57 protein-coding genes and 1 pseudogene (2 of these 58 cut by a window edge) are annotated in these 54586 nt (G+C 67.9%); 32 read left to right on the forward strand and 26 right to left on the reverse strand.

What is annotated here, in order from left to right; all coding sequences use genetic code 11:
* Nucleotides 1-1889 carry the 3' portion of a TonB-dependent receptor gene (locus J2728_RS19095; RefSeq protein ID WP_404979804.1) on the forward strand. Its footprint begins 832 nt before the window's first position, so 1889 of the gene's 2721 nt are visible here — the last part of the coding sequence; the start codon falls outside the window, past its left edge; it ends in the stop codon at nucleotides 1887-1889.
* A gap of 74 nt (nucleotides 1890-1963) precedes the next feature.
* Here the strand turns inward: J2728_RS19095 and ahpF are convergent, their stop codons facing one another.
* The 4 genes from ahpF to J2728_RS19115 all read right to left on the reverse strand — a co-directional run bounded on the left by ahpF (nucleotide 1964) and on the right by J2728_RS19115 (nucleotide 5429).
* A complete protein-coding gene (ahpF, locus tag J2728_RS19100; protein WP_310001701.1) occupies nucleotides 1964-3547 on the reverse strand; it encodes an alkyl hydroperoxide reductase subunit F in 1584 nt (527 codons plus the stop codon).
* A 132-nt stretch (nucleotides 3548-3679) separates the two neighbouring features.
* The gene (ahpC, locus tag J2728_RS19105; protein WP_310001703.1) at nucleotides 3680-4243 is read right to left on the reverse strand and encodes an alkyl hydroperoxide reductase subunit C; all 564 of its coding nucleotides are present in this window, start codon (nucleotides 4241-4243) and stop codon (nucleotides 3680-3682) included.
* 413 nt (nucleotides 4244-4656) lie between these two features.
* Nucleotides 4657-5055: a DUF4870 family protein gene (locus tag J2728_RS19110; protein ID WP_310001704.1), complete on the reverse strand. Its 399-nt coding sequence runs from the start codon at nucleotides 5053-5055 to the stop codon at nucleotides 4657-4659.
* 2 nt (nucleotides 5056-5057) lie between these two features.
* A complete protein-coding gene (locus J2728_RS19115; RefSeq protein ID WP_310001707.1) occupies nucleotides 5058-5429 on the reverse strand; it encodes a DUF4870 family protein in 372 nt (123 codons plus the stop codon).
* Nucleotides 5430-5656: 227 nt separating this feature from the next.
* On the opposite strand from J2728_RS19115, the gene J2728_RS19120 reads away from it, so the two are divergent.
* Nucleotides 5657-6193 (forward strand): fasciclin domain-containing protein, encoded by a 537-nt coding sequence (locus tag J2728_RS19120; protein WP_310001710.1) that lies wholly within the window; start codon nucleotides 5657-5659, stop codon nucleotides 6191-6193.
* Between the two features lie 66 nt (nucleotides 6194-6259).
* Here J2728_RS19120 and J2728_RS19125 read toward each other — a convergent pair whose 3' ends face one another.
* The 3 genes from J2728_RS19125 to J2728_RS19135 are packed head-to-tail and all read right to left on the reverse strand — an operon-like array spanning nucleotide 6260 to nucleotide 8000.
* Nucleotides 6260-6808, reverse strand: a complete 549-nt coding sequence (locus J2728_RS19125; protein ID WP_310001712.1) for a hypothetical protein — start codon at nucleotides 6806-6808, stop codon at nucleotides 6260-6262.
* 5 nt (nucleotides 6809-6813) lie between these two features.
* The gene (gene folB, locus J2728_RS19130) at nucleotides 6814-7230 is read right to left on the reverse strand and encodes a dihydroneopterin aldolase (RefSeq protein WP_310001714.1); all 417 of its coding nucleotides are present in this window, start codon (nucleotides 7228-7230) and stop codon (nucleotides 6814-6816) included.
* A gap of 14 nt (nucleotides 7231-7244) precedes the next feature.
* Complete coding sequence (locus J2728_RS19135; protein ID WP_310001715.1) at nucleotides 7245-8000, reverse strand: SDR family oxidoreductase; 756 nt, start codon at nucleotides 7998-8000, stop codon at nucleotides 7245-7247.
* Between the two features lie 346 nt (nucleotides 8001-8346).
* Here J2728_RS19135 and J2728_RS19140 point away from each other — a divergent pair, with 346 nt between their 5' ends.
* Nucleotides 8347-8817: an NUDIX domain-containing protein gene (locus tag J2728_RS19140; protein WP_310001717.1), complete on the forward strand. Its 471-nt coding sequence runs from the start codon at nucleotides 8347-8349 to the stop codon at nucleotides 8815-8817.
* A gap of 245 nt (nucleotides 8818-9062) precedes the next feature.
* Entirely contained in the window at nucleotides 9063-10502 is a 1440-nt protein-coding gene (locus J2728_RS19145) for an aldehyde dehydrogenase family protein (protein ID WP_310001718.1), read from the forward strand.
* A 55-nt stretch (nucleotides 10503-10557) separates the two neighbouring features.
* Here the strand turns inward: J2728_RS19145 and J2728_RS19150 are convergent, their stop codons facing one another.
* Together J2728_RS19150 and J2728_RS22370 are read right to left on the reverse strand one after the other, a co-directional pair.
* Entirely contained in the window at nucleotides 10558-11325 is a 768-nt protein-coding gene (locus J2728_RS19150) for a hypothetical protein (protein ID WP_310001720.1), read from the reverse strand.
* A 155-nt stretch (nucleotides 11326-11480) separates the two neighbouring features.
* Nucleotides 11481-11618: pseudogene (locus tag J2728_RS22370) on the reverse strand (hypothetical protein); the annotation flags it as partial.
* A 205-nt stretch (nucleotides 11619-11823) separates the two neighbouring features.
* Here J2728_RS22370 and J2728_RS19155 point away from each other — a divergent pair.
* The 7 genes from J2728_RS19155 to J2728_RS19185 all read left to right on the forward strand — a co-directional run bounded on the left by J2728_RS19155 (nucleotide 11824) and on the right by J2728_RS19185 (nucleotide 17405).
* Nucleotides 11824-12168 carry an endonuclease domain-containing protein gene (locus J2728_RS19155; RefSeq protein WP_310001722.1) on the forward strand — a complete coding sequence of 115 codons (345 nt, stop codon included), beginning with the start codon at nucleotides 11824-11826 and terminating at the stop codon, nucleotides 12166-12168.
* 68 nt (nucleotides 12169-12236) lie between these two features.
* The gene (locus tag J2728_RS19160; RefSeq protein ID WP_310001723.1) at nucleotides 12237-12419 is read left to right on the forward strand and encodes a hypothetical protein; all 183 of its coding nucleotides are present in this window, start codon (nucleotides 12237-12239) and stop codon (nucleotides 12417-12419) included.
* Complete coding sequence (locus tag J2728_RS19165; protein ID WP_066730332.1) at nucleotides 12419-12601, forward strand: DUF3606 domain-containing protein; 183 nt, start codon at nucleotides 12419-12421, stop codon at nucleotides 12599-12601. Before J2728_RS19160 ends, J2728_RS19165 begins: the two co-directional genes overlap by 1 nt.
* Before the next feature lie 57 nt (nucleotides 12602-12658).
* Nucleotides 12659-12832 (forward strand): DUF3606 domain-containing protein, encoded by a 174-nt coding sequence (locus tag J2728_RS19170; RefSeq protein ID WP_310001726.1) that lies wholly within the window; start codon nucleotides 12659-12661, stop codon nucleotides 12830-12832.
* Between the two features lie 771 nt (nucleotides 12833-13603).
* A complete protein-coding gene (locus tag J2728_RS19175) occupies nucleotides 13604-15139 on the forward strand; it encodes a methyltransferase regulatory domain-containing protein (RefSeq protein ID WP_310001727.1) in 1536 nt (511 codons plus the stop codon).
* A 99-nt stretch (nucleotides 15140-15238) separates the two neighbouring features.
* Nucleotides 15239-15448: a hypothetical protein gene (locus tag J2728_RS19180; protein ID WP_310001728.1), complete on the forward strand. Its 210-nt coding sequence runs from the start codon at nucleotides 15239-15241 to the stop codon at nucleotides 15446-15448.
* 88 nt (nucleotides 15449-15536) lie between these two features.
* Complete coding sequence (locus J2728_RS19185) at nucleotides 15537-17405, forward strand: AMP-binding protein (RefSeq protein WP_310001729.1); 1869 nt, start codon at nucleotides 15537-15539, stop codon at nucleotides 17403-17405.
* A gap of 4 nt (nucleotides 17406-17409) precedes the next feature.
* Here the strand turns inward: J2728_RS19185 and J2728_RS19190 are convergent, their stop codons facing one another.
* Together J2728_RS19190 and J2728_RS19195 are read right to left on the reverse strand one after the other, a co-directional pair.
* Entirely contained in the window at nucleotides 17410-19827 is a 2418-nt protein-coding gene (locus tag J2728_RS19190) for a M20/M25/M40 family metallo-hydrolase (protein WP_310001730.1), read from the reverse strand.
* A gap of 182 nt (nucleotides 19828-20009) precedes the next feature.
* Nucleotides 20010-22526, reverse strand: coding sequence for a TonB-dependent receptor (locus J2728_RS19195; protein WP_310001732.1), 2517 nt, complete (start codon nucleotides 22524-22526; stop codon nucleotides 20010-20012).
* 246 nt (nucleotides 22527-22772) lie between these two features.
* On the opposite strand from J2728_RS19195, the gene J2728_RS19200 reads away from it, so the two are divergent.
* Nucleotides 22773-24221, forward strand: coding sequence for a protein adenylyltransferase SelO (locus tag J2728_RS19200; RefSeq protein WP_404979805.1), 1449 nt, complete (start codon nucleotides 22773-22775; stop codon nucleotides 24219-24221).
* Nucleotides 24222-24311: 90 nt separating this feature from the next.
* A complete protein-coding gene (locus J2728_RS19205) occupies nucleotides 24312-24437 on the forward strand; it encodes a hypothetical protein (RefSeq protein WP_013077777.1) in 126 nt (41 codons plus the stop codon).
* 6 nt (nucleotides 24438-24443) lie between these two features.
* Here J2728_RS19205 and J2728_RS19210 read toward each other — a convergent pair whose 3' ends face one another.
* The 5 genes from J2728_RS19210 to J2728_RS19230 form a co-directional block, all read right to left on the reverse strand.
* Nucleotides 24444-25220 (reverse strand): polysaccharide deacetylase family protein, encoded by a 777-nt coding sequence (locus J2728_RS19210; protein ID WP_310001733.1) that lies wholly within the window; start codon nucleotides 25218-25220, stop codon nucleotides 24444-24446.
* Between the two features lie 8 nt (nucleotides 25221-25228).
* On the reverse strand, nucleotides 25229-26059 hold the full coding sequence (locus J2728_RS19215) for a glycosyltransferase family 2 protein (RefSeq protein ID WP_310001734.1): 831 nt from the start codon (nucleotides 26057-26059) through the stop codon (nucleotides 25229-25231).
* A 120-nt stretch (nucleotides 26060-26179) separates the two neighbouring features.
* The gene (locus J2728_RS19220) at nucleotides 26180-28453 is read right to left on the reverse strand and encodes a TonB-dependent receptor (protein ID WP_310001735.1); all 2274 of its coding nucleotides are present in this window, start codon (nucleotides 28451-28453) and stop codon (nucleotides 26180-26182) included.
* Nucleotides 28454-28600: 147 nt separating this feature from the next.
* Nucleotides 28601-29578: a FecR family protein gene (locus J2728_RS19225; protein ID WP_310001736.1), complete on the reverse strand. Its 978-nt coding sequence runs from the start codon at nucleotides 29576-29578 to the stop codon at nucleotides 28601-28603.
* Nucleotides 29579-29663: 85 nt separating this feature from the next.
* Complete coding sequence (locus J2728_RS19230; RefSeq protein ID WP_310001738.1) at nucleotides 29664-30164, reverse strand: RNA polymerase sigma factor; 501 nt, start codon at nucleotides 30162-30164, stop codon at nucleotides 29664-29666.
* 368 nt (nucleotides 30165-30532) lie between these two features.
* Here J2728_RS19230 and J2728_RS19235 point away from each other — a divergent pair, with 368 nt between their 5' ends.
* Nucleotides 30533-31378, forward strand: coding sequence for an aldose 1-epimerase (locus J2728_RS19235; RefSeq protein ID WP_310001739.1), 846 nt, complete (start codon nucleotides 30533-30535; stop codon nucleotides 31376-31378).
* Here J2728_RS19235 and J2728_RS19240 read toward each other — a convergent pair.
* Nucleotides 31368-32675: a lytic murein transglycosylase gene (locus J2728_RS19240; protein WP_310001742.1), complete on the reverse strand. Its 1308-nt coding sequence runs from the start codon at nucleotides 32673-32675 to the stop codon at nucleotides 31368-31370. The two genes, J2728_RS19235 and J2728_RS19240, sit on opposite strands and share 11 nt — an antisense overlap.
* Nucleotides 32676-32877: 202 nt before the next feature.
* Here J2728_RS19240 and ykgO point away from each other — a divergent pair, with 202 nt between their 5' ends.
* Together ykgO and J2728_RS19250 are read left to right on the forward strand one after the other, a co-directional pair.
* Nucleotides 32878-33003: a type B 50S ribosomal protein L36 gene (ykgO, locus tag J2728_RS19245; RefSeq protein WP_004616427.1), complete on the forward strand. Its 126-nt coding sequence runs from the start codon at nucleotides 32878-32880 to the stop codon at nucleotides 33001-33003.
* On the forward strand, nucleotides 33003-33623 hold the full coding sequence (locus tag J2728_RS19250) for an HAD family hydrolase (RefSeq protein ID WP_310001753.1): 621 nt from the start codon (nucleotides 33003-33005) through the stop codon (nucleotides 33621-33623). The genes ykgO and J2728_RS19250 overlap by 1 nt, the downstream gene beginning before the upstream one ends.
* Before the next feature lie 61 nt (nucleotides 33624-33684).
* Here J2728_RS19250 and J2728_RS19255 read toward each other — a convergent pair whose 3' ends face one another.
* Complete coding sequence (locus tag J2728_RS19255; protein WP_310001754.1) at nucleotides 33685-34458, reverse strand: O-methyltransferase; 774 nt, start codon at nucleotides 34456-34458, stop codon at nucleotides 33685-33687.
* 101 nt (nucleotides 34459-34559) lie between these two features.
* Between J2728_RS19255 and J2728_RS19260 the strand changes: the two genes are divergently transcribed.
* From J2728_RS19260 to J2728_RS19275, 4 genes are all read left to right on the forward strand, one after another.
* Nucleotides 34560-35471: an NAD(P)-dependent oxidoreductase gene (locus J2728_RS19260; RefSeq protein WP_310001756.1), complete on the forward strand. Its 912-nt coding sequence runs from the start codon at nucleotides 34560-34562 to the stop codon at nucleotides 35469-35471.
* A gap of 88 nt (nucleotides 35472-35559) precedes the next feature.
* The gene (gene gapR, locus J2728_RS19265) at nucleotides 35560-35829 is read left to right on the forward strand and encodes a nucleoid-associated protein GapR (RefSeq protein ID WP_066684399.1); all 270 of its coding nucleotides are present in this window, start codon (nucleotides 35560-35562) and stop codon (nucleotides 35827-35829) included.
* 52 nt (nucleotides 35830-35881) lie between these two features.
* Nucleotides 35882-36250 (forward strand): hypothetical protein, encoded by a 369-nt coding sequence (locus J2728_RS19270; RefSeq protein ID WP_310001758.1) that lies wholly within the window; start codon nucleotides 35882-35884, stop codon nucleotides 36248-36250.
* Nucleotides 36251-36534: 284 nt separating this feature from the next.
* Nucleotides 36535-37014, forward strand: coding sequence for a hypothetical protein (locus tag J2728_RS19275; RefSeq protein WP_310001759.1), 480 nt, complete (start codon nucleotides 36535-36537; stop codon nucleotides 37012-37014).
* Between the two features lie 15 nt (nucleotides 37015-37029).
* Here the strand turns inward: J2728_RS19275 and J2728_RS19280 are convergent, their stop codons facing one another.
* The 3 genes from J2728_RS19280 to J2728_RS19290 are packed head-to-tail and all read right to left on the reverse strand — an operon-like array spanning nucleotide 37030 to nucleotide 40072.
* On the reverse strand, nucleotides 37030-38406 hold the full coding sequence (locus J2728_RS19280; RefSeq protein WP_310001760.1) for an alpha/beta hydrolase domain-containing protein: 1377 nt from the start codon (nucleotides 38404-38406) through the stop codon (nucleotides 37030-37032).
* A 55-nt stretch (nucleotides 38407-38461) separates the two neighbouring features.
* Nucleotides 38462-38602 (reverse strand): hypothetical protein, encoded by a 141-nt coding sequence (locus J2728_RS22375; RefSeq protein ID WP_404979806.1) that lies wholly within the window; start codon nucleotides 38600-38602, stop codon nucleotides 38462-38464.
* Nucleotides 38603-38605: 3 nt separating this feature from the next.
* On the reverse strand, nucleotides 38606-40072 hold the full coding sequence (locus J2728_RS19290) for a sigma-54-dependent transcriptional regulator (protein WP_310001761.1): 1467 nt from the start codon (nucleotides 40070-40072) through the stop codon (nucleotides 38606-38608).
* 219 nt (nucleotides 40073-40291) lie between these two features.
* On the opposite strand from J2728_RS19290, the gene J2728_RS19295 reads away from it, so the two are divergent.
* The gene (locus J2728_RS19295) at nucleotides 40292-42085 is read left to right on the forward strand and encodes a M3 family oligoendopeptidase (RefSeq protein WP_310001762.1); all 1794 of its coding nucleotides are present in this window, start codon (nucleotides 40292-40294) and stop codon (nucleotides 42083-42085) included.
* A complete protein-coding gene (locus J2728_RS19300; RefSeq protein ID WP_310001764.1) occupies nucleotides 42085-43440 on the forward strand; it encodes an ABC1 kinase family protein in 1356 nt (451 codons plus the stop codon). Before J2728_RS19295 ends, J2728_RS19300 begins: the two co-directional genes overlap by 1 nt.
* Before the next feature lie 110 nt (nucleotides 43441-43550).
* On the opposite strand, the gene J2728_RS19305 is transcribed toward J2728_RS19300, so the two are convergent.
* Complete coding sequence (locus J2728_RS19305; protein WP_310001766.1) at nucleotides 43551-44150, reverse strand: hypothetical protein; 600 nt, start codon at nucleotides 44148-44150, stop codon at nucleotides 43551-43553.
* Nucleotides 44140-44655 carry an RNA polymerase sigma factor gene (locus J2728_RS19310; RefSeq protein ID WP_310001768.1) on the reverse strand — a complete coding sequence of 172 codons (516 nt, stop codon included), beginning with the start codon at nucleotides 44653-44655 and terminating at the stop codon, nucleotides 44140-44142. The genes J2728_RS19305 and J2728_RS19310 overlap by 11 nt, the downstream gene beginning before the upstream one ends.
* A 91-nt stretch (nucleotides 44656-44746) precedes the next feature.
* Here J2728_RS19310 and J2728_RS19315 point away from each other — a divergent pair, with 91 nt between their 5' ends.
* The 7 genes from J2728_RS19315 (at nucleotide 44747) to J2728_RS19345 (ending at nucleotide 50461) form a co-directional block, all read left to right on the forward strand.
* Nucleotides 44747-45220 carry a PaaI family thioesterase gene (locus J2728_RS19315; RefSeq protein WP_310001769.1) on the forward strand — a complete coding sequence of 158 codons (474 nt, stop codon included), beginning with the start codon at nucleotides 44747-44749 and terminating at the stop codon, nucleotides 45218-45220.
* 3 nt (nucleotides 45221-45223) lie between these two features.
* Entirely contained in the window at nucleotides 45224-46147 is a 924-nt protein-coding gene (locus J2728_RS19320; RefSeq protein WP_310001771.1) for an alpha/beta fold hydrolase, read from the forward strand.
* Complete coding sequence (locus J2728_RS19325) at nucleotides 46144-47124, forward strand: glycosyltransferase family 9 protein (protein WP_310001772.1); 981 nt, start codon at nucleotides 46144-46146, stop codon at nucleotides 47122-47124. The genes J2728_RS19320 and J2728_RS19325 overlap by 4 nt, the downstream gene beginning before the upstream one ends.
* A 53-nt stretch (nucleotides 47125-47177) precedes the next feature.
* Nucleotides 47178-47408 carry an aa3-type cytochrome c oxidase subunit IV gene (locus J2728_RS19330; RefSeq protein ID WP_310001773.1) on the forward strand — a complete coding sequence of 77 codons (231 nt, stop codon included), beginning with the start codon at nucleotides 47178-47180 and terminating at the stop codon, nucleotides 47406-47408.
* Nucleotides 47409-47525: 117 nt separating this feature from the next.
* Nucleotides 47526-48668, forward strand: a complete 1143-nt coding sequence (locus J2728_RS19335; RefSeq protein ID WP_310001774.1) for a Re/Si-specific NAD(P)(+) transhydrogenase subunit alpha — start codon at nucleotides 47526-47528, stop codon at nucleotides 48666-48668.
* Nucleotides 48669-48693: 25 nt separating this feature from the next.
* On the forward strand, nucleotides 48694-49017 hold the full coding sequence (locus tag J2728_RS19340; protein WP_299006696.1) for a proton-translocating transhydrogenase family protein: 324 nt from the start codon (nucleotides 48694-48696) through the stop codon (nucleotides 49015-49017).
* A 25-nt stretch (nucleotides 49018-49042) separates the two neighbouring features.
* Nucleotides 49043-50461, forward strand: a complete 1419-nt coding sequence (locus tag J2728_RS19345; RefSeq protein WP_310001775.1) for an NAD(P)(+) transhydrogenase (Re/Si-specific) subunit beta — start codon at nucleotides 49043-49045, stop codon at nucleotides 50459-50461.
* A gap of 113 nt (nucleotides 50462-50574) precedes the next feature.
* Here the strand turns inward: J2728_RS19345 and J2728_RS19350 are convergent, their stop codons facing one another.
* Nucleotides 50575-50922, reverse strand: a complete 348-nt coding sequence (locus J2728_RS19350; protein ID WP_310001777.1) for a UrcA family protein — start codon at nucleotides 50920-50922, stop codon at nucleotides 50575-50577.
* A gap of 483 nt (nucleotides 50923-51405) precedes the next feature.
* On the opposite strand from J2728_RS19350, the gene J2728_RS19355 reads away from it, so the two are divergent.
* Together J2728_RS19355 and J2728_RS19360 are read left to right on the forward strand one after the other, a co-directional pair.
* Entirely contained in the window at nucleotides 51406-52104 is a 699-nt protein-coding gene (locus tag J2728_RS19355; protein WP_310001779.1) for a M23 family metallopeptidase, read from the forward strand.
* 61 nt (nucleotides 52105-52165) lie between these two features.
* Nucleotides 52166-53122 carry an alpha/beta hydrolase gene (locus tag J2728_RS19360; RefSeq protein ID WP_310001780.1) on the forward strand — a complete coding sequence of 319 codons (957 nt, stop codon included), beginning with the start codon at nucleotides 52166-52168 and terminating at the stop codon, nucleotides 53120-53122.
* Between the two features lie 73 nt (nucleotides 53123-53195).
* On the opposite strand, the gene rpsU is transcribed toward J2728_RS19360, so the two are convergent.
* Nucleotides 53196-53432: a 30S ribosomal protein S21 gene (rpsU, locus tag J2728_RS19365; protein WP_082769410.1), complete on the reverse strand. Its 237-nt coding sequence runs from the start codon at nucleotides 53430-53432 to the stop codon at nucleotides 53196-53198.
* 182 nt (nucleotides 53433-53614) lie between these two features.
* Between rpsU and J2728_RS19370 the strand changes: the two genes are divergently transcribed.
* Nucleotides 53615-54295 (forward strand): COQ9 family protein, encoded by a 681-nt coding sequence (locus tag J2728_RS19370; RefSeq protein ID WP_310001782.1) that lies wholly within the window; start codon nucleotides 53615-53617, stop codon nucleotides 54293-54295.
* Nucleotides 54296-54303: 8 nt separating this feature from the next.
* Here J2728_RS19370 and rcdA read toward each other — a convergent pair whose 3' ends face one another.
* A protein-coding gene (gene rcdA / locus J2728_RS19375; protein ID WP_013077809.1) for a protease adaptor protein RcdA crosses the window boundary here: on the reverse strand, nucleotides 54304-54586 show its 3' portion. Its footprint extends 227 nt past the window's final position; the window shows 283 of its 510 coding nt (coding positions 228-510); the start codon falls outside the window, past its right edge; its stop codon occupies nucleotides 54304-54306.

Genomic DNA, 54586 nt, shown 5'->3' on the forward strand with positions numbered 1-54586 from the left:
GCCTGTCGGTCTGGGATTCCGACCAGGAGCGCCTGGGCCTGACCGCCGCGCTGCAATGGCGTCCGGTCGAGAACGTCACCCTGACCCTCGACGCCCTGCACGGCAAGTTCACCAACGACCGCTCCGAGCTGCACCTGGCCACCCGCGCCAGCGTCGGCTCGACCATCCTGGGCGCGGCCACGCCGCACTCTGGCAACCTGATCAGCGCGCCGCCGGTGCTGAACGCGATCGAGTACGACAAGTACAATTCGATCGTCTACGCCGACGTCGACAACACCGTCTTCGCCACCGAGACGCGTCGCCAGGAAACCAAGAACACCTTCGACCAACTGGTCCTGACCGGCGAATGGAAGGTCACCGACAAGCTGACGATCGACGGCCACATCGGCCGCGAGAAGTCCGACTACGACATTCCGATCTCGGACAAGTTCTACACCGAGGCGTTCGGCGGCCTGATCACCGACTATCGCGGCGACACCGGCAAGAACACCTACAAGTGGAACACCACCGACGCGAACAACTACCGGGCCCACGAGATCGACTTCTCGGCCACCTACCAGACCACCGAGCTGAACAACGCCGAGCTGAACGGCGCCTACGCGTTCAACGACGACTTCGTCCTGAAGGGCGGCGTGTCGTATCGCGGCTTCGAGAACTCGGGCTTCACCCAGGCCAATGACGACGTGAACAAGACGGCCTGGGAAAAGGGCACGCTGGACGACCGTCTCGACGGCGTCACCAAGGTCTTCAGCCAGCACCATGATCAGTCGTGGATCATCGTCGACTGGGACAAGGCGCTGTCGAAGTACGGCGTGACCCGCACGCTGCTGGCGCCCAAGGGCATCTACGCGGTCAAGGAAGACACCAACGCCGGCTACCTGCAGCTGGACTGGAAGACCGAGTTCCTGGGCCGTCCGCTGCGCGGCAACACCGGTCTGCGCGCCTATGAGACCGAACTGAAGTCCTCGGGCGTCATGTCGGTCAAGGGCGTCAACACCCCGACCGAGGCCAAGAAGAAGTACTCGGGCGTCCTGCCGGCCCTGAACGCGGTGCTGGAGGTCTCCGACCAGTTCCAGATCCGCATGGCCGCCGCCAAGAACATCAACCGTCCGGCCCTGGGCGCCTACGCCATGAACGGCTCGATCAGCGTCGACGGCTCGACCGTCACGGTGTCGACCGGCAACCCGAACCTGGATCCCTACAAGTCGAACGAGTTCGACCTGTCGGCCGAGTGGTACTTCGGCAGCGTCGGCATGCTGACCGCCGGCGTGTTCCACAAGGACATCGACGGCCTGGTCTCCAGCCAGACGACGACCAACGTCACCTACGCCAGCACGGGCCTCGCCGAAGGCCTCTATCCGGGCGTGACGGGCTCGACGATCGTCGCCCAGTACACCCGCCAGGTGAACAACACCTCGGCCAAGCTGACGGGTCTGGAGCTGTCGGCCCAGAGCGACTTCTTCTTCCTGCCGGGCGTGCTCAAGCACATGGGCGCGGTGGCCAACCTGACCCTGATCGACTCGTCGACGACCAACCTGGTCAACGGCAAGCCGCAAAAGACCGATATCTTCGGCCTGTCGGACGTCAACGCCAACGCCACCCTGTACTACGAGACCGCCAAGTGGGGCGGCCGCGTCTCGGCCAACTACCGCTCGGACTATCTGATCGACAACGGCGCGTTCAACGCCACGACCTATGTCGACGCGGCGGCCTTCTATCAGCTGACGCCCAGCATCCGCTTGTCGCTCGACGCGATCAACCTGACCAACGAGCGCGAGGAGCAGGTCAACAGCTTCAACAACGGCTTTGGCCAGACCGGCGCCCGCCGCCTGTGGAACTTCACCACCAGCGGCCGCACCGTGTTCGTGGGGGCCAACATCCAATTCTAGACGCTGGAGACTAGAGACGACGAAGCCGCCCGGGAGCGATCCCGGGCGGCTTTTTAGTTGGGCTCTCGACCGTCTTAAGCCGCGACCTGCGAGGCCTCCGCCGGCAGGCGGATCAGGTAGTCGAACGCCGAGAGAGAGGCCTTGGCGCCTTCGCCCATGGCGATGATGATCTGCTTGTACGGCGCGGTGGTCGCGTCGCCCGCGGCGAACACGCCGGGGATCGACGTCTCGCCGCGATAGTCGACCTCGATCTCGCCGCGCGGGGTCAGGGCCACGCCCGAGTCCTTCAGCCACTCGGTGTTGGGCACCAGGCCGATCTGCACGAACACGCCTTCCAGGTCGACGCGGTGGACGGCGTCGCCGTTGCGGTCCTTGTAGGAGAGGCCGTTCACCCGGGCGCCGTCGCCGTGGATCTCGGTGGTCATGGCCGAGGTGACGATCTTGACGTTCGGCAGGCTGGCCAGTTTCCGTTGCAGCACGGCGTCGGCGCGCAGCTGGCTGTCGAACTCGATCAGCGTCACGTGCGCCACGATGCCGGCCAGGTCGATGGCCGCCTCGACGCCGCTGTTGCCGCCGCCGATCACCGCCACGCGCTTGCCCTTGAACAGCGGGCCGTCGCAGTGCGGGCAGTAGGCCACGCCCTTGTTCTTGTACTCGGCCTCGCCGGGCACGTTGACGTTCCGCCAGCGGGCGCCGGTCGACAGGATCACGCTCTTGGACTTCAGGCTGGCGCCGTTCTCGAGCTTGATCTCGATCAGGCCGCCCGGGGTCTTGGCCGGAACCAGGCCCACGGCCTTTTGCAGGTTCATCACGTCGACCTCGTAGTCCTTGACGTGCTGCTCCAGCGCCGAGGCCAGCTTGGGGCCTTCGGTGTGCGAGACCGAGATGAAGTTCTCGATGTCCATGGTGTCCAGCACCTGGCCGCCGAAGCGCTCGGCCGCGACGCCGGTGCGGATGCCCTTGCGGGCGGCGTAGATCGCCGCGGCCGCGCCGGCGGGACCGCCGCCGATGACCAGCACCTCGAACGCGTCCTTGGCCTTGATCTTCTCGGCCATGCGGTCGGCCGCGCCGGTGTCCAGCTTGGCCAGGATCTGCTCGACGTCCATGCGGCCCTGGCCGAACGGCTGGCCGTTCAACAGGATGGTCGGGACGGCCATCACCTGGCGTGCCTCGACCTCGGCCTTGAAGAAGGCGCCGTCGATGGCGACGTGGCGGATGCGCGGGTTCAGGGCGCTCATCGTGTTCAGGGCCTGCACCACGTCGGGGCAGTTCTGGCACGACTGCGAGAAATAGGTTTCGAAGCGGTAGTCGCCGTCCAGGCTCTTGATGCGCTCGATCACCTCGTCGTCGAGGCGCGGCGGGTGGCCGCCGACGTGCAGCAAAGCGAGCACCAGCGAGGTGAACTCGTGGCCCAGCGGCAGGCCGGCGAACCGGACGTCCGCATCGCCCGCGGCGCGCGTGATGGCGAACGACGGCTTGCGTTCGTTGTCGCCGGCCAGGTTCAGGGTGACCTTGTCCGAGGTGGCGACGATGTCTTCCAGCAGCGCCTTCATCTCGGCCGAGCCGGCGGAGTCGTCCAGCGACGCGACCAGTTCGATCGGCTGGCGCAGGTTCTGCAGATAGGTGGTCAGCTGGGTCTTCAGACCGGCGTCCAGCATGATGGGCTCCCTGGTGGGTTGGGGAGTGAAACGGGGCGTTCGATTGTCGGGGAGAGCATCGAACGCGGCGAGCGATCGAGAAGGGTGCGCCGCCGCCCGCCCTGCGACGGGTGGCGGCGCGGTATTCAGGTCTTAGATCTTGCCGACGAGGTCGAGCGAGGGGGCCAGGGTCTTTTCACCCTCTTCCCACTTGGCCGGGCAGACTTCGCCCGGGTGCGAGGCCACGTACTGGGCGGCCTTGACCTTGCGGAGCAGTTCGGCGGCGTTGCGGCCGATGCCTTCGGCGGTGACTTCCATGAACTGGATGACGCCTTGCGGGTCGACCAGGAAGGTGCCGCGGTCGGCCAGGCCGACGCCCGGACGCATGATGTCGAAGTTGTTGGTCACCAGGCCCGACGGGTCGCCGATCATGGTGTACTTGATCTTGCCGATGGCCGGCGAGCTGTCGTGCCAGGCCTTGTGCGAGAAGTGCGTGTCGGTCGAGACCGAGTAGATCTCAACGCCCAGCTTCTGGAACGTGTCGTAGTTGTCGGCCAGGTCTTCCAGCTCGGTCGGGCACACGAAGGTGAAGTCGGCCGGGTAGAAGAAGAAGATCGACCACTTGCCCTTCACGTCGGCTTCGCTGACCGTGACGAACTTGCCGTCCTTGAAGGCCTGGGCGGTGAAGGGTTTGATCTCGGTGTTGATCAGCGACATGGGGCGCTCCGTTGAAAGGATGCGCAGTCTTTAAGGCTCGGCTGATGATCGAGCAAATTGATAAATCTTCTGGACGGAATAGAGTGGGTCTATGGCCCGCTCCCGGCGGTCTGGGCGGCGGCGAGGACCTCGCCGCCGCCGCGCCGGCGGACATGCCGTATGCGGACGGTCCGTAACGGGAAGGGCGGTCCGTCCCCTCGGCGAGCTGGCTCGCCGCCGCCTTCCCGATGTCGCGCGGATCACCCCCAGATGATCCGACCGTCGCGCCGAACTCCGCGCCTCCCCAGACGCGGACATCCGCCAGGGGCGCAAGTGATTGAAGCGGGGCGTCGAGGTCGAGAGGCGAGGCGCCCTCAGGCCGTCTCGCCAGGGCGGACGACCTTCGGGTGGGCGCCTTAAGCGAGCGGGCGCCTCTAAATCAGCCAGCTTTGGGGGCGAGGATAGGCCTCGCCGCGCGACAGGTAGTAGATGCCGGCGATGCAGCGGGCGATGAACCACAGGCTGATCCCGCCCATGATGACCCCGCCGAGCATCAGCATCGGAATACCGATCAACACCAGGCTCAGCGGAATGCCGATCAGGAAGATCGCCAGGCCCAGCAGGAAGCCGGCGATCGACAGCCAGAAGCTCCGGATGGCGAAGGTGAAATGGGTCGCGTTCACGGGGCCGGCGGCGTCGCGGCTGACATAGGCCACGATCAGGCCGACGATGAAGGTCAGGCCGTTGGTGAAGCCCAGCAGGTACAGGCCGTAGACGACGGCCGGCAGCAGCTTGTCCTCGTCGGCGCGCGGGGTGACGATGGTGTCGGTCATGGTTACAGCATCCAGCTCTTGGGCGTGGGATAGGGTTGGTTCTTAAACAGATTGGACAGGCCGATGATCCCGCGGACGATGATCCACAGGCCGACCGCGACCATCAGCACCACGCCGATACCGATCACGGTCAGCAGGGCAGAGATCGTGGCGAACAGCACGGCCAGCCAGAAGGTCCGGATCTGGAACTCGTAGTGGCTAGCCAGCCATTCGGGCGCGTCCTTGCGGCTGACATAGGCCAGGATCGCGGCGATCACGCAGGTCAGGCCGCCGGTCGGCGGGCCCGCGATCAGCAGGGCGTAGCCGATGCCGGGCAAGGTCTTGTCGTCCTGCAGCCGAGGCGGGACGGCGGGGTCTAGAGTGGGGTCGGACACGGTTTTGAGCCTAGGGATATCGTCGTTGGCTCAACGATCGCGCCGACGAGGGCGGGATGCAAATGAAGGTGGCGTCATGACGCCGTTTTCACCTTCGCGGAAAACATTACAAAAAAGTCATGTTCTTTGAAGCCATCCGCTCGGGCGCGACTGGCGTACCGCATGGTGACCGCGCGCCGTCGACTTCTCCCCACCCATCCCCCCCAATTCGATGGAAGGTTCCAAAGATGATGCGTTCGATCCCGCGCCGCTTGGCGGTGCTGGCGCTCGCCGCCACGGCTGTGTCCACCCCGGCTTTCGCCGATCACCACGGCGCCAAGCCTAACATCGTCGGCGTCGCCGCCGGCAATGCGGACTTCTCCACGCTGGTGACGGCGGTCAAGGCCGCCGGCCTCGTCGACACCCTGTCGGGCGCGGGTCCGTTCACGGTGTTCGCCCCGACCAACGCCGCCTTCGGCAAGCTGCCCGCGGGCACGGTCGAGACCCTGGTCAAGCCGGAGAACAAGGCGACCCTGACCAAGATCCTCACCTGCCACGTCGTGGCCGGGAAGGTCGTGGCCAAGGACCTGCTGGCGGCCATCACGGCCAACGGCGGCGCCTACACGATCAAGACGGTCGGCGGCTGCCAGTTCAAGGCGGCGGTCGAGGGCGGCAAGGTCGTCATCACCGACGAGAAGGGCGGCAAGAGCACCGTCGCCGCCACCGATGTCGAAGCCAGCAACGGCGTGATCCACGTGATCGACAGCGTGCTGATGCCGCGCTGATCGAGACGTCTCTTTCCCTCCGCTTACCTGCGCGCGCCCCGGCCTAACGGTCGGGGCGTTTTCTTTTCAAGGCAGCAGGTCGGCGGGCGGGTCGTGCGGGTCGAAGGCTTGGCCGGCGCCGATCCAGGGCAGGGCGGCCAGGAGCAGCAACAGGACGAAGACCATCCGCGCGGTCATGTCGACGCCCACGGCGGCCATGCCCACGCTCAGCGAGAACATCAGCGTCGCCGCCGCCCCGAACGTCGTCAGGGCGATCATGCCGGTCAGGGCCGCCCGCGCTTCGATCCGCGCCACGCCGAAGCGGGCCTTGGGCGAGAGGTCGGCGCCGACGGCGGCCACGGCGCGGGCCAGGGTCGAGAAGCTGGCCAGCCGGTCCTCGAACCGGCCCGGGCCCTGGTAGCTCTGCGAGACGACGACGATCCGCCGCCAGCCGAAGGTCAGCAGCAGGCTGCGCCGGCGTCCGTCCTGGCCCAGGGCCAGGCGGTAGCGGGTCAGGCTGGTCAGTGGAAAGCGCCGCTCGGCCTTGCCGCGCGTCTCCACCAGGGTCCCGGCCTCCAGCGTCCAGACCGTCTCGGGCTGGAGGGGAGAGAGCCGGGCGCCGTGGCGGATGCTCATGGGGTTCAGGCTCTTACGGCGGTGATCTCGACCCCGGCGGCGGCGGCGTGCGGGGCGAGCGCGAGGGGCTTTTCGACCCGCACGCGGGCGCGGGTGACGCGGGGATCGGTGAAGCAGGCCTGGGCCAGGCGCTCGGCGAAGGTCTCGACGAGATCGATATGGCCCTCGGCGACGATGGCGCGGGCGGCCTCGCCGACCATCTCGTAGTTCACGGTGTCGGGCAGGCGCTCGCAGTGGCTAGCGGCCACGTCCAGCTCGACATCGACGACCAGCGGCTGCATGCGGCCATGCTCGTGGTCATAGACGCCGATCTGGGCCTCGACCTTCAGGCCGCGCACGAAGACCTTGGTCACGATCACGCGCGCCAGGTCCTGGGCGAGATCCTGGGCGGGAGCGGTGTCGGGGAGCGGAGCTGCGGCCAAGGCGGCCTCTCTGGTTACGGAGCGACGATGTCGGGCGTCTTCCAGCCCAGGTGCTGGCCGCCGTCCACGGCGATCATCTGGCCCGTGACCGACGTGGCGTCAATGAGATAGCGCAGCGCCGCGGCGACGTCGTCCGGCGTGGCGCGGCGTTGCAACAGCACGCCGGCGGCCTCCGCCTCGAACTCGCCGGGCGCCTGGTGGACCGACGGCAGCACCGGTCCGGGGCCGATGGCGTTGACCCGGATGCGCGGCGCCAGGGCCTGGGCGAGGGTCTGGGTCGCCCACCACAGGCCGGCCTTCGAGAGGCTGTAGCTGAAGAACTGCGGGTTGGGCCGCCAGACGCGCTGGTCGATGATGTTGACCACCAGGCCCGCCCGATCCGCCGGCAGGGCGGCGGCGAAGGCCTCGGCCAGCACCAGCGGCGCGCGCAGGTTGGTTTCGAGGTGGAGGTCCCAGGTCCGGCGGGACAGGTCGCCCACGCGGTCGTCCTCGAAGGCCGAGGCGCTGTTGACCAGCAGGGTGACGGGCCCAAGCGCGTCGGTCGCCTGGGCGATCAGGCCGGCCGTCTCGCTCTCGTTGGCGAGGTCGGCGCGGACCAGGGCCGCGCGGCGGCCCAGCGCGCGCGCGTCGGCGGCGGTCTCCTCGGCCTCTTCGGTCGAGGCGCGGCAGTGGATGGCGACGTCGTGGCCGGCGCGGGCGGCTTCAAGAGCCAGGGCCCGGCCGATCCGACGCCCCGCGCCGGTGACCAGGGCCGCGCCGCGCGCGCTCATCGGCGGGCTCAGTCGATGCGGCCGAACTCGGCCAGGTTCAACGTCACGATGACGCCGAGGAAGATGGCGATGACGAGGATCGCGAGCATGGCGCGGCTCCGAGAGAGAAAGATGTTGGGGTTCGGCTTTAAAGGGCGAGGCCGCCGACCGCAAGCACGGGAGACCGCGTATCCAACACCGCGATCTTTTCCCGTGTCATCCCGGGCGGCGCAGCCGACCCGGGACCCAGGGGTTGAAGGAACGCCGCGCGCGCCGCCCCTGGGTCCCGGCTCTGCGCTACGCTTCGGCCGGGATGACACGAGATTTGAAGCTCCCACGCGCGCCGATAGCCTTTAAGAACACCCCCATGCTCTGGCGCCGCCGCATCGAACCGTTCACGAGACCCCTGGTCTACGCCTTCTTCCGCTTCAGACGGGGGCTGACGCTGGGCGTGCGGGCGGTGGTCACCGACGAGGCCGGCAAGATCCTCTTGATCCAGCACACCTACATCAAGGGCTGGTACCTGCCCGGCGGCGGGGTCGAGCGCGGCGAGACGGCCGAGCTGGCCGTGGTCCGCGAGCTGCGGGAGGAGGCCGGCGTCCGCGCCCTGTCCCGCCCGCGCCTGGTCAGCGCCCACAGCAACGAGATCCTGCACCCCGGCGACCACGTCCTGGTCTACCGGATCGAGGCCTGGGAAACCTGCGCCTCCAACGCCGCCGGCGAGATCCACGCGGTGGGGTGGTTCGATCCGCACGACCTGCCCGACGAGACCACGCGCGCCACCCGCCGCCGGATCGCCGAGGCGCTGCACGGGGAAGAGCCGGACGCGATGTGGTGAGGGGCTCCAGCGCCCCCTCCGTCTCGTCGCCTCGCGGCGCCGATCCACCTCCCCCGTTGCACGGGGGAGGATGCCGTCCTCCTCACCCGCGAAGCGGGGGAGGTGGCGCGATGCGCAGCATCGTGACGGAGGGGGCGCTCGTTACCCCCTTCACACCTGATCGCCGATCACATTAAATGGTTGTTTGAAACCGTCCGCCGTCTCTCCCAACTAGAGCGGGCGATCCCAACGGGCAGGAGAACGTCATGCGCGACTACACCAAGTTCTACATCGACGGCGCCTGGGTCGATCCCGCCCAGCCCAAGACCCTGGATGTCATCAACCCGGCCACCGAGGCCGTCGCCGGCGTGATCTCGATGGGCTCGGCCGCCGACGTCGACAAGGCCGTGCGCGCCGCGCGCAAGGCCTTCGCCACCTTCTCCCAGACCAGCCGCGAGGAGCGGATCGACCTGCTCGAGCGGATCATCGCCGAGTACCAGAAGCGCTTCGAGGACATGGCGAAAGCCATCACCGAGGAGATGGGCGCCCCCGCCTGGCTGGCCCAGCGCGCCCAGGCGGCCATGGGCATCGGCCACGTCCAGACGGCGATGGCGGTGCTCAAGGACTACAAGTTCGAGGAAGATCGCGGCACGACCCGCATCGTCAAGGAGCCGATCGGCGTCTGCGCCTTCATCACGCCATGGAACTGGCCGGTGAACCAGATCGCCTGCAAGGTCGGCCCGGCCCTGGCCACCGGCTGCACCATGGTGCTGAAGCCCTCGGAAATCGCGCCGTTCAGCGGCTATGTCTGGACCGAGATCCTGCACGCCGCCGGCGTCCCGGCCGGGGTCTTCAACCTGGTCAATGGCGACGGCCCCACGGTCGGCGCGGCGCTCAGCAGCCATCCCGAAGTCGACATGGTCTCGTTCACCGGCTCGACCCGCGCCGGCATCGAGGTGGCCAAGAACGCCGCCCCGACCGTCAAGCGCGTCCACCAGGAGCTGGGCGGCAAGAGCCCCAACATCATCCTCGACGACGCCGACTTCCAGAAGGCCGTCGGCGGGGGCGTGGCCTCGGTGATGCTGAACTCGGGCCAGTCGTGCAACGCCCCGACCCGCATGCTGGTCCCCGGCAAGCGCATGGACGAGGTGATCGCCATCGCCAAGGCCGCCGCCGAGGCCCACACGGTCGGCGACCCGAACGGCAATTACAAGATGGGCCCAGTCGTCTCCGAGACCCAGTGGAACAAGATCCAGGGCTTGATCCAGAAGGGCATCGACGAGGGCGCCACCCTGGTCACCGGCGGCCCCGGCCGTCCCGAGGGCCTGGACAAGGGCTACTATGTGAAGCCCACCGTCTTCGCCAACGTCACCAACGACATGACCATCGCCAAGGAGGAGATCTTCGGCCCGGTGGTCTCGATCCTGGGCTACGACACGGTCGAGGAAGCCGTCACCGTCGGCAACGACACCGAGTACGGCCTGGCGGCCTATGTCTCGGGCGGCGACCAGGGCGAGGTCCGGAAAGTGGCTTCGAAGCTCCGCGCCGGCCAGGTGAACCTGAACGGCGCCAGCCCCGACCTGATGGCCCCGTTCGGCGGCTACAAGATGAGCGGCAACGGCCGCGAGTGGGGCGACCACGCGTTCGGCGAGTTCCTGGAGACCAAGGCGATCCTCGGCTACTCGGCGAAGGTGGCGGCGGAGTAGGGCTTACTCTGAGCTAGCTGGATTTGGAGAGGGCGGGGCCGCGATGCTCCGCCTTCTATTTTCCCACGCCGTTTGCCTCGCTTCGGACTGGTGGAGTGACTACGTCGCCTGGCCGCGCTGGTGGTGCAATTGCTATAAAGCGTTGCTTCGGATATTTAGATTTCATCAATGGGTGGAATGCTTTCGCTAGAATATCGCACCGCTCAACGTTTTCTTTTGACATGTCTCTTATTGAGGAAATCAAGTTTTCAACCGTATTTGAGTAGGGTTGTGTCGCTAGAAACTCTTGCTCGGTGAGTCTGTGGATCCCAACGCGGCCGTTCATTGCAATGGGTGCGGGAAGCATTTTGTGGAGGTCTTCGTACTGGTTGCGATACTCCTTCATGGAAAGCACCATGCTTTCGTGACGGGCGATTACGAGTGTCAGATCCATTAAGAAGTTTACTTCCTGTATCTGGACAAGAAGACTCATCTCTTCAGCGTTGAGGCGCGCAGCTTCATCTATCTCGAGACCTACCATTGGATGTATACGGCGCCACAGAAGGTCTGCCTGAGCGCCGCCAATGTCTGGTTCTAAATCGCGATTCCAGACGTGTCGATAAATGTCGTGAGATGAATTTAGAACTTTCCAGACTTTAAGGCCTATTAATTGCGCCGTTTCGATATCTCTATATTTGGAGTCTGCTCTCCTATAATGATCATTTATGAAGTATCCGGCTAAAGCAACGGCAACGGCCGTCGCAGACATTATGCCTGAAAACCAGTCCGCCCAAGCTCCGGGTGCGAGGCATAGGCTTCCGAAGCAATATTTTATTTCAGTCACACTTGCCCCCTCACATCTCTTGGAGGCAGCAGCGTGCCGGACTGACCAGGTCAGTCAAGGACCGCCCTCCGGGCGGCCGCTCCGCGGCGACGCGCAGCGTCGTCCTTGAGTGACGTGGACAGCCCGGCGATCGTCTCGCCGCGGGATGTAAGGATGGCTCCCTCTCCCATGGGGAGAGGGCCGGGGAGAGGGGGTAAACCGCGCGACGGAGCGCCGGCAGGGCGGCGGCCCTCGTAATCCCTCTCCCTCCCACCGCTGCGCGGCGGGCCCCGCCCTCTCCCGCCGGGAGAGGGATCACCACGCGACTCCCTCTCCCATGGGGAGAGGGCCGGGGAGAGGGGGTAAGCCGCTCGCCGGAGCGCCGGCGGGGCGGCGGCTTTGAAACCCCTCTCCCGACCGCTTCGCGGCCACCCTCTCCCTCTGGGAGAGGGAACAGGAACACGGAAACCCCGATTCCTTCTGTTGAGCGCGCTCCGGGGCTGAGGCCATCCTCCACGCATGGACGCCACCGCCAACGCTCGCCGCCTGCGCCAATCCCAGACCCTGGCCGAGAAGACGCTGTGGGGCCTGGTCCGGGCGCACCGTCTGGGCGGGTTCAAGTTCAGGCGGCAGGTCCCGATCGGCGGCTATTTCGCCGACTTTGTCTGTGAACAGACCAGGCTGATCGTCGAGCTGGACGGCGCGGCGCACGAGGGACGCGAGGACTATGACGCCCGTCGCACGGAGGCGCTGGAGCGGTTCGGCTACATGGTGCTGAGATTCCGAAACGAGCGGGTTCTGGCCGATCCAGGTGGGACGGCGGACGATATTCTGGCGGCGTTGTGGGGCGCTACGCGAGGGTGAAACCCCTCTCCCGACCGCTTCACGGCCACCCTCTCCCTCTGGGAGAGGGATTGGGATACCCTCCCCCCATGACCACCTCCGACATCCCGCCCCCCGAAGCTCCACCCGCCGAGACCCCGATGCAGCGCGCGCTGCGGCTCAAGCAGGCGGCGCTGGATGGGCGGCCCAAGCCGCCGCGGGGCGGCAAGTTCCAGCGCCAGCAGGCCGCGCGCGTCGCCACGGGCGCCTCCAAGCCGTGGATGAGCCGCTGATGGCCGGCCTCAAGGACAAGCGCGGCTTCATCGACAAGGACCGCCTGGATCTCTCCGAGCGCCAGGCCGTCGAGTACTGGATGAAGCGCTGGGGCGTGACCCGCGACCAGATCACCGCCGCCCACCGCAAGGTCGGCAAGATGACCAAGGACATCGCCGCGGAGCTCGGCAAGAAGCGCTGAGGCGCGCGGCGGAACTCCTGGGTCTCTCACGGCTTCGACTCGGTGAAGGAGACCGTGATGTCCGACGACCACCCCAACTCCGCCACGACCCGGATCGACGTCCGCGAGCCCGAGGCCGTGCGATACTGGACCGAGGCGCTGGGCGTCACCGAGGAGGTCCTCAACGAAGCCGTCGACCATGTCGGGTCCAGCGAGGAAGACGTGCGGAAGTATATCGGCAGCAATAGCTGAGGGGTTTTAGATCCTCCCCCGCGATGCGGGGGAGGTGGCCCAGGGGGCCGGAGGGGGCCAGCTCGGCCGATCTCTACCTCGCCCCCTCCGTCGGCTCCGCCGACACCTCCCCCGTGTCACGGGGGAGGAACTTCACGAGCGTTCGCGGCGCTCTATCATCCGCGTAGACGAAATCGAACCCAGCGATTTCAACGACTTCTCACTTTTACACGCCGCTGGATCATCCGCGTTGAAACCCCGCCCATACTTGTCCTCACCCGATGGCTTGGAAGGGACGTCCGGCCGGCGATCGTGACGGCTGTCGGGGGTGGTCGAGCGGGATCTAGGTTCGGGCTGAAATCGCCCGGACGGTCCGGGGACCGGGTCGCCAGCCCGGCCCGCCCGTCGGGGGCCTCTTTCGGAAGCGGGTTAAAACCCCGCGCGTCGAGGGCTCACCGGATAACGACCGCGCGGAGCGTCTGGCTTCGTCGAAACGGTATTTATCCAATTCCTCCGGACGGATGTCCGGCGCTCCGCGTCCCCTTCCTAACCTTCAGCGGCAAGCCGCGTGAAGCCGATTCCTCATGTTCCCTCCCCCTTGATGGGGGAGGGTAGGGTGGGGGTGAAAACGGCGATCGAGGCCGCGCGCCACCGCCACCTCACCAGTCACCCCATCCCCAACCCTTCCCCATCAAGGGGAAGGGAGAGCGGAGGTGACATAACGCCGCTATTTCACCCCCTTGCCGCCGCCGCGCCCCCGGCCCACCGTGGGCTGATACGGGGAGAGCGCGGATGAACGACGACTGGAGCGCCGGCTATGTGGTCGAGACGGGCTACACCTACGGCGCCTATCCGGAGCTCAACCCGGTCCGCGCGGCCTTTCCACTGCTGCTGAAGGGCTTGCGGGCGCCCAGGATCGAGACGGCTTGCGAGCTGGGCTTTGGCCAGGGCTGCTCGGCGGCGATCCACGCGGCGACCCAGGCCGACATCGAATGGTGGGGCTGCGACTTCGCGCCGGCCCAGGCGGTGTTCGCCCGCGACCTGGTCGCCGCCAGCGGGGCCAAGGCTCACTTCTTCGACGACGCCTTCGACGAGTTCGCCGAGCGTCCGGGCCTGCCGGAGTTCGACTTCGTGGCCCTGCATGGCGTCTGGAGCTGGGTGAATGACGCGGCGCGCGAGAAGATCGTCGCGTTCCTGCGGCGGAAGCTGAAGCCAGGCGGCCTCGTCTACATCTCGTACAACACCCAGCCGGGCTGGGCGGTGGCCGGTCCGCTGCGCCACCTGATGAAGCGCCACGCCGAGGCCCTGGGCGCGCCGGGCCTGGGCCCCGCCGCCAACCTGGACGCGGCCTTGCTGACCATGCAGCGCTTCTTCGCCGAGGACCCGATCTATTCGCGGCTCAATCCCGGCGTGATCGACCGGCTGGAGGCGCTGCTCAGGCAGGACCGCGCCTACATGGTCCACGAGTACATGAACCGCGACTGGCATCCGATGTGGTTCGCCGACGTCGAGGCGCGGCTGTCGACGGCCAAGCTGTCGTTCGCGACCTCGGCCTATATGCCCGACCAGGTCGAGGAGCTGAACATCGCGCCGGGCATGGCCGGCTTCCTGCGCGAGCTGCCCGACCCGTCGCTGCGCGAGACCTTCCGCGACTTCGCCGTGCAGGCCCAGTTCCGCCGCGACTACTGGCTGCGCGGCCTCACGCCCCTGGTCGCCGCCGACCAGCGCCGGGCCCTGCGCGACCAGCGCGTGGTGCTGGCCAAGCCGGCCGGCCTGCCGCTGGACAAGGCGCGGGGGACGTTCGCCGAGGTCGACCTGGCCGGACCGCTGTACGAGGCGATCCTCGGGACCTTGAGCGACGGCCAGCCGCGCGCGATCGGCGAGCTGGAGGCCGCCGCGCCCGAGGGAACGACCTTCCCGCAACTGACGACGGCCCTGGCGCTGCTGATGGCCCAGGGCGTCGTGGCCTCGGCGCAAGGCGCGGAGACCGCGGCGCGCGGGGCGGGCACGGCGCGGGCCCTGAACCTGGAGCTGGCCCGGCGAGCGGCCGAGGCGACGGACCTGGCCTTTCTGGCCTCGCCGGTGACCGGCGGCGCGATCCCGGCCCAGCGCTTCCACCAGCTGTTCTGGCTGGCGCGCGAGCGGGAGGGCGGCGGTCCGGCCGAGTGGGCGGCCTTCGCGGCGCGGACGCTGGCCCAGCGGGGACAGGCCCTCGTCTCCGGCGGGGCGGCGCTGGAGGGGCAGGCGGCCCACGCCGCGCTGGAGGCCCAGGCGATCGCCTTCGCCGACACCGTGCTGCCGGTCTGGCGGGGCCTGGGCATCGCCTGAACTGGACAGAACGTCGCAGGGACGAGCCGCGCGAGGCCTGTCATCGTCGAGGCGTCTTCCGAGGGATTCGGAAAGGCGCGCGCGACGGGAGCGACCGGCATGCTGGACGTTGGTGGCGTAGAGCTTGAGTTCCCCTGCCCGCGCTGCGGCGCCGCGGCGCGCGGGACGATCGAGACGGTGCGGTTCCTGCCCGTGATCGACTGCGGCTGCGGCGAGCGGTTCGGCGTGTGCCTCGAGACCTTCGCTCAACGGGTCTCCTCGGCCGAGCTCGCCGCCAAGGCCGCCCGAAAGGCCCGGCGCCGGGCCTGAACGGCGCGCTTCCCCGACGTCGGACTTGCCGCGCGAGCGGTTTGGGCTCACGCTCAACAGAACAATGATAACTTGAGGGAGTGAGACCATGACGCCGCCCGACGGCGGCTCGCCGGTGCGCGAGCCTTCCGCCGCTCCGTTCAAGCCGCTGCCGATGAAGGGCCCCGACGTCAGCGTCGAGCGCCGGGCCGACGGCTCGATCGTCATCACCTCGAACCATCCTCCCGGCGACGGCCCCCGCTCGATCGCCCACCTGTTCGCCCAGAAGGCCGCGGAGCATCCCGAGCGGCCCTACCTGAAGCAGCGCGAACCGGGCCACGGCCCTTGGAGACAAGTGAGCTATGGCGAGGCGCTACGGCAGGTCGAGGGGATCGGCCAGTGGCTGCTCGACCAGGGCCTGACGGCCAGCGACAGCGTCATGATCCTGTCGGCCAACTCGATCGAGCACGCCCTGATGACGCTCGGGGCCTACGCCGCCGGGGTTCCCGCCGCGCCGGTCAGCCCGGCCTACAGCCTGATCTCGACCGACCACGCCAAGCTCAAGCACTGCTTCGAGCGCGTGGCGCCGCGCGTCGTCTTCGCCCAGAGCGGCGCGATGTTCGCCAAGGCGATCGAGACCTTGAAGGCGCTGGATCCGAACCTGCTGATCGTCACCGCCGACGGGATGGGCGAGGGCGCGGTTCCCTACCAGGCGGTCGCCGCCACGACGCCTGCCCCGGCGCTCAAGGCGGCGCTGGAGGACGTCGGTCCCGCCACCGTGGCCAAGTACCTGTTCACCTCCGGCTCGACGGGCCTGCCCAAGGCCGTGCCCCAGACCCACGGCATGATGGCCGGGGTCATCGCCGGCCAGGAGGGTCTCCGCGCCGACGAGCCGGAGACGGACGACGTCCCCCAGAGCCTGGAGTGGATGCCCTGGAGCCACATCTCGGCCGGCAACATCACCTTCAACGCGGTGATCTGGGGCGGCGGCACCCTGCACATCGACGAGGGCAAGCCGCTGCCGGGCATGTTCGAGACGACGATCAAGAACCTCTACGAGGTCTCGCCGGTCGTGTTCGGCTCGGCCCCGATCGCCTTTTCGATGCTGGCCGAGGCCATGGAGAAGGATCCGGACCTGCGCCGCTCGTTCTTCAAGAACCTGCGCTACATGGGCTATGGCGGCGCGACCCTGTCGAACGACGTCTACGAGCGGATCCAGGCCCTGGCCGTGGCCGAGACCGGCCACCGCATCCCGCTGACCACGATGTACGGCGCGACCGAGACCCAAGGCGTCACCGTCACCCACTGGGTCACCGAGCGGGTTGGGCTGGTCGGCCTTCCTCTGCCGGGCATCCAGCTGAAGCTGGCCCCCAGCGGCGCCAAGTACGAGGTTCGGGTCAAGGGCCCGACCGTGGCGGCCGGCTATCACAAGGACCCGGAAAAGACCGCCGCCGCCTTCGACGAGGAGGGCTTCTACCGCCTGGGCGACGCGGCGCGCTTCGTCGATCCGGACGATCCCTCGAAGGGCCTCGTCTTCGACGGCCGGGTGACCGAGGACTTCAAGCTGGACACCGGCACCTGGGTCAGCGTCGGCGTGCTGCGCCCCGACCTCGTCGCCGCCTGCAGTCCCTACATCCACGACGCGGTGATCACCGGCCAGGACAAGCCGTTCATCGGCGCGATGCTGTGGCCTTCGCCGGCGGGGCTGGCGGCCCTGGTCGCCGACCCGGGGCCGGGCACGCCGCTGGAGAAGCTGGTGGCGATCCTGCGCGAGCGCCTGTCGGCCTTCAACGCGGCGGCGGGCGGGTCCTCGCGGCGCGTGGTCCGCTTCACGATCCTGACCGAGCCGCCCTCGATCGACGCGGGCGAGATCACCGACAAGGGCTACGTCAACCAGCGGGCGACGCTGGAGCGCCGCGCCGATCGGGTGGCGGACCTTTACGCCAAGGCGCCGGGCGAGGGGGTCTTCGCGGTCTGAGGCCTCACCAGCTCATCTGGCCCCGCACCAGCACCGCCGTCTTGTCCGACATGCCGAAGGCCATCAGGCCGGCGGGCTTGGGCGGCGGGGCCTTGGCGAGCGCGGGCCAGCCGTCGTGATACTCCAGGGCCGCGACCTCGACCTGGCCAGGCCCCTGGGTGGTAAAGCTGAGCGTGACGCCGCTCGGATCGGGCGCGTGATAGGTCAGGTTCGACCACTGGCCGGCCTGGGTCGTCAGGCTGATCGGTCGGCCGTTGAGGCGCGGCTGGCTAAGGCCCGCGCTGGGCTTCAGGCGGATGCTGACCAGCTCGGCGCCGGGCGCGGGGATCAAGCGGACCAGCAGGCGGTCCTCGGCGCGGTCGATCGACAGTTGCGGCGCCTCGACCGGCGCGGCGCGGGTCTCGGACATCCAGGCGGGCTTGCGCCAGAACGGCGCCAGCGTCCGCTGGGCTGGCGACGAGCCGCCGTCGTCGGGCAAGGCGGCCTTCGTCCAGGCGTCGAGGCGGGGCTGCTCGGCGACGCGCCAGGCCTTGCCGGTCGAGAGGTCGGCGACGTGCAGGGCGCCGGTGGGGGCGGGCCGCTGGGCGGTTCCCTCCGCCAGGGCCGCCGCGGTGATCAGGCCGCCGCCGGCCAGCGCCAGCACGAGCGCGGCGCGCCAGGCCCAGCGGGTGGCGGCGAACTCGTGCGTCAGGGGCGACAGGGCGGGGGCGGCCAGCATGGCGAACAGAGCCAACACCGCCGGCTCCTGAACGCCAAGTCCCGCGAAGGTGAAGGCGCTCCAGGCGGTCAGCTGGGCCAGCGAGACGAGGGCGAAGGCGCCGATCAAGACAGTGAGGGCTAGCGCCACGCGCCTGTCGCGCGTCCCGCCGAGTCCGACCGCCAGGCCCGCGCCCAGGGTGCCGACCAGCAGCGGCCAGGTCAGCATGACGGTCGCGCCCGGCGCCAGGATCTGGGCCGTGACCGCTAGGACCGCCAGCACGACCAGACCACCGATCCAGCCGCCCAGGGCGTCGGTCCGATAGCCCAGGGCGAGACCGGCCAGCACGCAGGTTCCGATCCCGAGGCCAAGGCCGATCGGATCGAAGCCGCCGATCAGGCTGCAAGCTCCGCCCAGGACGATGGCCGCGACGCAGGGGATGATCCGGCTGGCGCCGCGCGCCATGGCCGTGGCGACGCCAAGGCTGGCCGCGATCGCCAGCAGGCCGGCGCCCCAAAGCAGTTGGTCGAAGCCGATCAGCAGGCCGTAGTAGCGCTGGATGTCCGTGACCATCAGCAGCCGACCCGCCAGATGCAGGACGAGCGCGGCCGTCGTCGCCAGCAGCGGCAATCCCGCCGCGCCCCGCGCGATCTCCCAGCCGCTGGCGGCGCCGAGGCTGAGCGTGCGCCAAGTCGCGAACAGGATCAGCGCGGCGATGACGCCCAGCAACGCCCAGCCGACGACCGGCGGATAGCTGATCATGAATTGCCCAAGGACGTCGGAATAGATCGCGTCCGGCGCCTTGGCCGGCAGCTCCGCGGCGTCGGCCAGGGCGCGGATCGTCGGCAGGGTCTGATCGCCGACATGCTGCAGGCTGCCTTTCTCCAGGTGCTCTGGCGTGGCCAGGGGCGTGTGATAGGCCAGCTGGTCGTCGATGAAGGCGAGGTTCAGGCCAGGCAGGCCCTTGCGGACGGCGTGGGTGAAGTCGGTGTCGTTGGGCATCCTGGCGTAGACGGTCGAGGCCAGCGAGTTGGCCGAGGGGCCCTTGGCCTCGCGGGCGAAGACGCTGATTAGCGCGCCGTTGCCAGGGCCGGTCTGGAACATCGCCGCCCGTCCGGCGTCGCCGCGCGCCTCCAGGTTCACGACGAGGCCGACACGCTGGGCCAGCGGGTCGCGCGCGAAGAAGGCCTCGGCGCCCAAGAGGTCCGGCTCCTCGGCGTCGGTGAACAGGAAGATGATGTCACGCTTGGCGACGCCGCCGGCCTTCAAGGCCCGCGCGATCTCGAGGGCGGCGGCGACCCCGGCCGCGTCGTCGGCCGCGCCGGGCGAGTTGTGGACGGAGTCATAGTGGCTCATGACCAGGATCGACGGCAGGTCTCGATCGGCTCCCGCCAGCACGCCGGCCAGGTTCTGGACCGCGGCCACCGTCAGGGAGCGTCCGTCCTTGCCGTTGGGGTGGAAGCCCTGGTCGGGGCGGACCGAGACCTCCAGCCCCAGTTCGCTCATCCGCGCCAGCAGATGGTCCCGCACCTTGGAGATCTGGGCCGAGCCAGTGGGATGCGGCGCCTGGGCGAGGACGGCCACATCGGCCATGGCGCGTTGAGACGAGAAGGCCGTGGGCGGAGCGTTGGCGGGTGGCGGCGCGGGCGCGCGCTGGCTCCAGGCGCCCAGCGCCAGGCCGACCGCCAGGCAGATCCAGACTCCGAGGAAGCGGATCGTCTTCATGCTGGCGGTCTCCCGGCGTCACAGATTACCCCCGCGCATGCTGAGGTGATGCGCCGTCGTCCGGAAGCCCCGAAGTTGAAAAGGCGGGCGGAAAGAAAAAAGGGCGACCCGGTCGCCCGGATCGCCCTTCCTCTTCCGAAAGCCATCGGGTTCTTGCCGAACCCGATGGTTCCCCCTCCCGGTCAGAACCGCGAGCGCAGCGTCAGACCATAGGTCCGCGGCGCGCCCAGGAACGCGTCGTAGGTGATGGTGTCCAGCGCCGCGCTGTAGGTGCTTTGCGTGGCGCTGAGGCCCGAGGAGCCTTGCAGCGGGCCGTTGAAGGCGACCTGCATGTACTTCTCGTTCAGCAGGTTCTGCGCCCACAGCTCCATGGTCCAGCGCTCGTCGGCCGAGCCCAGGCCCACGCGGCCGTTCACGACCGTGTACGACTTCTGGACCTTCGGCGGGAACAGGTCCGAGCCGGTGTTGTAGGACGACGAGTATTTCGCGCCGATGTTGAAGCGGGCCTTCATGTTGTCGCCGACCGGGGTCTCGTAGGTCAGCGAGCCGGAAGCCGAGTACTTCGGCGCCAGCGACAGGCGGCTGCCCGGCAGCAGGGCCAGGGCGTTGCCCGGGTCGTTGGGGATCGGCTGGTCCCCGTACTTGGTCACCGCGTAGGTGAAGCCGCTCTGCACCGTCAGGCCATGGACCGGCGTGAACCACAGGAAGTCGGCGTCGACGCCCTTTGACGTCACCTCGGGGATCGAGCGCACAACGAACGAAGTGCCCAGGAACGTGTTCAGCTGGAAGTCGGTGAACTTCTGATAGAAGGCGCTGATGTTGAGCAGCACCGTCCGGTTGAACAGGGTGTTCTTCAGGCCCAGTTCGTAGCTGTCGACGAACTCGGCCGGGAACGAGGTGTCGTAGATCGGCGCCACGCCCGTGCCGCCCGTCGGCAGGCCATTGGACGACTGGGTGCGGTCGAGGTTGAAACCGCCGCCCTTGTAGCCGCGCGCGAACGACGCGTAGCTGAACACTTCCGGCGAGAAGCGGTACGAGGCCTTGACCGTGCCGCCCCACTCCTTGTCCGTCCGCTCTTGCTGCGTGCCGCGGCCGTTGAACAGCGCGTTGGCCCAGGGCAGGCACAGGTTGCCGATGATCGTGCCCGTGTTCGCCGCGCCGACGATGCTGGCGATGCGCGCTTGGCCGGCGGGCGTCAAAGCCGTGCCGCAGGCGACCCCGCCGTCGGTGTTGGTCTGGTAGGTGTCGAGCTTCTTCTTTTCGGAGGTGTAGCGCAGGCCGGCGGTGATCTCGAACGAGTCGGTCACGTGCCAGGTGTCGTTGGTGAACAGCGCGATGGTGGTGGCGCGCTGGTCGTAGCGGTCGCGCAGGCCCTGGCCCGCCGCGAAGGACGTGTTCGGCGCGCGGTTCAGCAGCAGGGCGATGAAGTTGGGGACGCCGGCGGGGTTGGCGGCGGAGCGCGACAGCAGTCGGCCCAGATACTGCTCGTAATGATTGCCGTAGTTGAAATTGGCGCGGTTTTCGAGGCGCTCGTCGGCCAGGAAGGCCCCGATCAGCCAGTCGAACTTGTCGCTGCGGCCAGCCAGGCGCAGTTCCTGGGTATAGGTCGTGAACTCGGAATAGTTGGTGCCGTCCTTGTTCCGATAGGTGATGTCGGCCGTGCTGAAATCGGAGTCCTGGCCGTTGTCGGTGCGCCAGTTGCGGATGGCCGAGATGCTGGTCAGCGAACCGAAGGGCAGGTCGATATCGCCCTGCAGCGAGACGCCCTTGTCCTCGATCTTGGCCGGCGCGCCGCGGTTGGAATAGGCCACGCGGTCGAACGGATCGGCGGTGGCGGCCACCGGGTTCGCCTGGCCGGATACCGCCGCCAGGATGGCCGAGGTCGGGCCTGTGCGGATCTGCACCGCGCCGCAGCAGTTCTCGTCGCGGCGGCTGTAGTCGGCGATCACGCGGAAGGTGGCGCGATCGTCCGGCACGAACAGCAGTTGGCCGCGGACGGTGTAGAAGTTCTGGTCGGCGTCCTGGTCGCGCTTGGAGGGACCCGCGCCGGTCATGACGTCGTTGTAGCCGTCGCGCTGACGGGCCGCGACGTAGAGGCGGCCGGCCAGCTTGTCCTTGAACAGCGGACCAGTGACCGAGGCCGAGGCGCCCTTGGCGTCGTAGTTGCCGAAGGTCAGCTCGGCGTTCGCCCCGAAGCCGAACTCGGGCTCCTTGGTCATCACGTTGATGACGCCCGCCGAGGTGTTCTTGCCAAACAGGGTGCCTTGCGGGCCCTTCAGGACCTCGATCCGCTCCATTTCGCCGAGGTCGCCGAAGCCGACGCCGTTGCGGGGGCGGTAGACACCGTCGACCACCACGCCGACCGAGCTTTCCAGGCCGGGGTTGTCGCCGACCGTGCCGACGCCGCGCACGCGGGCGGTGGTCGAGGCTTCGGAAGAGGTCGAGGTCACCGTCAGGCCGGGGGTCAGGATCGTCAGATCCTTGATGTCCTTGACGCCGGTGTCTTGCAGGAGCTTGGCGCCGACGGCGGTCACCACGACCGGAACGTCCTGCAGGTTCTGCTCCCGCTTCTGGGCGGTGACGATAATGCTGTCTACGGTTTGAACGTCGCTCTCTTGAGCCCGCGCGGCGCTGGAAGCGCCAAGACCAACGAGGACGACAGCGGACGCAGTGCCGCAAAGCACCTGGGTGAAGCGCATTTCCTACCTCGGTTCGTTGGCCCGGAGACGCTTGCCCATCCCCAGGCTTGTTTTTCGTTGCTCCGCTCGAACGATCGTTCGAATGGATGGCCAAGGGTTAGCCGGCCTCATGGCGTTGGCAAGCGAAATCCCTTGTGACAAAAAGGCCTAGTGGCTTCTGTTGCCGGGATGTGACAGCGTTCGCTGACCATCGTGTACTTTCGAAGAAGGGTTGCGCGCGGGCGATCCCGGCCTCATCTGGCGGCCATGCCCTTGTCCGCCGCTTACCGCCCCGATCCCCTTTTCCAGGCCCTGGGCCGCGATTTCGCGGATCCTGTCGAGGCCGCCGACTTCCCGCGGACGATCCTCCGCTATCGGAACGATCGGGCGGCGGCGAGCGTGGGGCTTGATGGACTGGCCGACGCCGAATGGCTTCGCCACTTCGGCCGTTTCGAGCCCCTGCCGGACAACCAGCCGGTGCCGCTGGCCATGCGCTATCACGGCCATCAGTTCAGGGCGTACAACCCCGACCTCGGCGACGGGCGGGGCTTCCTGTTCGCCCAGCTGCGCGAAGCGGGGAGCGACCGACTGCTAGACCTGGCCACCAAGGGCTCGGGCCAGACGCCCTGGTCGCGCTCGGGCGATGGGCGGCTAACCCTGAAGGGCGGGGTGCGAGAGGTCCTGGCCGCCAGTTTGCTCCAGGCGTTGGGCGTCCCGAGCTCTATGGCTTTCTCCCTGGTCGAGACGGGCGAGGCCTTGACCCGGGGGGACGAGCCCAGCCCGACCCGTTCGGCCGTGCTGACGCGGCTGTCCCACAGCCACATTCGATTCGGTACGTTCCAGCGTCTGGCCTATTTCGATCGCCGTGACCTGATCTCGGTCCTGATCGACCACGTGGTCGAGACCTACTACCCGCGTCTGACCGACGCGCCCGATCGGCCGGCGGCGCTGCTGGAGGCGGTGGTCGCGGCCAGCGCCCGCCTTCTGGCGCGCTGGATGGCGGCGGGGTTCGTGCACGGCGTGCTCAACACCGACAATATGGTCGTCACGGGCGAAAGCTTCGACTACGGCCCCTGGCGCTTCCTGCCGCGCAACGATCCGAACTTCGTGGCCGCCTATTTCGACCATTCAGGTCTCTACAGCTTTGGTCGTCAGCCCGAGGCGGTGTTCTGGAACCTGCAGCAACTGGCCGCCTGCCTGACCCTGGTGGGCGAGCAGGCTGGACTGCTCGCCGCGTTGAACGGCTTTTCCGACGCGTATCGGACGGCGCTGCGCGAAGCGATCCTGGACCGGTTGGGCGTCCAGCCTCGCGGGGCGTACCAGGATGTCGACCTGGTCAACGCCGCGTTCGGCGCCTTGGCCGAAGGGGGCGAGCTCCTGCGCTGGGAGCCGTTCTTCTTCGATTGGTTCGGCGGCGAGGCTTCCGAGGCTCGCGCGCTGTCGGGCCCGCGCGCTGGGCTTTACGAGAACGAGGCGTTCAGGGCCTTCCGGGCTCGACTGGCCGACTACGCGCCCGACCGTCCCGAGCGCTTGGCGGACCCGGTCTTTCAGCGTGCCGAGCCAGAAGAGCTGATCATCGACGAGGTCGAGGCCCTGTGGGCGCCGATCGATCAAGCCGACGACTGGGAGCCGCTTTACGCCAAGCTCGGGCGGATCGAGGCCGCCCGGAAAGCCTATGGACTGGGCGGCTCGCGTGGCGAAAAAGACGCCCGCTGAATTTTTCCGTTCGAGTCCGGAACAATCGTCAAGGTTCCGTCTTACTGTTCCGGCACAGTGCCAGCGACGAACGCCGCGTGGAGATTCCCGATGCGCATTTTCCAACCGATCATGCTGGTTTGCGCCGTAGCCATGTCGTTCGTGGGAGCGCTCGGTCTGCCGGGTTGCGCCCGCGCCATCGGCGAATGCCTGCGCGATCGTCCGGAACTGGCCTGACCCTGCTCAGGCGCTGAGGGCTCGCGAGGCCGGGGGACTGGCCGTCGTCAGATCCTGGCGCGCGCGCATCGGAAAGACCGCCAGAAACTCGTCCAGGAACGTCCAGGTCGCGGCGTCGTGATCCATATGGTGGGTCAGCAGACCCATCGGCGCATCCCACTGACCCGAGACCCGTCGGCTGGCCATCAGCCGCCGCATCCGCGAGAGGAAGCGCCAGCGCCCTCGGAAGCGGCCGCCGCCCTTCCAACGCAGGACATCGAGGTGCGTGTCCAGGCGGGCCACGCCATCGCCGGATGCGTGCTCCTGTCCAAAGGCGGAGATCGCGCCGAGGGATGAGTCGCCGATTGCTTCGACGAGCTGGGGGGCCAGGTTGTTCCAAGGCGGCACGAACAAGGTCGGCCGCGCGCCGGCCTTATGGAAAGCCATCACCGTCGCGCGCAACTGGGCGCGAACCCATTCCAGACCGTCCTCGGGCACCACCTCGCCGAAACCTCGGCCCGGCGGCTGGCGGTTGATGTGCTTGAACCCGTGAACGGCGACCTCGATGTTCGGCTCGCCCTCGACCCGGCGCACCAAGGCGGCCAGGTGAGGGCCAGCGATAGCCGCCAGGGTCAGCGGAGCGTCGTGGCGCCGCGACAGGTCCAGCAGCTTGTCCAAGGCTTCGCCGGGCGCGCGCGCGTCGTCGTCGCGCCACCACAGGATGGGGCTACGGCCAGCCTTGGCCCAGAGTCGGAGCTCCCGGCCCAGGATCAGGCGAAAGGCGATAGGCGCGGACTTCCGCATGGCCGGGGCTACTGGGTGGCGGCTTCGGCCCGACGCAGCGGCAAGGGGGCCGAAGGGGGCATTTTCGCCGTGTCGCGAGCCCGGCTCCGAAGGATTTCGCGGGCGCGAAGGTTGGACAGGATCGGATAGAGCCCGGCCATCAGCGAGATCAGAAAGCCCAGGTCGCGTTCGCGATAGCCCTTGCGCGAGACGTAGCACTTGAAGAAGCGCCGAACGCCCCGGAAGGCGTCGTCGGGAATGCTCTTGATCTTGCCGCTGTCGACAAGGTCCTGGGCCCTCAGGGCCGTGTAGCGCGACAGGCGAGCGAACATGTCGCCGATGTCCTCGTCCACCATGTGGCGCAGCGGTTCTTTCAGGCGACCGCCGTAGACTCCGTCCAGCTTGGCGCCGGGGTGGACACGCTCGGACTTCCAGGACTTGACGCCGGAGCGAAACAGGCGCGCGGCCGAGGACGTGCCAAACGAGCCGCCCCAGCCATGACGGACCAGTTGGTCGCCGATGTAGTTGTCGATCGGCGTCTGATACCAGTCGGCCGCGTCGGCGCGGCTGATCGTCTCGCGCACTTCCCGGGCGAAGGCTGGGCTCACGCCTTCGTCGGCGTCCAGCTCGAGAACCCAGTCGCCAGTGCAGCGGGCAAGCCCGGCATGCTTGCGAGCGCCCTCGATCGGGAAGATGCCGGAAACCACGCGGGCGCCGTACTGACGCGCGATCGCCTCGGAGCCGTCGCTGCAGCGGTCGGCGACCACGATGATCTCGTCGCAGAACGACAAGGCGGCCAGGCAAGCGTGCAGGCGTTGCTCCTCGTTGTGGACGCAGAGCAACGCGGAAAGCTTGGTCATCACTCGAAATCCCTGCTCGAGCGTCCGCGCCCCGCGGCCGCTCTCACAGACGATGACGCCACCGACGGGGCCGTCCCCCCGGTCCGATGGTAAGAAACATGTAAGCTTTGCGACGCGGCCTCAGAAATTGGCCGAGAGGGCCAGGCTCCAGGTGCGGGGGCGCTGAGGCGTGACCTGACGAACCTGGCCGAAGCTGAACGGGTTGCCGTAGGCGAAGGTGTCGCTGGAGATGTTCGAGGGATTGCTGACGAACACCGCCGCCCGCCACCGATCGGTCATCACCTGCGCCGAAAGCTTGCCGGTGTAGTAGCCGCCCATGGAGGGCGAGTAGCGCGGGTCGAAGGTCAGGCGCGACGGGCCGATGTAGCCGGTCTCGGCGGTCAGCATCAGCGAGGCCTTCGCCGTCAACGGCCGCTGATAGGTGACCAGGCTGCCGAAGGACACGTCCGGCACCCCGGGCAGGCTGGCGGTCGCCGAGACGCCAAAGCCCGGCGCGATGCGGGTCAGCTTGGGTCCGTTGAAGAGGGCGTTGCCGGACACCGTCAGGCGGCTGGTCGCCCGCCAGACGGCCTCGATCTCGACGCCCCGATTGCGGCCGTCGCCGATGTTGGCGGTGTAGGACAGACCCGAGGAGAAGTACTGGTCCGTCTGGATGTCGCGCCAGTCGTCGTAGAACAGCGCCGTCCGTAGGTTCAGCCGACCTTTGAAAGGGGTCAGGGTGGCGCCGAGTTCATAGTTGCGCAGGTGGTCGGGCTTGAACACGCGGCGAGTCTCGGAAGGTGTCGTCAGGCCGCCCGAGTTGAACCCGCCAGCGCGATACCCCTCCGAGGTCAGCGCGTAGATCATGCCGCCGCCGGACAGGTCGCGCTGCAGCGAGACCTTCGGGGAGAAGCCGCCGAAAGAGGCCGTGCGATCGAGGTTTCGCGACGTGCCGGGAAACGGCGCGATCACGTACGAGCGCGTGTGCACGGTGGTTTTGAAGCTTCGGCCGCCCACTGCGGCCTTCCAGCCGCCGCCAAGGTCGTAGCTGGCCTCGCCATAGATCGCGTATTCGTTCAGCTGGTCCTTGCGATCCTCGTTGTAGACTCTGCGCGTCATGCTGGCGGCCCTGACGCGAAGCTCGGAGTCGCCTTCCTCAATGCTTCGGCTGGCGAACATGCCGATCATCCAGCGCAGCCGGCCACGCTCCGGGCCGGTGTAGAGGGCGTCCTCGACCAGCATGCGAACGCGCGAGCTCTCGTCGTAGAAGCCAAGTTCGACGCCCTTCTCGGCGAACTGGGTCACGGCCAGGGTGGCGTCATAGCGGCTGGCGAAGTTGTGGGTGACGTAGCCGGTCACCGACTCGAACCGCCCCCAATCGCCCGAGCCGCTGATCTTCAGCGAGGTCTGCCCCAGTCGGTTGCGGTGGTTTTCCCGCACCTGGTTGGCGCGGCGCGGACCGCCGGGCGCCAGGGTGACGTACTGCGTGTCCTTGGACGAGACGCTCTGGCCGGCGACGCCCAGTCGAACCTCCCATTCGCCGCGCTCGACGCGCCAGGCCACGCGACCGCCGCGGCGCGTGGTCTTGTCCACGTTCGACAGGCGCAGGTTCACGTCGTCCAGATAGCCGCCGTCGACGTCGTGATAGATCGTCGCTCGCAGGGCCGACTTGGCGCTGGTCGGCACGTTGATCACGCCCTCGAAGCGATAGCTTCTGGAGCCGGACTCGGTGTCGGCGAAGGTCGCGCCGGCCGAGGCGGCATAGGCGCCCAGCTCCGGCGCGCGGGTGACGATCCGGTAGATGCCGCTGAGCGAGCCGCCGCCATAGAGCGCGCCTTGCGGCCCACGCAGAACCTCCACGCGGTCGACGTCGATCAGCCGAAGATCGGGATCGGGCGCGTTGTAGTTCACCGGCAGGTCGTCGAGATAGGTCCCCACCGTCGACTGGGTTCGGCCCGTGAAAGTGCCGTCCGATAGGCCGCGCAGCAGGATCTTGTTGCGCCCCGCGCCCAGGTTGGTGGTGATGAATCCGGCCGTTTGGCGCGCCACCGAGCCGGTCTCGCCAGCCCCCGTATCCCGCAGCTGGGGCGAGCCGATCACGCTGACGCCACCCGGCAGACTGCCCAGCCGCGCGGGCCTTTTGCCGGCGGTGATGATCAGCGGCGCCAGGGGAGCCACGGGCTCGACCGCGGTCGCCATGACGGGGCGCGCGACGATCCGCGGACGCGGCGCGGGCTTGAGCGGCGAGAAGCGGATCGTGTGGGCGTCGACGAAGGCGTAGCCGCAGCCTCGCCCCGCCACGGCGCGGTCGAGCGCCTCCCTCAACGTGAATGACCCGACCAGCGGAGTGCCCGGTCCCCCGCAGGCCTCCACGCCGCCGACGCTGACACCCATGCGAACGCCCAGCTCGATCAAGGTCTCGGCGGCGGTGGTTTCGCGGATATCCAGGCGCGCGCGACCATCGACGGCGGCGAGAGCGCCACGTCCGCCAAGGCCTAGTTCCAGGATGCTGGCGGCGAAAAGGGAAAGGGCCCGTCTCAGGATCGGGCCCGCCTACGCGCGTCAATTCGAAGCGGACGGCCTTCCGCGCAGGACAATGGCATCATCGGTCGGCGTCGCCGAAATCGGCATCAAGCTGGACAGGCGGCGAACCATCGCATCCTGACCATCCACGATCAATACGCCGGAAAACCGTAGAGAGGCGGTGTTTTCGCCTTCAAGGCGAATGGGGCGGTCGAAATAGTGGTTCATGTCGCTGACGATCCGACCCAGCGGCTGATCGCGATAGACTAGCCTGCCCGAGCGCCAGCTCACCTGATCCTCGGCCGCCACGGCGCGGACAGATACCCCAGAAGCGCCCTCGACATGCTCAAGCATCTGGCCGGGTCGCAGGCGGACCGGCGTGTCCTCGCCGTCGGTGGAGACCTCGACCAGGCCGCGCAGAACCGTGACGCTGAGCTGCCCGTCGCGGCGGCGGACGTCGAACCGCGTGCCGATCACGCGCACCGTCTCGTCGCCGGCGGTGATTAGAAAGGGGCGGGCGCTATCGTGCGCCACGTCGAACAGGGCTTGGCCGTCGTGGACGGTGACGCGGCGGGCGTCCTTTTCCAGGCGAACCGAAATGTGGGAGTCGGTATTCAGATCGACACGGCTGCCGTCGGCCAGTTGCACGGCGCGGCTTTCGCCCTTGGCGGTGGTGTACAGGGTGTCCGGCTGGGGCACGAGTTCGCCCCAGGGCGCGACGGTGATCGCGACGGCGGCCGCGGCGGCGGCCGCGCCCAGACCGCCCAGCCAACGCCAGTCGATCGAGAACGCCCGCTTCGCCGCGACGCGCCTGGGCTCGGCCAATTCCCCCCGGACGGCCGAACCTCGCTGGAAGATCTCCTCGTCGACGGCTTGGATGGCGTCATACGCCTCTTGAGCGCCCGGCTCGGAAAGCCATGCGTCAAACGCCAGCCAGTCGGTCTCATCGACCTCCGGCCGCTGCAGGCGGGTCAGCCAATCGGCCGCCTCTTGCAGGTGCTGCGCTGACCGGCTCATCCAGCGTTGCTCCGACGAGGATCCATCATCCCCCAGGAAAAGGACGTCGCGACGATGCCTCGCCCCCCATGGACAATTGCATAAATCAACGCAGTCGCCTCGTCAGAGTCTTTAGGGCCGAGCTTATGTGCTTTTCCACGGTACTGGTGCTTATGCCCATGCGGCGTGCTGTCTCGGCATGGCTAAGACCCTCCAGCTTATGCAGCTGGAACGCGTGGCGGGTTTTCTCGGGAAGGTCGTCGACGGCTTCCACCAGCGCCCGAAGTCGCTGGCGCGCGCTGACCACCTCGTCGGCGGAGGGCTCGTCCGCCACCTCGCTGCCGGCCAGGATGGTGGTGTTGGCCTCTCGCCAGTCGTGATCGCGCGCGCCGGAGCGTTTTTGGCTGCGCATACGATCGAGCATCAGATTGTAGCCGATACGATGGAGCAGGGCGGAGGGGTTTCCCACGGTGGCGGCCGGCTCCATCGTCGTCAGCCGCAGATAGAGGTCTTGAACCAGGTCTTCGGCCTCGGCGCGCGAGTTCAGCCGCGCGGCGAAGAAGCGCACCAGATTGGCCCGCTTCTCCTCGTAAAGGCTCAACAGCACGGTCTTGTCCGAGCTTGTTGCGCTCAAAAGATCACCCGCATAGCCACACCACCGTCCCCCCAGAGGCGCAGCAATATCCATCTTTTGGGCCGAAAGACGATCATTTGTTGCGGCATTCCGACACCGGTGTCGGAAAACTCTCCCTCGGCGCATCTCGCCATGTCCGCCCTCTGTCGTGAAAGGCCAGCCACCGCCGCATCCTAGCGCGAATGGTTCGCAAAAAGAGAGGGCGAATAGTTGGTCGGGCGGTGTCCGGCCGTGTGGCGAAATGTCGCGCCGCCTCCCTCCCCACCGAGGCCACCGCCAAGGGCTTGGCCCGATCGGCGAATGACCCTACCGATGCCGGACCAACCGCGGGGAGCCACCGGATGACCGCCATTGAACAGGGCCATGCCCGCCTGTCGCTAATGCCCAAGGTCGGCGGCGCGGTGGCGAGCTTCACCGTCGGCGGTCGCGATATCCTGCGGCCCGCCGAGCCGGGGGCCGAGGACGCCTTGATCACGGCGAGCTTCCCGCTTGTCCCATTCTGCAATCGCATCCCTCACGGCCGTTTCGTCTTCGAGGGGCGCGAGGTCGCGCTGCCGCCGAACCTGGCCGGCCAGCCGCATCCGCTGCATGGCCAAGGTTGGCGTTCGGCCTGGGCCGTCGAGCGGGCCGACGGTGGCGAGGCGTTGCTGTCCTATGACCACGCGCCAGACGCCTGGCCCTGGGCCTATCGCGCCGAGCAGCGTTTCCAACTTCTCGACGCCGGCTTCCGCGCCGAACTGACGGTGACCAATACGGGCGAGACGGCCATGCCGGCGGGACTGGGCTTCCATCCCTATTTCCCGCGCCGCCCGGGCGAGACCCTGACCGCCGCGAATGACGGCGTGTGGCTGATCGACACCGACGTCCTACCGACCCTCCATCATCCGGGGCCGTGGGAAGCCGACTGGGCGGCCAGCGCGCCGGTCGAGGGGCATGGTTTGATCGACCACTGCTACACGGGCTGGGACCAGCGGGCGGTGCTGCGCGCGCCCGGCCAGCCTGACACGGTGATCACCGCCTCGGCCGAGTGTCGCTGGCTCCATGTCTATGTCCCGCCGGGCGAGGGCTACCTGTGCGTCGAGCCCTGCGCCAGTCGACCCAACCCGTTCGGCGATGGCGACACGGGCATGGTCGTCCTGCGGCCAGGCGAGCGCCGGTCGATCTGGATGGAGATCGCTACGGCGTGATCCCAGCCCGGGCCTTCAGGCGGGCGACCATGTCGCTGGACAGATAGCCGTCGGCGGGCAGTTGCTGGCTCTGCTGCCAGGCGCGTAGGGCCTTGCGGGTGTTGGCGCCGACCACGCCGTCGGCGGGTCCTGGGTTGAAGCCCACGCGGGCGAGCGCGATCTGGGCGGCCATCCGATCCGACAGCGACAGCGCCGTTTCCTGTGGCCAGGCCGTGACCAGCGGTCCGCCGCCGCCGAAACGGTCCGCCAGCAGGCCGATGCCCAGCGCGTAGGATGTCGAGTTGTTGTAGGTCCGGATGGCGAAATGGTTCGGCAGCGCCAGGAACGCCGGCCCGGCCGCGCCCGAGGGTAGGATCAGACCGGCCGGCTGGGCGGCGTCGGCGGCGGTCCAGGGCAGGCCGTCGGCGCGCCGCACGCCCTTCTCTTCCCACCACGCCGGAATCTCGCGCGGACCTTCGGCCAGGGCATAGTCGAAACCGGGCGGCAGGATCACTTCCTTGGCCCAGCCGACGCCCGGCTTCCACCCGCCCTTGACCAGCAGGTTGGCGGCCGAGGCCAGGGAGTCGGCGTCCGAGCCCCAGATGTCGCGCTTGCCGTCGCCGTCGAAGTCGACCGCCGTGGCGCGATAGCTGGTGGGCAGGAACTGGGTCTGGCCCATGGCGCCAGCCCAGGAGCCTTTCAACTGCTCGCGGGTGACCTCTCCGGAGTCGATGATCTTGAGCGCGGCGATCAGCTCGCCCTCGGCCCAGCCCCGGCGACGCCCGTCGGCGGCGAGGCTGGCCATCGAGCGGACGACGTCGAAATCGCCCTGCAGCTTTCCGAAGGCCGATTCCATCGCCCAGATCGCCAGCAGGATGTCGCGAGGCACGCCATAACGCGCCTCGATCTGGGGAAGGAATGTCAGCTGTTCGCGCTTGGCGCGGCCGATCGCGACGCGGTCGTCGCTGATCACGCCAGAGATATAGGCGCCGACCGGCTTGGAGAACTCCGGCTGTCGGCTGTCCAGGCTGATCACGCGGGGATTGGGCGTCAGGCCCGAGAGCTCGCGGTCCAGCAACGCCGGCGAGAGGCCCGCCGCGATGGCGCGGGGGCGGAAGTCGGCCAGCCAGGCGTCGAAGGCCTGGGTTTCCGAGTCGACCGTCGCCGCCGGGGCGGCGGGCGTCATCGAGGGGGGCTGGGCCGTCTGGGCCGGCGACGCGGGTTTCGGCGTCGCCGGCGAGGTCATTTGCGGGTGCGGGGCGGTCTCCGCGCAGCCGGCGAGCAACAGAACGAGAAAGACGCGACGATCAAGAGCCATGCGGGGAAGCTACCGGCGTTCGGACAATGGGTTCAATCACAAGCGCGCGGGCCGGGGTAAGTTCCCTCAAACGTGCGTCAGAGCCTTGGAGCGCATTGACTCACGAGCCCGTCGCACTTATACGCACCGCCTCCGAAACACCCGGATGTTCCGGCCGCTCTCTTCGCGCGCCCGAACCTCTCCGCTGAGTACAGAGACGGTCATGAAGGTTCGCAGCTCGCTGAAGTCGCTGAAGGGTCGCCACCGCGACTGCAAGATGGTCCGCCGCAAGGGCGTCATCTACATCATCAACAAGACCGACCCGCGCTTCAAGGCCAAGCAGGGCTGATGACGGCCGCCGTGCGTCCCAGAGCCGTTCTCTGGGATGTGGGCAATGTCATCGTGCGCTGGGATCCCAGCGCGCTCTACGCGAAGATCTTCAAGGAACCGGCCGATCTCGACCGGTTCCTTTCGCATGTCTGCACCCTCGATTGGCACGTCGCCCATGACCGCGGCGTCGACTTCGCCGAGAACGCCGCGCCGCTGATCGCGCGCTTTCCCGAGCACGCCGCCGAGATCCGCGCCTGGGACGAGCGCTTCGACGAGATGCTGTCGGGACCTATCCCCGAGACCGCCGCCGTGATCGAGGCGTTGGCCGCTCGCGACGTGCCGCAGTTCGCGCTCACCAACATGCCACAAAGCAAGTGGCCGGACGTTCAGGCAATTTCGCCGGCCCACTTTGGCCTGTTCCGCGACGCGATCGTCTCGGGCGACGAGGGGGTCATCAAGCCCAACCGCCGCATTTACGAGATCGTGCTGGAGCGGACGGGTCTAGCCGCTGGCGACCTGCTGTTCATCGACGACAGCGCCGCCAATATCGCCGCCGCCGAGGTTCTGGGCTTTCACACCCATCACTTCACCGACCCCGCGCGCCTGCGCGGCGCGGTCCAGGCGCACGGCTTGATCTGAAGTTTCTGGATTAGAAGCGCCTTCGAGCGGTTTAGCCGCTCGCGCCCACCCCTAAAGCGCTCTACCAGCCGAGGTCGCAGTCGCCTCGTGGGCTGTCGATGTTGTCGGCGAAGACGTCCAGATCGCGCACGAACAGCGACGTGCACCACTCCAGCCGATTGACCGGGCCCGGACCGTAGAAGTCGACGCGCCGGAAGCCGGCCGCGTTCAACTGTTGGAAGGCGCCGTTGTATTGCCAGCGGTCGCTGTTGTCGAAAACGATGATCCCGCCGGGCTTGACGTACTTGGCCGCCAGCCAGGCCGAGAGGGCGCGGGCCATGCCATCGACGATCACGACGTCGAAGCTCTCCGGCTCGTGCGCGGTGATCTCGGTGGCGTAGGCCACGAACTCGGCGTTCATCAGGCCGTGCATGACGTTGTGGCCTTCGTCGTGCGACAGGGGCAGTTCCGGCGGATCGGCGAAGAACGACGCGACGGCGGCCTGACGGTCCTCCGAGCAGGCCTCGTCCCGGACCCGGGTGACCACCTTCAGGTTCGGGGGCGCGTTCTCCGCGACACGGGCGGCCCAGGCGGCGTCGTGTTCGACGCTGATCACCTCCGAGCCGTGGGAGGCCCACCACAGGGACGAGCCGCCGCAGCCATACTCGAACACCCGCGCGCCCGGCTTCACGATCCGCTCCAACTGGCGGAAGGCGGGATAGGTGATCCAGGGAACCAAGCCGTTCTTGTTGCGGGGCACGCCGTCCAGGCTTTCGAACCAGCCTCGCTTTTCCAGGTACTGCTGGGCGAACTGGTAGATCAACGTGTTGATCCTGGCGTGCTCGTCGATCTGCATCCTGCCCCTCGCTTCCGTCGGGGGGAGTCTAGGCGATTCAAATAACGACGTTCCGCGACATTATGGCGCAGCGCCGCGTGCGTGATCGCCAGAGAGGACCTATGTGCGGGGCGACGATCTCGTCTGGAGCTAAATCTATGCACGTCTCGATGATCGGCCTTGGCGCCATGGGCGCGGCCATGGTTCGCAATCTGCTGGCCAAGGGCGTGACGGTGACGGTCTGGAATCGCTCCCAGGCCATCGTCGACGCGCTGGCGGCCGAGGGCGCCGTCCCCGCCGCCGACGTCGACGAGGCGTTCACGGCGGACATCGTGCTTTCCATGCTGGCCCACGACCAGGCGGTTAGGGAGGTGCTGATCGACAGCGGCGTCCTGGCCCGCGCGCGGAAGGGCGTGGTCCATGTCAACTTGGCCACCATCTCGACCGCCTTGGCCGGCGAGCTGGCCGTGCTGCACGCCGAGCTTGGCCTCGGCTATGTCGCTTCTCCCGTCTTCGGCCGTCCCCCCGTGGCTCAGGCTGGCGGATTGAACGTCCTGGCCGCGGGGCCGCCGGACGCCGTCGCGACCGCCATGCCGGTGCTGGAAATGCTGGCCGCCAAGGTCTGGCCCTTGGGTGACGATCCCGTCCGCGCCAACGCCTTGAAGCTGGCGGGCAACTTCATGATCGTGTCGGCCATCGAGTCGATGGGCGAGGCCGTGGCGTTGGGCGAGGCCTACGGCGTTCCCGCGCCAGAACTGTTGGACATGCTGAGCAGCACGCTTTTCGCCGCGCCGATCTACAAGATTTATGGCGGCATGATCGCCGAGCGCCGCTACAGCCCGCCCGGCTTCGCCGCCGAGCTTGGCCTCAAGGACGTGCGCCTGGTCCTGGACGCCGCCGAGGCCAAGGGACTGTCGATGCCGCAAGCCGACCTGGCCGAGGCGAGCCTCGAGATGCTGCTGGGCGGCGAGGACAAGAATCTCGATCTGGCGGCCCTCGCCGAGGTGGCGCGCGGTCGCGTCGAAGGAAGGTAGTGGACGGCCGCTGAATCGCGCTTCCCAGCGGCGCGGCTTCGAACTAGGTTCCGCGCCTCCGATTTCCAGCCTTTCCGCGAGACCGCCCATGGCCGACGACGCCATTCCCCACGCCGACGTCCTGAACTCCACCGCCCAGAACCAGCTGAAGTCGATCATCGAGCGCGTCGAGCGCCTCGAGGTCGAAAAGACCGAGATCATGGAGCAGATGAAGGAAGTCTACGCCGAGGCCAAGGGCAACGGCTTCGACGTCAAGATCCTCAAGAAGGTCGTCCGCCTGCGCAAGCAGGACCGCGCCAAGCGCCAGGAAGAGGACGCGATCCTCGACCTCTATCTGTCGGCCATCGGCGAGATCTAAGTCGCCCGTTTTTCGGGTGTGTCGGCGCGCGGGGCGGGGCTAGACTCCCAACATGCGCGCCAAGCCGCCCAATCCGAAAGAACAGGCCAAGCGAGCCGCGCTGAACGCCCTCAAGCGCGCTCGCCGCGCGGCCGAGAAGTCGGGCGTCGAGCTCTCCGAGTGGGAGGGCGAGTTCCTGGCCAGCGTCGCCCAGCGCGTCGAGACCTATGGCCGAGCCTTCGCCGACCCCGAGAAGGGCGCGCGCGGCCAGGCCCTGTCTGGCAATCAGGCCATCAAGCTCAAGGAAATCGCCGTCAAGGCCAAGGGCGACAGGCCCAACGGGGACGAGGCTGGTAAGGCCGGCCGCAAGCCGATGCGCCGGGGCGGGGGCTTCGGGCGCGTCGCCCGACGCGAGACCCCGCCCGCGGACGCGGATGAGTGATCGACCTCCGCCAAGCTTGGCCGTGACCCGCATAGCGGGTGGTGATTTTTTCGAATCTACCCCGGATAATGTCTAGTAGGCTTACCAAAAACCCCTGTTCGCCCTTTGCCGTTAAGGCGTTGGTAATCATACGGGCCGAAATTACAAACGATTGTAATGGGTTAAAGTCTTAATGGACGTAGGGTTCCGGGTCGTGTGCTCACGGCGGCCCGCCCTCGATGCGCACGGGTCCATGGACGCGGCTCGGCGCCGAGCGAACCCTGCCATTCAGCGGATTAGGGACCATGGCGACCACCTTTCAGATGCTGATGCGCCGCAAGTCGGAGCTCGAAAACCGCATGATCGAGGCGCAGCGACGCGCCCAGGCGCCGTTCGAGAGCGAACTGCGCGCCATCGTGCTGGCGCTCGACGCCCTCAAGCAGGCCGGCATGGCCGAGCGTCTGTCGTCGGGTGAGCCGGTGGCCTTCGCCGCGCCGCAACCCAGCCGTCGCGGCCGTCGCGGCCGCACCACGCGCGATATGATCCTGATGGCCCTGGCCCAGTCGCCGGGCCTCAACGAGGCCGAGATCGCCCGGCAACTGGACCATCGCTGGAGCCGTCCGGTGACGCCGACGGCGGTTGCCCGTGAACTCGAGGTGATGGCGGCCGAAGGTCTGACGCGCCGCTCGGGCCCCGGCTGGATCCGCCTGGACCTGACGACCGCCGACGCCCAGCGCGCCGAAGTCGAGGGCGAAGAACGGCTCAGCGTGGCGGCGGGGCTGTAGACCGCTCTCGAGTGGTCACCAAGACGCTTTGTCGGCGGCCCTTCTGATCAGCTCGCCGTCCTTCGGCAAAAGGAAGCCGGCGGAAACGTTTTCGCGGACAGCGCGCTCCACCGCTCGACGGTAGGCCCTCGCGCTCGGGTACAAGCCGCGCAGCTTGGATATCGGGAAGGGCTGATAATAGCCCTGCGCGCCGCAAGCCGCCGCTCCGGTATTCTTGCCAACATTCAGACCGACCGGCGCCGCGATCTCCGGAAGCCGAATTCCGCCCAGGGCGAGGCCAGTGGGATCCCTCCGCAAACGGCCTTCGTGGCCGAGCTGGCGTATGAGGCGAGGAGCCTTGGGAGGCGGCGGGCCTCCTCGCGACCAGATGACGAGCTTATCCAACCCAGACGCCTCGACCATATAGGCCGAGGTCGTCGTTCCGATCGCGGCGACCGTGCATTTCGGTCCGATCGCCGCCTGGACCGACGTCCCCAGATCGCGCAACTGAACAGGCTCTCGCGCGGCGCGAAGATGGCGATCCACGTGAGAGGCGCCAGCGATCTCCCACTGGCGAAAGCGAGTAGAGTCCTCCGGCTGGTTCTCGGCGTCGGGTCCAGCGGCGTCGCCCTCGGCGACGATGCGCAACACGGGAGCGGGCGTGACTGGATCGATCTTGGCGCTGGTCGCCGAGACCAGGAGAAAGCCATCGATTGTCCCGGTGTCGGCCAGGCCGCCATTGAGGTAGCTCGCCAGCCAGATCGCGGCTTGAGACTGACCCGCGGCGATCACCGTCCTGGGACGAGCGCCGATCAAGTCGCCTCGAAGCGCGGCGGCGATCTGACGAAAGATATCCAGCGACAGGGGCTCTCGCGTCATCGCGCCGCCGTTCTCGATGCGCAGATCGCCATACCGCGCCGGACTCCAGGCGCGAAGAGTCTCGGTTCCACCGAAGCCTTGAGCCGATACGCCGATCCAGGCGTATCCCGCCGCGACCAGATGATCCTGCAAGGCCAGCCAGACGTTGTCGGCGTCGAAGCCGTTCGAGGTGTTCAACCACTCGAGGACGACAACGCCGTTGAACCGCTCCGGACGATCGGGGCGTCGAACAAGCACGCGGGTCCTGAAGGGCTTCGTCGCGCCGCTTGAGAGCGCGCGTTCACCGGGTTCCGCTCCATAGGCTGTCGATAGTGGCGTCGCCTGGCCAGAGACCAGGAACTCCTGCTCCACATAGCCTTCGAGGGCCAAGTCGCGGTTCGTGGCGAAGAAGGGGTAGAGACGGCCCTGACTTCCTGGAGGCTCCTTCGCCTCGATGGGAGCCCAGGTCAGATCTTGAGCCAGCGTGTTTCCGCCGGCTGAGAGGATAAGAACGCTGACGGCGACGAGCGCGGCGTGGAATAGGCATGAACGCATGCGTTCATGGGCCAGAAATCCCGACCGCCAGCAAGGGATCAGGCGCGCGCCCGGCTCAGCGGCGCGGGAGCTTGCCCGTGGGCCGCGCCGGCTTCAGCAGGCTCTTGAGCCGCTGCTCCCGCGAGACGGGGCGGAAGATCATCAGCGGCGCGGGCGCGCGGTCTCGCGGCGCGTGTTCGGGTTCGGTGGGACGCATGGCTTAGCCGGCTTCCTTCAGATCAACTTCGATGCCTTGTTCGCGGACCTTGCGATACAGGGTCGAGCGGCCGATGCCGAGGCGGCGGGCCACCTCGCTCATGTGGCCGGCATAGACGTCGATGGCGTGCTGGATCAGGTCGCGCTCGATCTCTTCCAGCGTCCGCAGGTGACCGCGATCATCGAGGATGCGCACGGGCGCCTCGGCCGCCGGGGCGGCCATGGCGGCGTGGGCGGCCTGCAGCATCGCGGCGGCGGTCGGCGGCGGAGTCGGGGCGGCGGCCTCGAGAGGCGCGGCCAGGCCCGAGATGGCCGGGAAATCGTAGGGCTGCAGATAGGGCGCGTCGGCCAGGACGATGGCGCGATAGACCGCGTTCTCCAGTTGGCGCACGTTGCCGGGCCAGTCGAAGGCGGTCAGCAGTCGCAGCGTCTCGGGCGCCGCGCCGATGACGCGCTTGCCTTCCTCGACATTGAAGCGGCGGATGAAGGCCTCGACCAGGGCCGGAATGTCCTCGCGCCGCTCGCGCAGGGACGGGGCCTCGATCGGGAAGACGTTCAGGCGGTAGTAGAGGTCTTCGCGGAACCGGCCGGCGGAAACGGCCTGCTGCAGGTCGCGGTTGGTGGCCGAGACGATGCGGACGTCGACCTTGATCGAGCGCTTGGAGCCGATCGGGTCGATCTCGCCTTCCTGCAGGGCGCGCAGCAGCTTGACCTGCACGTCCAGCGGCAGCTCGCCGACCTCGTCGAGGAACAGGGTGCCGCCGTCGGCTTCCTTGAACTTGCCCAGGTGTTTGTCGGTGGCGCCGGTGAAGCTGCCCTTCTCGTGGCCGAACAGGATCGACTCCACGAGGTTCTCGGGGATGGCGCCGCAGTTGACGGCCACGAACGGCTTGCCGGCGCGGTCCGAGGAGCCATGCACCGCGCGGGCGATCAGCTCCTTGCCGACGCCGCTTTCGCCGGTGATCAGCACGGGAATGGCGCTCTTGGCCGCGCGCTCGCCCATGCGCTTGACCAGAGCCATGGCCGGCGAGGCGCCGATCAGGTCGGAGAAGGTGGTCTTGCCGACCGCGCGCTTGGTCAGGCGCTCGACCTCGCCCTTGAGGTCGCCCATCGACAGGACGTTGCGGATCGAGACGGTGATGCGCTCGGGGCTGGCCGGCTTGATGAAGAAGTCGCTGGCCCCGGCCTGCATGGCCTTGACCACGGTGTCGACGCCGCCGCTGGCGGTCAGGACGATGACAGGTTGAGTGAAGCCGCGGGCGCGCATCTCGGCCAGCGCGTCCTGGCCCGAGAGGCCGGGCATGACGAGATCCAGCAGGACCACGTCGGCCGGCGCGCCCGAGGTCAGGTGCGCGATGGCCGCGTCGCCGCTGTCGGCGTGCGAGACGGCGAAACCTTCGCGCTCGAGCACCGCCTGGATCAATCGACGTTGGGTCGGGTCGTCATCGACGACCAACACCGTCTTTGTCATTGGGCACATCCACCAGAACCGGCCACGCCCACGTGGAGCGAGGCTCTTGTTGGTTCAGAGTGATACACTCACGGGGTAAACACCGGCTTTCGGAGAGGTGTCGCGAACCTTAAGGTTTAGGCTTAACAGGGTCTTACGCGGGGAGCGGGTGGAAGCTGGCGGCGCCGTGCCGGATGTGACGCATTGCGTGGGCGGGGGGCGCGGGCCTATCTGCTAGCCATGAACGCGCCCTTCAAGCCCGCCGCCCCGCCCGAATGGAATCTGGCCGACCTCTATGTCGGCCGCGACGATCCCCGGATCGAGACCGACCTCTCCGCAGCCAAGGCCGCCAATGACGAGCTGGCGTCGCTGGAGGGGATGTTCCTGGAGGCTCGCAAGGAGCCCCAGCGCCTGGGCGTCCTGCTGGATCGCGGGATCACGCTCTATGAGCAGGCGACCAACGGCCTGTGGGGCGTCGGCGCCTATGCCGCCCTCGCGGCGTCCGTCGCGCGGGACGATCCGGCCTGGGCCAAGTTCGAGGCCGACCTGCGGGCGCGCTCGTCCCAGATCGCCGCCGAGAGCCTGTTCTTCACGCTGGAGCTGAACCAGCTGGAGGACGGCGAGATCGCCAAGGCGATGGACGCTCATCCCGAGGCCGCCCGCTGGGCGCCGTGGCTGCGCCGGGTGCGCCTGTCGCGGCCGCACGAGCTGTCGCCGGAGCTGGAGCGCTTCATCGTCGACAAGGCCCCTGCCGTCGCCAACTGGGTGCGGCTGTGGGACGAGACCCTGGCCAAGCTCACCGCCCAGGTCGGCGACGAGAGCCTGACCTTGTCGGAGGCGCTGAACCGGCTGTCCGACCCCGATGTCGCGCGCCGTAAGGCCGCCGCCGACGGCCTGGCCAAGGCGCTGGAAGACCGCGCTTCCACCCAGGCCCTGGCGCTCAACACCCTGGCCTTCGAGAAGCAGGTCGAGGACCGCTGGCGCCGCTACGACACGCCCGCCCAGTCGCGCCACCTGGCCAACGAGGTCGACGCCGACGCGGTCGACGCCTTGGAACAGGCGGTGGTCGAGGCCTATCCGCGCCTGTCGCACCGCTACTACGCCTTGAAGGCCAAGGTGATGGGCGTTCCGGCGCTGGACTACTGGGACCGCAACGCGCCCCTGACCGCCGCCGCCCCGCGCGCCTACGCCTGGGACGAGGCCAAGGGCATGGTGCTGGAGAGCTTCCAGGATCTGGCGCCCAAGTTCGCCGACGCGGCCCGCGTGTTCTTCGACCGCCCCTGGATCGACGCCTTGCCGCGTCCGGGCAAGCAGTCGGGCGCCTTCGCCCATCCGGTGACCGCCGACCGCCACCCGTTCGTGTTCATGAACTATATGGGTGAGCGGCGCGATGTGCTGACCCTGGCGCACGAGCTGGGCCACGCGGTCCACCAGACCCTGTGCCAGCCGCTGGGCACCCTGCTGGCCGACACGCCCCTGACCCTGGCCGAGACGGCCTCGATCTTTGGCGAGGGTCTGGTCTTCGACCGCCTGTTGGCCGAGGCTTCGCCCGAGGACCGCAAGGGCCTCTTGGCCGGCAAGATCGAGGATGGCCTCAACACGGTCGTCCGCCAGATCGCCTTCCACCGCTTCGAGCGCCGCTTCCACGAGGCGCGGCTGGAGGGCGAGCTTTCGCCCGACCAGATCGGCGCTCTCTGGCTGGACGTGATGGGCGAAAGCCTCGGACCGGCCGTGACGCTGAACGACGGCTACGAGCACTATTGGGCCTATGTCAGCCACTTCTGCCACGCGCCGTTCTACGTCTACGCCTACGCGTTCGGGGACCTGCTGGTGCGCGGCCTGATGGAGAAGCGCCGCGAGGACCCGGCCGCCTTCGCGCCGCTCTACGAGGAGCTGCTCGCTGCGGGGGGCACGCGTACCTATGTAGAGGCCCTGAAGCCGTTCGGCCTGAACCCTCGCGACAAGGCGTTCTGGGCCGCTGGCTGCGCCCAGCTGGAACGGCTGGTCGATGAATTCGAGGCTTTGGTGACCTGATGGCCGACGACATCCGCGACCCCGAACGCGACCGGCTCTCCGGCCGGCTCTCGCGCTTCGCCAAGGTGGGCGCGGGCTTGTCGGGCGCCGCCGTTTCGTACGGCGCCAATCGGATGTTCGGCGGCGACGAGGCCGATGCTCGGAACGCCAAGGCGCTGAAGGCGGCGCTGGGCGGCCTCAAGGGCCCACTGATGAAGGCGGCGCAGATGTTCGCCACCGTGCCGGACCTCTTGCCGCCCGAGTTCGCCAAGGAGTTGGCCGAGCTGCAGACCAACGCGCCGGCCATGGGCTGGCCGTTCGTGCGCCGGCGGATGGCAGCCGAGCTGGGCGCGGACTGGCAGAAGAAGTTCGCGAGCTTCGAGCACGAGGCCGCGGCGGCCGCCTCGCTGGGGCAGGTGCACCGCGCCACGACCCACGATGGCCGGGCCCTGGCCGTGAAGCTGCAGTATCCGGACATGCAGAGCGCGGTCGAAAGCGACCTGGGCCAGTTGCGCGCGCTGATCAACCTCTTCAAGCGCATGGATGGCTCGATCGACCCGTCCGAGATGATCGTCGAGATTGGCGACCGCCTGCGCGAGGAGCTGGACTACGGCCGCGAGGCCAAGCTGATGGCCCTCTACGCAAACTTCTTCGCGGGCCGCGAGACGATCCGCACGCCGACGCCGGTTCCGGAGCTGTCCACTGGGCGCCTGCTGTCGATGACGTGGCTGGACGGGCAGGGCCTCTTGGCCTTCAAGGCCGCGCCGCAGGAGGTCCGCGACCATATCGCCGCCCTGCTGTTCGAGGCCTGGTGGACCCCGATGACCCATCTGGGCGTCATCCATGGCGACCCGCACCTGGGGAACTACACCTTCGCCGGAGAGGGCGCGTCGCACCTGAACCTGCTGGACTTCGGCTGCATTCGCATCTTCCCGCCGAAATTCGTGGCCGGGGTGGTGCGGCTCTATCGGGCCCTGTCCAACGACGACCGCGCCGAGCAGATGGAGGCCTATCGCACCTGGGGCTTCCAAGGACTGACCGACGATCTGGTCGACACCCTTAACGTCTGGGCCCGCTTCATCTATGGCCCGCTGCTGGACGACCGGGTGCGCACCGTCGCCGACGACGTGCCGCCCGGCGAGTACGGCCGCCGCGAGGCCTTCAAGGTGCGGCAGGCCCTGAAGGCGGTGGGCGGGATCACCATCCCGCGCGAGTTCGTGTTCATGGACCGCGCCGCCATCGGCCTGGGCGCCGCCTTCCTGCACCTGGGCGCGCGGCATAACTGGAAGGCGCTGTTCGAGGCGTCGCTGGAGGGCTTCTCCGAAGAGGCCGTGGCCGATCGGCAGGCCGAGGCGCTCAAAGAGGTTGGCCTCTAGATCCGTGTCATCCCGGAAGTCTCGCGGAGGCTGTCCGGGACCCAGGGCCGGCGCGTCGTCGTCGCCCTGGATCCCGGTTCTTCGCTACCGCCGGTGGGGACGACACGAGCTCACTGCTCGTACGCCTCAAGCAGCGCCTCCAGCCGCCGCTGCTCGGGCTTCATCACCCAGAGGTACCTTCCAGTGTTCCAGCCGATGCTGGAGACCATGGCCAGGCCGAATACGAGTAGCATCTGCCAGGCGTCCCGGTCGGTCGCCTTTCCGACTTCTCGCAGCTGAGTAATCCCAACCACCATCGGAACCAGAAACACCGGCAGCATCATCCAGAAGATCTTCATGTTGGTCCGCGCCCGGCGGTTGGCGGCCAGCATGGCCTTCAGCGTGTCGAGCATCGCCGGTTCACCAGGCTCGCGGCGATGGCGCAGCAGCACGCCCGAGGCGAACACCCCCAGCAGCACCAGCCAGCACACCGCCATCATCGCCAGGGCGCCCCATTCGCGACCGACGTCCATTTGGCCGGTGGCGATCGTTCGGGCCATGATGACGGTGAAGATCGTCATGGCGGTCGCGGGGAGGGCGAACAGCAGGATCTCGCTCCGACGGCGAGCTTTCAAAGTGCGCATCAGGATCTCCATCAGATAGGCCCGAGCCTTGTCGTCGGGCGTGTTGGCCGGCGAGCGCCAGGCGGCTTCGAGACGTTCAAACTCCATGATTGGCCTCCTCCACGAGACTGGCGACGCGTTGGCGGATGCGTGTCAGCCGCGCCCCGACATTGGTTTCCGACAGGCCGTGCAGGCGGGCGATCTCGGCGTAGGAGAGGCCGTCCAGCGACAGCAGGATCAGGGATCGGTGCACCGGCGACAGCTGCCGAATGGCGATGTAGAGCCGCTCCAGCAATTCGCCCTGCGGATCGGTCCCGGCCTCGCGCGTTATGAGTTCCGCCTCGAGCGCCACGCCGCGCAGCCGCCGACGCGCCTCGCCCCGTCGCCAGGTGAGGGCGGCGTTATGGGCCACGCGGTGGACGAAGGTTCCCGCCGCGCTTTCGGCGCGAAATCTCGGCCGCGCCTTCCATAGCGCCAGGATCATCTCCTGCAGCAGATCCTGTTGGTCGGCTGGATTGGCGAACGCGCGCGCCGTCCGGTGCAGCATCGGCAGATGCGGCGCCAGCCAGTCGGCGAAGTCCCTGTCGACGTATCTGTCGATGTCCCGGCCCATCGGTCCCCCGTTTCGAAGAGGTTAGAAGCCGGCCGGGGCGCCGTCCTTACGGAAGGCTTTTCTTTTTTCAAACGCTTGTTAGCCTGGCCGCATGTCCGATGACCTGACAGACGCCCAGACAGCCGCGATTCCGGATGGCTTCTCCCAACTGAACTGGTCGCGGGGCTTTGGCCGTCAGATCGGGCCGCTGTTCGAGCACCGTGAGGGGCCGGGCCAGGCGCGGCTGGCGTTCCGGGTCGAGGAGCACCACACCAATGGCCTCGGCAACTGCCACGGCGGCATGCTGATGAGCTTCGCCGACATGGCTTGGGGCCGGATCATCTCGCTTCAGAAGTCCTACAGCTGGGTCACGGTGCGGCTGCTGTGCGACTTCCTATCGGGCGCCAAGCTGGGCGACTGGGTGGAGGGCGAGGGCGAGCTGATCGCCGAGGAGGACCTCGTTTTCACCGTGCGCGGCCGCATCTGGGTCGGCGAGCGGACCCTGATCACCGGCACCGGGATCTTCAAGGCGCTAAGCCCGCGCAAGCCGCGCCCGGGCGAGCTGAACTACAAGGAAGAGGCGTAAGCCATGGCCGACGACCGGGCCGCGCCCGCCTCGCTGCTCGCGCCGTTCCATGGCGAGCCCCCGCCCGCGCCGGCCTGGTTCGACGCGACGATCGCCCACGCGCCCGAGCGATCCACGATCACCGTCGAGGGGGCGGACATCGAGCTCCTGACCTGGGGCGAGGTCGGCAAGCCGGGCCTTCTGTTCCTGCACGGCAATGGCGCCCACGCCGACTGGTGGAGTTTTATCGCCCCCTTCTTCGCGAAAGACTGGCGGGTGGCGGCGATCTCGTGGTCGGGCATGGGCGGCAGCGATTGGCGCGAGGCCTACAGCGCCGAGCTGTTCGCCTCGGAGATCTTCGCGGCTGTCGAAGCGGCGGCGCTGGAAGCTGGCGGGGTCAAGCCGATCGTGGTCGGCCACTCATTCGGCGGCTTTCCGACCCTCTATTGCGCCGCGCGCCATCCCGAGCGCCTGCGCGGGGCGGTCATGGTCGACAGCAGCATCCAGCCGCCCCACAAGCGCTGGAAGGGCCCGCCGCCGCGTTCGGGCCAGGGGATGCGCGCCTATCCGACCTTGGAGGAGGCTCTGACCCGCTTCCGACTGGCGCCGCCTCAGCCCTGCGAGAACCTCTACATCGCCGACTTCATCGCCCGCCGCTCATTGAGGGAGGTCGAGGGCGGCTGGACCTGGAAGTTCGATCCGGACCTCTGGCACAATTTCCGCATGCCCGATCTTGGCGCGCTGTTGCCTGAGATCGCCTGTCCCGCCGCCTTGATGTGGGGCGAGCGCTCGAACCTGATGCAAGCCGAGACCGTGGACTATATGCTTGAGCAGATGCCCAAGGACGTCCTGCTCTTGCCGATTCCCGACGCCGACCACCACGTGATGATCGACCAGCCGCTCGCGTTCGTCGCCGCACTGCGCGGCCTGCTCGCCGGCTGGCGATGAGCCAGGCGGTCACGCCGCCGCCAGGGCTGGTGATGGTCTACATGCCCGATCGGGGCGTGGGCGACCTGATGTGGCACCTGCCGACCCTGCGCGCGATCGCCGCCCAGACGCCGGAGGGCAGGGTATTGCTGGCCGCTCGTCCGTCCAGCCGCGCCCGGGAATTGTTGGCCGCCGAGCCTTGCGTCGAGGCCATCGACTATCTGGAGTATCGCGCCGGGACCTTCCGCCACCTCGTCGAGATCGTCGACTTCCTCAAGCTGGCCCGCGCGCGTCGGCCGCGCGCGGTCTGGATCCTGGAGAAGATCGATCGTCCCGCCATCGGCGCCGCCCTCGCGGGTGTGCGCGAGCGCCGAGGCTTTGGGCTGGGGCATGGACAGGAGGCCTGGCTGACCCACGGGCCTTATCTGCCGCGATCGATGCGGCCCGAGCACCGGATCCAGAAGCTGGCCGCCTTCGAGGCGGCGCATGGGCTGACGGTCGCCAGTCGCGAGCCGGCCCTGATCCCCGTTCCGGCCGCTCTCGACGTCGTCGAGCGGCGGTTCGGCCACCTGCCCCGTCCCTGGGTCGTCTTCGGAGTCGGCGCCAGCGAGCCGAGACGCTGCTGGCCCCTGGAGAACTTCGCCCGCCTCGGCGACGCGATCGCCGATCTTGGCGGCACGCGGTTCTGGCTGGGCGGCTTTGGCGACTCGGACGCCGTCGACGCGGTCCTGGCCGCGCATGGCCACGACGGGGTCAATGTCTGCGACCTCAAGCTGGATGTCGGCGCCGCCCTGCTGTCGCGCGCCGACGTTTTCGTGGGCAATGACTCGGGTCCGCTCAATCTGGCGGCGTCGGTCGGGGTGACGGCGGTCGGCCTTTTCGGCGACAGCCCGCCGCTTGATTATTCCCGATTTCTGCGGCCCATCGTGGGCCCTCCCGGCGGCATGAGCGCGCTTTCGGTCGAAAGTGTCGCGCCCATAGTCCGCTTGAGCCTTTAGGCCCGCCGTTGTAAGCGGCGATCAGAGTTCTTCTTATCGATCGAGGATACGAAATGGCCGGCGACTATCACCGCGGTGAAATGGACATCTCCGAGCAAGCAGCCACCTACGACGCGTTCGGCAAGATGACGAAGTGGGGCTCGCTGGCCGTGGCGGTCCTGCTGCTGTTCATCACCCTGCTGTTCTGCACGCCGGCCGGCTTCATTGGTAGCGTTATCGCTTCCGCCGTGCTGCTGGGCCTGGGTGTTGTCCTGCTTCGCGAAAAGCCAGCCCCGGCCCACTGACACCGGTAGACATCGGCATATTTTTTCCCTGCCGCGCACGTCACGCCTCGACAAGAGGCAAGACTATCCCCTACAGAGCGCCTCATCCTGTTAAGGGAACAGCGCTCTGGGAGGGGTATGCCGATGGCCGTCATCGCCGTCACGAAAGAAACCCGCGCGAACGAGACGCGGGTCGCGGCCACGCCTGAAACCGTCAAGAAGCTCGGCGCGGCCGGCTTCTCCGTGGTGGTGCAGGCGGGCGCCGGGACGGCCGCGTCCTATCCGGACGCCGACTACGAGGCGGCGGGCGCCAAGATCGCCAAGACCGCCAACGACGCGATCAAGGACGCGGATGTCCTGTTCAAGGTCCGCGCCCCCGAGGCCGCCGAGATCGCGGCCCTGAAGAGTGGCGCGATCGTCGCCGCCGCGCTCAATCCCTACCAGGATAAGGAGACGCTGGACGCCCTGGCCAAGGCCGGCGCGACCGCGATCGCCATGGAGTTCATCCCGCGCATCACCCGCGCCCAGGTGATGGACATGCTCTCGTCCCAGGCCAACCTCGCCGGCTATCGCGCCGTGATCGAGGGGGCGGAAGCCTATGGCAAGGCGCTTCCGATGATGATGACCGCCGCCGGCACCGTCGCCGCGGCCAAGGTGTTCATCATGGGCGTGGGCGTCGCGGGCCTGCAGGCCATCGCCACGGCCCGGCGCCTGGGCGCGGTCGTGACCGCCACCGACGTGCGTCCGGCCACCAAGGAGCAGGTCGAGTCGCTGGGCGCTAAGTTCCTGGCCGTCGAGGACGAGGAGTTCAAGAACGCCCAGACCGCCGGCGGCTACGCCAAGGAGATGTCCAAGGAGTACCAGGCCAAGCAGGCCGAGCTGGTTTCCAGCCACATCGCCAAGCAGGACATCGTCATCACCACGGCCCTGATCCCCGGTCGTCCGGCCCCCAAGCTGGTCAGCGCCGCCCAGGTGGCCTCGATGCGCGCGGGCTCGATCCTGGTCGACCTGGCGATCGAGCAGGGCGGCAATGTCGAGGGCGCCAAGCTGAACGAGACCGTCGTGACGCCGAACGGCGTCAAGATCCTCGGCCATGCCAACCTGCCCGGCCGCATCGCCACCGACGCCAGCGCGCTCTACGCCCGCAACCTGGTGGCCTTGGCGACCCTGTTCACGACGAAGGAGGGCGCCTTCGCCCCCAACTTCGAGGACGAGATCCTGCAGGCCGCCGTCGTCACCCGCGGCGGCGCCATCGTCCATCCGAACCTGAAGACCGCCTAACTCCAGCATCGAAAGGGAGGCTCCCATGGAAGCCGTCGACCCCACCGTGTTCCGTCTGGCGATCTTCGTGCTCGCCATCTTCGTCGGCTACTACGTCGTCTGGAGCGTGACGCCCGCGCTGCACACGCCGCTGATGGCCGTGACCAACGCCATCTCGTCGGTGATCATCGTTGGCGCGCTGCTCGCGGCCGCCGCCCATGGCGGGGCGGGCGAGGCCGCCACCGGCTCGGTTTGGATCTCCAAGGGGGCGGGCGCCGTCGCCGCGGCCTTCGCGGCGGTCAACATCTTCGGCGGCTTCTTGGTCACCCAGCGCATGCTGGCGATGTACAAGAAGAAAGAGAAGAAGTGAGCGGGACTAGGGGGAGAACAAGATCATGAACGCCAATCTCGCCGCCATTCTCTACATCGTCTCGGGGGTGCTGTTCATCCTCGCGCTGCGTGGCCTTTCCAGTCCCGTGACCAGCCAGACGGGCAACCGTAATGGCATGATCGGCATGGCCATCGCCGTCGGCACCACCCTGGCTACCCTGTGGAGCCAGGGGGCGCTGGACGTCGTGACCTTGGGCCTGATCCTGGGCGGCGTCGCCGTCGGGGGCGCGGTCGGGGCGATCATCGCCCGCAAGGTCGCCATGACCTCGATGCCGCAGCTGGTCGCCGCCTTCCACAGCCTCGTCGGCATGGCCGCCTGCCTGGTGGCCGTGGCCGCCATCTACACGCCCGCCGCCTACGGCATCGTGGGCGAGGACGGCGCGATCCACCTCAACAGCCTGATCGAGCTGTCGCTAGGCCTGGCCATCGGCGCGATCACCTTCACCGGTTCGGTCATCGCCTTCGCCAAGCTGAACGGCAACATGGGCGGCGCGCCGATCCTGCTGCCGGCCCGTCACCTGCTGAACATCCTGATCGCGGCCGCCATCGTTGCCCTGGTCGTGGTGCTGGTGATCAGCGGCGGTTCGGCCATCTGGGCCTTCTGGGGCATCTTCGCCCTGAGCCTCCTGATCGGCGTCACCCTGATCATCCCGATCGGCGGCGCGGACATGCCCGTCGTGGTGTCGATGCTGAACAGCTATTCCGGCTGGGCGGCGGCGGCCTTGGGCTTCACGCTCGAGAACACCACCCTGATCATCACCGGCGCCCTGGTCGGCTCGTCGGGCGCGATCCTGTCCTACATCATGTGCAAGGGCATGAACCGCAGCTTCGTCTCGGTGATCCTGGGCGGCTTCGGCGCCGACGCCGCGGCGGCTGGCCCGGGTGGGAAAGTCGAGACCCGTCCGGTCAAGCAAGGGTCGGCCGACGACGCGGCCTTCATCATGAAGAACGCTTCGAAGGTGATCATCGTCCCGGGCTACGGCATGGCCGTCTCCCAGGCCCAGCACGCCCTGCGCGAAATGGCCGACAAGCTGAAGGAGGAGGGCGTCGAGGTGAAGTACGCCATCCACCCGGTCGCCGGCCGCATGCCGGGCCACATGAACGTGCTGCTGGCCGAGGCCAACGTCCCCTATGACGAGGTCTTTGAGCTGGAGGACATCAACAGCGAGTTCTCGACGGCCGACGTGGCCTTCGTCATCGGCGCCAACGACGTCACCAATCCAGCGGCCAAGACCGACCCGACCAGCGCCATCTTCGGCATGCCGATCCTGGACGTCGAGAAGGCCCGCACCGTTCTCTTCGTCAAGCGCGGCATGTCCTCGGGCTACGCGGGCGTCGAGAACGAGCTGTTCTTCAAGGACAACACCATGATGCTGTTCGCCGACGCCAAGAAGATGGTCGAGGGCATCGTGAAGGGGCTCTAGAGGCTCGTCACGGCGTCCATGAACGCGAAAGGCCCCGGCGGTGACGCCGGGGCCTTTTTCGTGGCCGGTGGGCGAGGGCGCGGCGGTGGGCGCCCTCGCGATCGGGCCTTGGATCACTTCGCGGCGACCTCGACGGTGCGAGCGGCGGCGGCCACGGCGAGTGCTTGACGCTGAGCCTTGGGCAGTTGTTGCTCGGCTTCGCGATGGGCGGCGGCGACGCAGGCGTTGACCGGAGCGTCGAGTTCGCCAGCGCGCATCTTCGCCATGCACAGGGCTCGGCCGGCGGTCTCGACGCGCGCCTTGAAGATCGCGGCTTGGGTCGGGCTGGCGAGGTTCAGGTCGCCGTAGGCGACGCGGGCGGTCGGCTGGGCGGCGTTGGCGGCTTGCGTCAGGCCCAGGACCGGAACGGCGGCCAAGCTCAGGCTGGCGACGGTGGTGAAGCTCATGATGAACTTGCGCATTTGAAGTATCCCTCTGAATGGCGCTGTTCGTCGCGCCGATGAATACTTTCTATTTTCGCGAGGCGGCAAAGTCCCGTTACGTCTGCTTCATGACGTGTAATTAAGCGAATGAATGAACATTAATACATGACTTTGCCGTAATGGTCTCGAGGTCGTCTTCGCCCGCCAGGTTGTCCTCGGCGCGCGACGTTCGGCCAGAGGTTTCGTTCGTCGGGTCCAAGTCGAACCGCACCGCCTTTCGAAATGAGGTGTTTCAAAACCCAGACTATCGCAAACGAATGGTTAAGCTGCGCCCTGTTTTCGCCAAAACGGCAAGTCATAGAGCCCGCCATTCATGATCCTGAAAGGTCAGTCATGAGATTTGGGCCGTCTTGGCGCGGTCCTCTCGATTGACCGGACATCCCGAGAGGTAGTGGTTTGATTTCTAGAAGCCTGGCTGTTCCGGCCCCACAACTGCGCTTGGCCTTTTTGGCGGCGCTGGGGGTGGCGGCCACCGTGGGCGCCTTGAATGGTGTTTCGGCCCTAGGCGCCTGGGTGACCGAGCCGCCGGCGGTCAGGACGGCCGCCGAAGACGCGCCGCCGCCCGCGCCTGAAGTCGAGGCTCCAGAGCCGCCGCCTCCCGCCTTCGTCTTCGATGCGCCGCTGCCGGGCCGAGTCATCGACTCTCCGTTCGGCCTGCGCCAGTTGCCTTGGGAAGAGAGAGGTCGCCTGCACCAGGGCGTCGACATCGCCGCGCCCGCTGGGGCGCCGGTGAAGGCCTCGGCCGACGGCGTGGTCAAGCGCACGGGCGTCAGCCCCACCTACGGTCGCTTCGTGGAGGTCATGCACAAGGAGGGCATGACCACCCTCTACGCCCACCTCAAGGCGCCCGCGCGAGGTGTCAAACGGGGCGCCTATGTCCGTCGTGGGGCGACCGTGGCCTTCGTCGGTAATTCTGGTCGCTCGACTGGCTCGCACCTGCATTTCGAGATCCGCAAGGGCGACAAGCCGCTCAATCCCGCGTTCTTCATGGGGCGCAGCTTCGCCGATGCCGAGGACATGCCGATCCGCGCGGCGGGCCGGGTCTCGAAGAAGGTGCGGATGGCCGTGGTGTCGAAGTGGCCGGACGGTGTGAAGGGCCCGACGGTCACGCGCGCGAAGAACGGCCGGGTGCGCGCCCGGATTCCGGTGTCCGAGGGATAAAAATCCGAACCCGACGCACCGGCGCCTCGACGCGTCGCGAACCGCCACTACATTGAACGCCATGATCCAGTTTCTCGGCCGTGGCGTCGCGGGCTTCGCGCTCCTGCTTGTGTCCTACATCGCGGTCGGCGGCCTGATGACCGCCTCGGGCGCGCCCAAGGCCCGGGGGCAGATGGTCGAGATCGAGCCGGGACGAACGCTGAGGCTGGTCTGCGAAGGGCCCAAGAGCGATCGTCCCGTCGTCTGGCTGGAATCGGGAGCCTTCGGCCTCGCCGCCGACTGGGGCGCGGTGCAGGAAGCCCTGACCGCCGCCGGCTGGCGCTCGTGCGCCTATGACCGCGCTGGCATGGGCTATTCGCCGCCCGGACCCAAGCCGCGCGACGGTCTGGCGATCGTCTCCGACTTCGAGAAGCTGGTCGCCGTCTCGGGCGAGCCGGGGCCTTACATTCTGGTCGGTCACTCGATGGCGGGTCTCCGCCTGCGCGAGTTCGCCGGGCGCAATCCCGACAAGGTGGCGGGTCTGGTCCTGGCCGACTCCGCCGGGCCCGAGGCCGCCCAGGACCCCAGGATGCAGGGCTTCATCAAGGCCTTCGCCAATATCTCGAAATGGGCGGCGCGCGGCGCCTCGCTAGGCCTCTACAAGCCGCTGGTCCATACGCGGTTGGGCGACAAGATCGATCTGCCGCCGGCCGCCAAGGCCGAGAAGGGCTGGGCCTTCGCCAACGGTCGCCACAATCGCACGGCGGCCGAGGAGGTCAGCCTGTGGGCGGAGGCCTCGGCCCAGGCCAGCCAGCAGCCGCCATTCGACCCGAAGTGGCCAGTAGCCGTGGTCACCGCCGGTCCGGTCGCCGGTCGCGAGGCGCGCAAGGCGATGCAAGAGGCCCCCGCTCGCCGCTCGGACCATGGGCTGGTGGACCACGTCGAGGGCGCCAGCCACACCCTGCTAATCGGCCGCCGCTTCGCCGACCATATCGTCCGCGCGGTCGCCTTCGTGGCGGACGCCCGCCCCAAGGGCTGATCCAGAAACGACGAAGGCCGCGCGGATCGCCGCGCGGCCTTCGAAATCTTCGGCGATGCGAAGGGAAGGGGTCTTAGCGACCGCCCGCCTTCTTCGGCATCGGCAGCAGACCTTCGCGCTGAGCGCGCTTGCGGGCCAGCTTGCGGGCGCGACGGACGGCCTCGGCCTTTTGGCGAGCGCGCTTTTCCGACGGCTTTTCGTAGTGCACGTGCCGCTTCATTTCGCGGAACGAGCCTTCGCGTTGCATCTTCTTCTTCAGAGCCTTCAGGGCCTGATCGACGTTGTTGTCGCGGACGAAAATCTGGACCAGGGGTATCTCTCCATTCGACAGCCCGACCAATATTCCCAAGTCCCTCTTGAGGGGCCGGGCGGGCGAACAAAACCGGGTAACCTGGAAGGGGTGCTCCCAGGCGATGAGGCGGGGCTGATAGCAGAGCGCGCGCGTCCTGTCCATGCGCGACGCGGCTTAAACCTCGGTGTAGACTCGGATTCATGAGCGAAAATGTCGACACATCCGGTCAAGCTACGGGTCAGGCAGGCATGAGCTGGGCCGACTCCACCGAGCAACGCGTCCTCGACGAAGCCCTGCGACTAGCGCCGACCGCCGGTTGGAACGCCGGACTTGTCAGCCGCGCCCTGGCCGCGGCGGGCCTTTCGGAGGCCGAGGGCCAGCTTCTGTTGCCCGAGGGGCCGCGGGACCTCGCCGCCCTGCTGTCGCGGCGCCATGACGCGGCGGCGCTTACTCGCCTGCGGACCTTCGATCTGGCGGCTCTGAAGATCCGTCAGCGGATTCGCGAGGGCGTGATCGCTCGGCTCGACGCGGCCCAGGAGAATGGCGATGTCCTGCGCCCCCTGGCCGTGTTCCTGGCCTTCCCGACCAACCTGCCGTTGGCCGCCCGGCTGACCTGGGAATCGGCCGACGCGATCTGGCGCTGGGCCGGCGATACGGCCACCGACGAGAACCACTATTCTAAGCGGGCGATTTTCTCGGGGATCCTGGTCTCGACTCTGGCCGTCGACATGGCCTCGGGCCGCGATTCGGCGCTGTCGCACCTGGACGCTCGGATCGACAACGTCATGGCCTTCGAGAAGTGGAAGGCGGGCCTGAAGCCGATGGACCTGGCCAGCGAGATGGTCGAGGCGCTGGCGAAGATGCGGTACGGCGGGCGCTGAGGCGGGCCCTAGCCGCCGAACGCCGCTGTCAGCCGGTCGAACTGGGCCTGCACCGGGCGGGGAGCCTCCTCGCTGGGCGATTCCACGTACATGCGGCGGTCCAGGTGCCGGACGCGCTCGTACAGGCGCTCCGAGCGATGCAGGAGGTTCGTCAGGCCGAACGGCAGTTCCTCGATCGGCGCGGGATCGCCGATCGCTTCCTCGGCCATGCGATAGTTCTCGGCGCAAGCGGCTTCCGGCGGCATCTCGCCTTCGCGGACGGCGCGCTGGACCAGCAGCCACGAGGCCACC

It is taken from the genome of Caulobacter segnis (assembly GCF_031454995.1).
GTDB classification, from domain to species: Bacteria; Pseudomonadota; Alphaproteobacteria; order Caulobacterales; family Caulobacteraceae; genus Caulobacter; species Caulobacter segnis_E.

Coding starts and splice junctions, on each gene's coding strand:
- J2728_RS19160 (WP_310001723.1), top strand. CDS start 12,237: ATGACCACCTCCGACATCCCGCCCCCCGAAGCTCCACCCGCCGAGACC.
- J2728_RS19255 (WP_310001754.1), bottom strand. CDS start 34,458: ATGCAGATCGACGAGCACGCCAGGATCAACACGTTGATCTACCAGTTC.
- J2728_RS19320 (WP_310001771.1), top strand. CDS start 45,224: ATGGCCGACGACCGGGCCGCGCCCGCCTCGCTGCTCGCGCCGTTCCAT.
- J2728_RS19370 (WP_310001782.1), top strand. CDS start 53,615: ATGAGCGAAAATGTCGACACATCCGGTCAAGCTACGGGTCAGGCAGGC.
- J2728_RS19260 (WP_310001756.1), top strand. CDS start 34,560: ATGTGCGGGGCGACGATCTCGTCTGGAGCTAAATCTATGCACGTCTCG.
- J2728_RS19345 (WP_310001775.1), top strand. CDS start 49,043: ATGAACGCCAATCTCGCCGCCATTCTCTACATCGTCTCGGGGGTGCTG.
- J2728_RS19270 (WP_310001758.1), top strand. CDS start 35,882: ATGCGCGCCAAGCCGCCCAATCCGAAAGAACAGGCCAAGCGAGCCGCG.
- J2728_RS19185 (WP_310001729.1), top strand. CDS start 15,537: ATGACGCCGCCCGACGGCGGCTCGCCGGTGCGCGAGCCTTCCGCCGCT.
- J2728_RS19215 (WP_310001734.1), bottom strand. CDS start 26,059: ATGACCAAGCTTTCCGCGTTGCTCTGCGTCCACAACGAGGAGCAACGC.
- J2728_RS19350 (WP_310001777.1), bottom strand. CDS start 50,922: ATGCGCAAGTTCATCATGAGCTTCACCACCGTCGCCAGCCTGAGCTTG.
- J2728_RS19180 (WP_310001728.1), top strand. CDS start 15,239: ATGCTGGACGTTGGTGGCGTAGAGCTTGAGTTCCCCTGCCCGCGCTGC.
- J2728_RS19175 (WP_310001727.1), top strand. CDS start 13,604: ATGAACGACGACTGGAGCGCCGGCTATGTGGTCGAGACGGGCTACACC.
- J2728_RS19195 (WP_310001732.1), bottom strand. CDS start 22,526: ATGCGCTTCACCCAGGTGCTTTGCGGCACTGCGTCCGCTGTCGTCCTC.
- J2728_RS19170 (WP_310001726.1), top strand. CDS start 12,659: ATGTCCGACGACCACCCCAACTCCGCCACGACCCGGATCGACGTCCGC.
- J2728_RS19205 (WP_013077777.1), top strand. CDS start 24,312: ATGCGCATTTTCCAACCGATCATGCTGGTTTGCGCCGTAGCCATGTCG.
- J2728_RS22375 (WP_404979806.1), bottom strand. CDS start 38,602: ATGCGTCCCACCGAACCCGAACACGCGCCGCGAGACCGCGCGCCCGCG.
- ykgO (WP_004616427.1), top strand. CDS start 32,878: ATGAAGGTTCGCAGCTCGCTGAAGTCGCTGAAGGGTCGCCACCGCGAC.
- J2728_RS19325 (WP_310001772.1), top strand. CDS start 46,144: ATGAGCCAGGCGGTCACGCCGCCGCCAGGGCTGGTGATGGTCTACATG.
- ahpC (WP_310001703.1), bottom strand. CDS start 4,243: ATGTCGCTGATCAACACCGAGATCAAACCCTTCACCGCCCAGGCCTTC.
- J2728_RS19190 (WP_310001730.1), bottom strand. CDS start 19,827: ATGAAGACGATCCGCTTCCTCGGAGTCTGGATCTGCCTGGCGGTCGGC.
- J2728_RS19165 (WP_066730332.1), top strand. CDS start 12,419: ATGGCCGGCCTCAAGGACAAGCGCGGCTTCATCGACAAGGACCGCCTG.
- J2728_RS19200 (WP_404979805.1), top strand. CDS start 22,773: ATGCCCTTGTCCGCCGCTTACCGCCCCGATCCCCTTTTCCAGGCCCTG.
- J2728_RS19125 (WP_310001712.1), bottom strand. CDS start 6,808: ATGAGCATCCGCCACGGCGCCCGGCTCTCTCCCCTCCAGCCCGAGACG.
- J2728_RS19335 (WP_310001774.1), top strand. CDS start 47,526: ATGCCGATGGCCGTCATCGCCGTCACGAAAGAAACCCGCGCGAACGAG.
- J2728_RS19305 (WP_310001766.1), bottom strand. CDS start 44,150: ATGGAGTTTGAACGTCTCGAAGCCGCCTGGCGCTCGCCGGCCAACACG.
- J2728_RS19330 (WP_310001773.1), top strand. CDS start 47,178: ATGGCCGGCGACTATCACCGCGGTGAAATGGACATCTCCGAGCAAGCA.
- J2728_RS19315 (WP_310001769.1), top strand. CDS start 44,747: ATGTCCGATGACCTGACAGACGCCCAGACAGCCGCGATTCCGGATGGC.
- J2728_RS19340 (WP_299006696.1), top strand. CDS start 48,694: ATGGAAGCCGTCGACCCCACCGTGTTCCGTCTGGCGATCTTCGTGCTC.
- gapR (WP_066684399.1), top strand. CDS start 35,560: ATGGCCGACGACGCCATTCCCCACGCCGACGTCCTGAACTCCACCGCC.
- J2728_RS19300 (WP_310001764.1), top strand. CDS start 42,085: ATGGCCGACGACATCCGCGACCCCGAACGCGACCGGCTCTCCGGCCGG.
- J2728_RS19235 (WP_310001739.1), top strand. CDS start 30,533: ATGACCGCCATTGAACAGGGCCATGCCCGCCTGTCGCTAATGCCCAAG.
- J2728_RS19155 (WP_310001722.1), top strand. CDS start 11,824: ATGGACGCCACCGCCAACGCTCGCCGCCTGCGCCAATCCCAGACCCTG.
- ahpF (WP_310001701.1), bottom strand. CDS start 3,547: ATGCTGGACGCCGGTCTGAAGACCCAGCTGACCACCTATCTGCAGAAC.
- J2728_RS19360 (WP_310001780.1), top strand. CDS start 52,166: ATGATCCAGTTTCTCGGCCGTGGCGTCGCGGGCTTCGCGCTCCTGCTT.
- J2728_RS19225 (WP_310001736.1), bottom strand. CDS start 29,578: ATGAGCCGGTCAGCGCAGCACCTGCAAGAGGCGGCCGATTGGCTGACC.
- J2728_RS19295 (WP_310001762.1), top strand. CDS start 40,292: ATGAACGCGCCCTTCAAGCCCGCCGCCCCGCCCGAATGGAATCTGGCC.
- J2728_RS19250 (WP_310001753.1), top strand. CDS start 33,003: ATGACGGCCGCCGTGCGTCCCAGAGCCGTTCTCTGGGATGTGGGCAAT.
- J2728_RS19240 (WP_310001742.1), bottom strand. CDS start 32,675: ATGGCTCTTGATCGTCGCGTCTTTCTCGTTCTGTTGCTCGCCGGCTGC.
- J2728_RS19275 (WP_310001759.1), top strand. CDS start 36,535: ATGGCGACCACCTTTCAGATGCTGATGCGCCGCAAGTCGGAGCTCGAA.
- J2728_RS19290 (WP_310001761.1), bottom strand. CDS start 40,072: ATGACAAAGACGGTGTTGGTCGTCGATGACGACCCGACCCAACGTCGA.
- J2728_RS19210 (WP_310001733.1), bottom strand. CDS start 25,220: ATGCGGAAGTCCGCGCCTATCGCCTTTCGCCTGATCCTGGGCCGGGAG.
- J2728_RS19145 (WP_310001718.1), top strand. CDS start 9,063: ATGCGCGACTACACCAAGTTCTACATCGACGGCGCCTGGGTCGATCCC.
- J2728_RS19110 (WP_310001704.1), bottom strand. CDS start 5,055: ATGACCGACACCATCGTCACCCCGCGCGCCGACGAGGACAAGCTGCTG.
- J2728_RS19280 (WP_310001760.1), bottom strand. CDS start 38,406: ATGCGTTCATGCCTATTCCACGCCGCGCTCGTCGCCGTCAGCGTTCTT.
- J2728_RS19140 (WP_310001717.1), top strand. CDS start 8,347: ATGCTCTGGCGCCGCCGCATCGAACCGTTCACGAGACCCCTGGTCTAC.
- J2728_RS19120 (WP_310001710.1), top strand. CDS start 5,657: ATGATGCGTTCGATCCCGCGCCGCTTGGCGGTGCTGGCGCTCGCCGCC.
- J2728_RS19310 (WP_310001768.1), bottom strand. CDS start 44,655: ATGGGCCGGGACATCGACAGATACGTCGACAGGGACTTCGCCGACTGG.
- J2728_RS19135 (WP_310001715.1), bottom strand. CDS start 8,000: ATGAGCGCGCGCGGCGCGGCCCTGGTCACCGGCGCGGGGCGTCGGATC.